Annotated in this window: 60 protein-coding genes and 1 other RNA gene (2 of these 61 running past the window's edge); 19 read left to right on the top strand and 42 right to left on the bottom strand. The window is 57.4% G+C overall.

Translation table 11 applies throughout. The features are described from left to right. Together mtr and ACOI7D_RS14410 are read left to right on the top strand one after the other, a co-directional pair. Positions 1-819: the 3' portion of a tryptophan permease gene (gene mtr, locus ACOI7D_RS14415; protein WP_109546873.1), read on the top strand. It extends 426 nt beyond the left edge of the window; only the last 819 of its 1,245 coding nucleotides appear in the window; the start codon falls outside the window, past its left edge; its stop codon occupies positions 817-819. A 101-nt stretch (positions 820-920) separates the two neighbouring features. Then, on the top strand, positions 921-1,862 hold the full coding sequence (locus ACOI7D_RS14410) for a LysR family transcriptional regulator (protein WP_109546874.1): 942 nt from the start codon (positions 921-923) through the stop codon (positions 1,860-1,862). Here ACOI7D_RS14410 and ACOI7D_RS14405 read toward each other — a convergent pair. From ACOI7D_RS14405 to ubiU, 15 genes are all read right to left on the bottom strand, one after another. Then, positions 1,825-2,256, bottom strand: a complete 432-nt coding sequence (locus ACOI7D_RS14405; protein WP_048298431.1) for a HutP family protein — start codon at positions 2,254-2,256, stop codon at positions 1,825-1,827. The genes ACOI7D_RS14410 and ACOI7D_RS14405 overlap by 38 nt on opposite strands. Positions 2,257-2,300: 44 nt before the next feature. Further along, positions 2,301-3,071 carry a malonate transporter subunit MadM gene (gene madM, locus ACOI7D_RS14400; RefSeq protein WP_048298429.1) on the bottom strand — a complete coding sequence of 257 codons (771 nt, stop codon included), beginning with the start codon at positions 3,069-3,071 and terminating at the stop codon, positions 2,301-2,303. A 19-nt stretch (positions 3,072-3,090) separates the two neighbouring features. Then, positions 3,091-3,471 carry a malonate transporter subunit MadL gene (madL, locus tag ACOI7D_RS14395; protein ID WP_065805108.1) on the bottom strand — a complete coding sequence of 127 codons (381 nt, stop codon included), beginning with the start codon at positions 3,469-3,471 and terminating at the stop codon, positions 3,091-3,093. A 245-nt stretch (positions 3,472-3,716) separates the two neighbouring features. Continuing rightward, the gene (locus ACOI7D_RS14390; RefSeq protein ID WP_109546875.1) at positions 3,717-3,935 is read right to left on the bottom strand and encodes an acetyl-CoA carboxylase biotin carboxyl carrier protein subunit; all 219 of its coding nucleotides are present in this window, start codon (positions 3,933-3,935) and stop codon (positions 3,717-3,719) included. A 1-nt stretch (position 3,936) separates the two neighbouring features. Next, a complete protein-coding gene (gene mdcG, locus ACOI7D_RS14385) occupies positions 3,937-4,641 on the bottom strand; it encodes a malonate decarboxylase holo-[acyl-carrier-protein] synthase (RefSeq protein ID WP_109546876.1) in 705 nt (234 codons plus the stop codon). After that, a complete protein-coding gene (locus ACOI7D_RS14380; protein ID WP_109546877.1) occupies positions 4,638-5,741 on the bottom strand; it encodes an acyl carrier protein in 1,104 nt (367 codons plus the stop codon). The genes mdcG and ACOI7D_RS14380 overlap by 4 nt, the downstream gene beginning before the upstream one ends. A 16-nt stretch (positions 5,742-5,757) precedes the next feature. Further along, positions 5,758-6,639 (bottom strand): biotin-independent malonate decarboxylase subunit gamma, encoded by an 882-nt coding sequence (mdcE, locus tag ACOI7D_RS14375; protein WP_048298419.1) that lies wholly within the window; start codon positions 6,637-6,639, stop codon positions 5,758-5,760. Continuing rightward, positions 6,639-7,568 carry a biotin-independent malonate decarboxylase subunit beta gene (locus tag ACOI7D_RS14370; RefSeq protein ID WP_048298417.1) on the bottom strand — a complete coding sequence of 310 codons (930 nt, stop codon included), beginning with the start codon at positions 7,566-7,568 and terminating at the stop codon, positions 6,639-6,641. Before ACOI7D_RS14370 ends, mdcE begins: the two co-directional genes overlap by 1 nt. Continuing rightward, the gene (gene mdcC / locus ACOI7D_RS14365; protein WP_053067538.1) at positions 7,561-7,893 is read right to left on the bottom strand and encodes a malonate decarboxylase acyl carrier protein; all 333 of its coding nucleotides are present in this window, start codon (positions 7,891-7,893) and stop codon (positions 7,561-7,563) included. The genes ACOI7D_RS14370 and mdcC overlap by 8 nt, the downstream gene beginning before the upstream one ends. Positions 7,894-7,904: 11 nt before the next feature. Then, positions 7,905-9,572 carry a malonate decarboxylase subunit alpha gene (mdcA, locus tag ACOI7D_RS14360; RefSeq protein WP_109546878.1) on the bottom strand — a complete coding sequence of 556 codons (1,668 nt, stop codon included), beginning with the start codon at positions 9,570-9,572 and terminating at the stop codon, positions 7,905-7,907. A gap of 12 nt (positions 9,573-9,584) precedes the next feature. Further along, positions 9,585-10,793 (bottom strand): Na+-transporting malonate decarboxylase, carboxybiotin decarboxylase subunit, encoded by a 1,209-nt coding sequence (madB, locus tag ACOI7D_RS14355; protein ID WP_048298414.1) that lies wholly within the window; start codon positions 10,791-10,793, stop codon positions 9,585-9,587. Positions 10,794-10,960: 167 nt separating this feature from the next. Next, entirely contained in the window at positions 10,961-11,839 is an 879-nt protein-coding gene (gene citG, locus ACOI7D_RS14350) for a triphosphoribosyl-dephospho-CoA synthase CitG (RefSeq protein ID WP_048298412.1), read from the bottom strand. A gap of 203 nt (positions 11,840-12,042) precedes the next feature. Next, positions 12,043-13,050, bottom strand: coding sequence for a luciferase-like monooxygenase (locus ACOI7D_RS14345; RefSeq protein ID WP_109546879.1), 1,008 nt, complete (start codon positions 13,048-13,050; stop codon positions 12,043-12,045). A gap of 143 nt (positions 13,051-13,193) precedes the next feature. Next, positions 13,194-14,072, bottom strand: coding sequence for a U32 family peptidase (locus ACOI7D_RS14340; RefSeq protein WP_023291112.1), 879 nt, complete (start codon positions 14,070-14,072; stop codon positions 13,194-13,196). 5 nt (positions 14,073-14,077) lie between these two features. Next, entirely contained in the window at positions 14,078-15,073 is a 996-nt protein-coding gene (gene ubiU, locus ACOI7D_RS14335) for a ubiquinone anaerobic biosynthesis protein UbiU (RefSeq protein WP_109546880.1), read from the bottom strand. A 221-nt stretch (positions 15,074-15,294) separates the two neighbouring features. On the opposite strand from ubiU, the gene ubiT reads away from it, so the two are divergent. Next, complete coding sequence (gene ubiT, locus ACOI7D_RS14330) at positions 15,295-15,819, top strand: ubiquinone anaerobic biosynthesis accessory factor UbiT (protein ID WP_002918231.1); 525 nt, start codon at positions 15,295-15,297, stop codon at positions 15,817-15,819. After that, positions 15,813-16,316, top strand: a complete 504-nt coding sequence (locus ACOI7D_RS14325; protein ID WP_023291110.1) for a GNAT family N-acetyltransferase — start codon at positions 15,813-15,815, stop codon at positions 16,314-16,316. Before ubiT ends, ACOI7D_RS14325 begins: the two co-directional genes overlap by 7 nt. Here ACOI7D_RS14325 and ACOI7D_RS14320 read toward each other — a convergent pair. Further along, complete coding sequence (locus ACOI7D_RS14320; RefSeq protein ID WP_032429219.1) at positions 16,303-16,593, bottom strand: GIY-YIG nuclease family protein; 291 nt, start codon at positions 16,591-16,593, stop codon at positions 16,303-16,305. The genes ACOI7D_RS14325 and ACOI7D_RS14320 overlap by 14 nt on opposite strands. A gap of 49 nt (positions 16,594-16,642) precedes the next feature. On the opposite strand from ACOI7D_RS14320, the gene ACOI7D_RS14315 reads away from it, so the two are divergent. After that, the gene (locus tag ACOI7D_RS14315) at positions 16,643-17,086 is read left to right on the top strand and encodes a YhbP family protein (protein WP_023291108.1); all 444 of its coding nucleotides are present in this window, start codon (positions 16,643-16,645) and stop codon (positions 17,084-17,086) included. On the opposite strand, the gene ACOI7D_RS14310 is transcribed toward ACOI7D_RS14315, so the two are convergent. Beyond that, on the bottom strand, positions 17,048-17,584 hold the full coding sequence (locus tag ACOI7D_RS14310; protein WP_004206160.1) for a type 1 glutamine amidotransferase domain-containing protein: 537 nt from the start codon (positions 17,582-17,584) through the stop codon (positions 17,048-17,050). The genes ACOI7D_RS14315 and ACOI7D_RS14310 overlap by 39 nt on opposite strands. Before the next feature lie 128 nt (positions 17,585-17,712). Here ACOI7D_RS14310 and ACOI7D_RS14305 point away from each other — a divergent pair, with 128 nt between their 5' ends. Next, positions 17,713-18,360 carry an NAD(P)H-binding protein gene (locus ACOI7D_RS14305; RefSeq protein WP_023291107.1) on the top strand — a complete coding sequence of 216 codons (648 nt, stop codon included), beginning with the start codon at positions 17,713-17,715 and terminating at the stop codon, positions 18,358-18,360. A 75-nt stretch (positions 18,361-18,435) separates the two neighbouring features. Continuing rightward, a complete protein-coding gene (locus tag ACOI7D_RS14300) occupies positions 18,436-19,476 on the top strand; it encodes a permease (RefSeq protein ID WP_023291106.1) in 1,041 nt (346 codons plus the stop codon). Between the two features lie 120 nt (positions 19,477-19,596). On the opposite strand, the gene dolP is transcribed toward ACOI7D_RS14300, so the two are convergent. From dolP to ACOI7D_RS14280, 4 genes are read right to left on the bottom strand one after another with little or no spacing between them, the layout of a single operon-like run. Next, the gene (gene dolP / locus ACOI7D_RS14295) at positions 19,597-20,172 is read right to left on the bottom strand and encodes a division/outer membrane stress-associated lipid-binding lipoprotein (protein ID WP_023291105.1); all 576 of its coding nucleotides are present in this window, start codon (positions 20,170-20,172) and stop codon (positions 19,597-19,599) included. A gap of 9 nt (positions 20,173-20,181) precedes the next feature. Beyond that, on the bottom strand, positions 20,182-20,772 hold the full coding sequence (gene diaA, locus ACOI7D_RS14290) for a DnaA initiator-associating protein DiaA (protein WP_002918211.1): 591 nt from the start codon (positions 20,770-20,772) through the stop codon (positions 20,182-20,184). 25 nt (positions 20,773-20,797) lie between these two features. Continuing rightward, positions 20,798-21,184 carry a YraN family protein gene (locus tag ACOI7D_RS14285; RefSeq protein WP_023291104.1) on the bottom strand — a complete coding sequence of 129 codons (387 nt, stop codon included), beginning with the start codon at positions 21,182-21,184 and terminating at the stop codon, positions 20,798-20,800. Further along, positions 21,142-23,250: a penicillin-binding protein activator gene (locus ACOI7D_RS14280; protein WP_048298403.1), complete on the bottom strand. Its 2,109-nt coding sequence runs from the start codon at positions 23,248-23,250 to the stop codon at positions 21,142-21,144. Before ACOI7D_RS14280 ends, ACOI7D_RS14285 begins: the two co-directional genes overlap by 43 nt. A 63-nt stretch (positions 23,251-23,313) precedes the next feature. Here ACOI7D_RS14280 and rsmI point away from each other — a divergent pair, with 63 nt between their 5' ends. Then, positions 23,314-24,177, top strand: a complete 864-nt coding sequence (rsmI, locus tag ACOI7D_RS14275) for a 16S rRNA (cytidine(1402)-2'-O)-methyltransferase (protein ID WP_109546881.1) — start codon at positions 23,314-23,316, stop codon at positions 24,175-24,177. A 199-nt stretch (positions 24,178-24,376) separates the two neighbouring features. On the opposite strand, the gene garD is transcribed toward rsmI, so the two are convergent. Next, entirely contained in the window at positions 24,377-25,948 is a 1,572-nt protein-coding gene (gene garD / locus ACOI7D_RS14270) for a galactarate dehydratase (protein WP_048298401.1), read from the bottom strand. A gap of 564 nt (positions 25,949-26,512) precedes the next feature. On the opposite strand from garD, the gene garL reads away from it, so the two are divergent. The 5 genes from garL (at position 26,513) to ACOI7D_RS14245 (ending at position 31,651) form a co-directional block, all read left to right on the top strand. Further along, positions 26,513-27,283, top strand: coding sequence for a 2-dehydro-3-deoxyglucarate aldolase (garL, locus tag ACOI7D_RS14265; RefSeq protein WP_049014794.1), 771 nt, complete (start codon positions 26,513-26,515; stop codon positions 27,281-27,283). Positions 27,284-27,311: 28 nt separating this feature from the next. After that, positions 27,312-28,202: a 2-hydroxy-3-oxopropionate reductase gene (garR, locus tag ACOI7D_RS14260; protein ID WP_032454164.1), complete on the top strand. Its 891-nt coding sequence runs from the start codon at positions 27,312-27,314 to the stop codon at positions 28,200-28,202. Positions 28,203-28,450: 248 nt separating this feature from the next. Beyond that, positions 28,451-28,833, top strand: an RNA gene (gene rnpB, locus ACOI7D_RS14255) — RNase P RNA component class A. Between the two features lie 1,397 nt (positions 28,834-30,230). Continuing rightward, a complete protein-coding gene (locus tag ACOI7D_RS14250; protein WP_109546884.1) occupies positions 30,231-31,094 on the top strand; it encodes a mechanosensitive ion channel domain-containing protein in 864 nt (287 codons plus the stop codon). 149 nt (positions 31,095-31,243) lie between these two features. Continuing rightward, positions 31,244-31,651: a Spy/CpxP family protein refolding chaperone gene (locus tag ACOI7D_RS14245; RefSeq protein ID WP_032454162.1), complete on the top strand. Its 408-nt coding sequence runs from the start codon at positions 31,244-31,246 to the stop codon at positions 31,649-31,651. Between the two features lie 73 nt (positions 31,652-31,724). Here the strand turns inward: ACOI7D_RS14245 and ACOI7D_RS14240 are convergent, their stop codons facing one another. Then, positions 31,725-31,892 carry a hypothetical protein gene (locus ACOI7D_RS14240; protein ID WP_004206134.1) on the bottom strand — a complete coding sequence of 56 codons (168 nt, stop codon included), beginning with the start codon at positions 31,890-31,892 and terminating at the stop codon, positions 31,725-31,727. A 24-nt stretch (positions 31,893-31,916) separates the two neighbouring features. Further along, positions 31,917-32,618 carry a pirin family protein gene (locus ACOI7D_RS14235; protein ID WP_023291096.1) on the bottom strand — a complete coding sequence of 234 codons (702 nt, stop codon included), beginning with the start codon at positions 32,616-32,618 and terminating at the stop codon, positions 31,917-31,919. A gap of 104 nt (positions 32,619-32,722) precedes the next feature. Here ACOI7D_RS14235 and ACOI7D_RS14230 point away from each other — a divergent pair, with 104 nt between their 5' ends. Next, entirely contained in the window at positions 32,723-33,619 is an 897-nt protein-coding gene (locus ACOI7D_RS14230) for a LysR family transcriptional regulator (RefSeq protein ID WP_109546885.1), read from the top strand. Between the two features lie 39 nt (positions 33,620-33,658). Here ACOI7D_RS14230 and ACOI7D_RS14225 read toward each other — a convergent pair whose 3' ends face one another. From ACOI7D_RS14225 to ACOI7D_RS14175, 11 genes are all read right to left on the bottom strand, one after another. Then, positions 33,659-34,027 (bottom strand): DUF805 domain-containing protein, encoded by a 369-nt coding sequence (locus ACOI7D_RS14225; protein WP_017900662.1) that lies wholly within the window; start codon positions 34,025-34,027, stop codon positions 33,659-33,661. 126 nt (positions 34,028-34,153) lie between these two features. Beyond that, positions 34,154-35,140 (bottom strand): glutathione S-transferase family protein, encoded by a 987-nt coding sequence (locus ACOI7D_RS14220; protein WP_023291095.1) that lies wholly within the window; start codon positions 35,138-35,140, stop codon positions 34,154-34,156. Between the two features lie 79 nt (positions 35,141-35,219). Further along, positions 35,220-35,612, bottom strand: coding sequence for a DoxX family protein (locus ACOI7D_RS14215; RefSeq protein ID WP_002917920.1), 393 nt, complete (start codon positions 35,610-35,612; stop codon positions 35,220-35,222). A gap of 360 nt (positions 35,613-35,972) precedes the next feature. Beyond that, positions 35,973-36,269, bottom strand: a complete 297-nt coding sequence (locus ACOI7D_RS14210; RefSeq protein ID WP_023291094.1) for a YqjK-like family protein — start codon at positions 36,267-36,269, stop codon at positions 35,973-35,975. Beyond that, positions 36,266-36,664: a phage holin family protein gene (locus tag ACOI7D_RS14205; RefSeq protein ID WP_023291093.1), complete on the bottom strand. Its 399-nt coding sequence runs from the start codon at positions 36,662-36,664 to the stop codon at positions 36,266-36,268. Before ACOI7D_RS14205 ends, ACOI7D_RS14210 begins: the two co-directional genes overlap by 4 nt. Before the next feature lie 2 nt (positions 36,665-36,666). Continuing rightward, on the bottom strand, positions 36,667-36,972 hold the full coding sequence (locus ACOI7D_RS14200; RefSeq protein WP_002917916.1) for a DUF883 family protein: 306 nt from the start codon (positions 36,970-36,972) through the stop codon (positions 36,667-36,669). A 45-nt stretch (positions 36,973-37,017) separates the two neighbouring features. Beyond that, positions 37,018-37,386, bottom strand: a complete 369-nt coding sequence (locus ACOI7D_RS14195) for a DUF1090 domain-containing protein (protein ID WP_004206124.1) — start codon at positions 37,384-37,386, stop codon at positions 37,018-37,020. A gap of 149 nt (positions 37,387-37,535) precedes the next feature. Beyond that, complete coding sequence (gene mzrA, locus ACOI7D_RS14190) at positions 37,536-37,922, bottom strand: EnvZ/OmpR regulon moderator MzrA (protein WP_162543105.1); 387 nt, start codon at positions 37,920-37,922, stop codon at positions 37,536-37,538. Further along, positions 37,922-38,584 (bottom strand): DedA family general envelope maintenance protein YqjA, encoded by a 663-nt coding sequence (gene yqjA / locus ACOI7D_RS14185; protein ID WP_023291090.1) that lies wholly within the window; start codon positions 38,582-38,584, stop codon positions 37,922-37,924. The genes mzrA and yqjA overlap by 1 nt, the downstream gene beginning before the upstream one ends. A gap of 341 nt (positions 38,585-38,925) precedes the next feature. Continuing rightward, entirely contained in the window at positions 38,926-39,702 is a 777-nt protein-coding gene (exuR, locus tag ACOI7D_RS14180; RefSeq protein WP_004206120.1) for a transcriptional regulator ExuR, read from the bottom strand. A 130-nt stretch (positions 39,703-39,832) separates the two neighbouring features. Beyond that, positions 39,833-41,134, bottom strand: coding sequence for an MFS transporter (locus ACOI7D_RS14175; protein WP_023291089.1), 1,302 nt, complete (start codon positions 41,132-41,134; stop codon positions 39,833-39,835). 480 nt (positions 41,135-41,614) lie between these two features. Here ACOI7D_RS14175 and uxaC point away from each other — a divergent pair, with 480 nt between their 5' ends. The 3 genes from uxaC to ACOI7D_RS14160 all read left to right on the top strand — a co-directional run bounded on the left by uxaC (position 41,615) and on the right by ACOI7D_RS14160 (position 45,218). Further along, positions 41,615-43,027 (top strand): glucuronate isomerase, encoded by a 1,413-nt coding sequence (gene uxaC, locus ACOI7D_RS14170; RefSeq protein WP_023291088.1) that lies wholly within the window; start codon positions 41,615-41,617, stop codon positions 43,025-43,027. Positions 43,028-43,045: 18 nt separating this feature from the next. Then, positions 43,046-44,533 (top strand): UxaA family hydrolase, encoded by a 1,488-nt coding sequence (locus ACOI7D_RS14165; protein WP_044524824.1) that lies wholly within the window; start codon positions 43,046-43,048, stop codon positions 44,531-44,533. 130 nt (positions 44,534-44,663) lie between these two features. Then, positions 44,664-45,218: a YgjV family protein gene (locus ACOI7D_RS14160; protein WP_065882620.1), complete on the top strand. Its 555-nt coding sequence runs from the start codon at positions 44,664-44,666 to the stop codon at positions 45,216-45,218. A 15-nt stretch (positions 45,219-45,233) separates the two neighbouring features. On the opposite strand, the gene sstT is transcribed toward ACOI7D_RS14160, so the two are convergent. The 5 genes from sstT to ACOI7D_RS14135 form a co-directional block, all read right to left on the bottom strand. Next, positions 45,234-46,481 (bottom strand): serine/threonine transporter SstT, encoded by a 1,248-nt coding sequence (sstT, locus tag ACOI7D_RS14155; protein ID WP_023291085.1) that lies wholly within the window; start codon positions 46,479-46,481, stop codon positions 45,234-45,236. A gap of 267 nt (positions 46,482-46,748) precedes the next feature. Next, positions 46,749-47,720: a TerC family protein gene (locus ACOI7D_RS14150; protein ID WP_004188496.1), complete on the bottom strand. Its 972-nt coding sequence runs from the start codon at positions 47,718-47,720 to the stop codon at positions 46,749-46,751. 272 nt (positions 47,721-47,992) lie between these two features. After that, entirely contained in the window at positions 47,993-48,982 is a 990-nt protein-coding gene (locus ACOI7D_RS14145; RefSeq protein ID WP_023291084.1) for a Gfo/Idh/MocA family protein, read from the bottom strand. Positions 48,983-49,055: 73 nt separating this feature from the next. Further along, a complete protein-coding gene (locus ACOI7D_RS14140) occupies positions 49,056-49,556 on the bottom strand; it encodes a M48 family metallopeptidase (protein ID WP_023291083.1) in 501 nt (166 codons plus the stop codon). Positions 49,557-49,575: 19 nt separating this feature from the next. Then, entirely contained in the window at positions 49,576-50,178 is a 603-nt protein-coding gene (locus ACOI7D_RS14135) for a helix-turn-helix domain-containing protein (RefSeq protein ID WP_109546886.1), read from the bottom strand. 43 nt (positions 50,179-50,221) lie between these two features. Between ACOI7D_RS14135 and ACOI7D_RS14130 the strand changes: the two genes are divergently transcribed. Further along, positions 50,222-50,929 (top strand): B3/4 domain-containing protein, encoded by a 708-nt coding sequence (locus ACOI7D_RS14130; protein WP_072420637.1) that lies wholly within the window; start codon positions 50,222-50,224, stop codon positions 50,927-50,929. Between the two features lie 85 nt (positions 50,930-51,014). Then, complete coding sequence (rlmG, locus tag ACOI7D_RS14125; RefSeq protein ID WP_023291080.1) at positions 51,015-52,145, top strand: 23S rRNA (guanine(1835)-N(2))-methyltransferase RlmG; 1,131 nt, start codon at positions 51,015-51,017, stop codon at positions 52,143-52,145. 108 nt (positions 52,146-52,253) lie between these two features. On the opposite strand, the gene ACOI7D_RS14120 is transcribed toward rlmG, so the two are convergent. Beyond that, positions 52,254-54,275, bottom strand: a complete 2,022-nt coding sequence (locus ACOI7D_RS14120) for an NADPH-dependent 2,4-dienoyl-CoA reductase (protein WP_109546887.1) — start codon at positions 54,273-54,275, stop codon at positions 52,254-52,256. Positions 54,276-54,482: 207 nt separating this feature from the next. Beyond that, on the bottom strand, positions 54,483-54,729 hold the end of the coding sequence (lsrK, locus tag ACOI7D_RS14115) for an autoinducer-2 kinase (RefSeq protein ID WP_023291078.1). It continues 1,352 nt past the right edge of the window; 247 of the gene's 1,599 nt are visible here — the last part of the coding sequence; its start codon lies beyond the right edge, outside the window; the stop codon is at positions 54,483-54,485.

Here is a 54,729-nt window from a genome sequence, read left to right as displayed (position 1 = left end):
TGGATGAGCACCAAAGCGGTGAGCCGCATGACGGCTATCGTGCTTGGCGCCAAGGTGATCACGTTCTTCCTGACCTTCGGCAGTCTGCTGGGGCACGTCGAGCCGACGACGCTGTTTAACGTCGCGGAAAAGAACGCCTCCTATGCGCCATACCTGCTGATGACGCTGCCGTTCTGCCTGGCCTCGTTTGGCTACCACGGCAACGTGCCGAGCCTGATGAAATACTACGGAAAAGATCCACGTACCATCATCCGCTGCTTAACCTACGGTACGTTGCTGGCGCTGGGTCTGTACGTGGTCTGGCTGCTGGTGACGATGGGCAATATCCCGCGCCCGCAGTTTATCGACATCGCGCAGAAGGGCGGCAACATTGATGTGCTGGTGCAGGCCCTGAGCGGGGTGCTGAACAGCCGGAGCCTGGATCTGCTGCTGGTGGTGTTCTCTAACTTTGCCGTCGCCAGCTCGTTCCTTGGCGTCACGCTGGGGCTGTTCGACTACCTTGCGGATCTGTTTGGCTTTGACGACAGCGCGCTGGGGCGCTTTAAAACTGCGCTGCTGACCTTTATTCCGCCGATGATTGGCGGGTTGGTGAAACCCGATGGCTTCCTCTACGCCATCGGCTATGCCGGCCTGGCGGCGACGATCTGGGCGGCGATTGTACCGGCGCTGCTGGCTCGCGCCTCGCGTAAACGCTTCGGCAGCCCACAGTTCCGCGTATGGGGCGGAACACCGATGATTGTGCTGATCCTGCTGTTTGGCCTGGGCAATGCGGTCGTGCACATTCTGTCGAGCGTTAATCTGCTGCCGGTTTACCAGTAATTTTAATTTACCTGAGCCAGAATTACCGATCTGGCTCAATATATATTTTCCAGCATTCTCTTATTATCATGAAAGGTCATTTTAAATAAGGGAATGTTTATATGCCTGAGCAAGACATCACTTTGCGCAAACTGGAAATTTTCCTTGGATATATGGAAACTATGAATATTTCTAAGGCAGCAGAGAATATGAGAATATCTCCGGTCAGTGTACACCGCGCTATTCATTCTCTGGAAGATAATCTACGCTGTGCTCTTTTTACGCATAATGGCCGAAATTTACAGCCATGTCCCGCTGCCTGGGTGATGCAAAAGCATGCCAAAGAAGTGATGGATGCCATGGACCGCTGTGTTTACCTGACGCGAGAAGCTTCAGGATATCACTCTCCGGCATTACGCTTAGGTCTGCTCTATTCATTGGTGCTGAAAACGGCGCCGCAGATTGTTCAGGGGCTGAAAAATCGTCGCCCGGAACTTTCTATAGAATTTATTATGAACTCTAATAAAGTTTTATTAGAAGCTTTAAATGCAGGAAGTATTGATGCGGCATTAATTTCAACACCCGATGAGTATAATTATCATTTATTTGAAACCTGGACGATATTTTCCGATTCGATTTATTTAGCTGTTCCTGTACAGGATGCGGATACTCTATCAGTACCCGTTGACCTTTCCCTACTGCAGAGTAAAAAGTTTATCGCCCTGAGTGAGGGGTTCGCCACCTGGAGAGGTTTCCAGCAAGCGTTTCGTATCGCTGGATTTGAACCTGACATTGCGCTGCGGGTGCATGATATTTTTTCGTTGATGAGCATGGTGAATGCCGGAGTGGGTTACACGCTTATTCCCGGGCGCATGCGCGGGCTTTTTCGTAGCGGCATACGCCTGCTGCCTTTGCAGGAGGCCTATCGTATGGAGCAGGAGATATCGCTTGTTTTTCCCCGTAGTCAGGAAAATCATCCTGGACTGCTATCTCTTCTCGCTGAATGTCGTATGTATGCCAGGCAACTTATGCTGGAGAATAACGATGTAGACAAAGCCCCATGATTTCCTGGGTCATTCGCTGATAAACCTGGGCTTCGCCGTACATAGCAACGGCGAGCCACCGGGTGGTGCTGACTAAGGCGATTTTCATGCGGATATGATCATCGCAGATGGTATTCGTTAACGCGTGGGTCAGCGCCTGGCGGCTGAGTGAGCATAAGGTGAAAATGGCCGGCTCCTGCCTGGTGATGATTTGATTCTTCAACGCACAGCCGATGACGCAGCGCTGCAGTTTGTTTCGCAGTTCGTCGGAGGTGCCGCTGATAAACGCAAAGCCGATTCGGTGTTCGGGTTTATCGGCCAGTAGCTTTTGCCGAAAAATCTCCTCTTCCTCCTGCGTGCACAGTGAGGCCTGCATCGCAATTTGCCCGGGCTTCATACGTTGAAATGAATACATAAGTCTCCCTGGCACCTGTTGCATAAAACAACAGGCGCATGCGGTTAAAAGAACGGGGATAAAGAGAGATAGAGCGCAGAGGGTGCCAGCAGACAGCCCAGGCCGGTATAGAAGGTGGCTGTCATTGCGCCATAAGGGACAAGTTTCGGATCAGTCGCCGCCAGCCCTGCCGCCACGCCGCTGGTGGAACCCATCAGCCCGCCGTAGACAATGGCTGCAGCGGGAGAGTTCAGTCCGGCGGGTTTGGCCACCAGCGGCGTGACAATCATGATGGCGATAGATTTAATCACCCCGGCAGCGATACTGAGCGCGATAACATCCGAGCTTGCGCCAAGCGCTGCACCGGTAACCGGGCCGACAATAAAGGTCACCGCGCCGCCGCCGATAGTCGCCATGCTGACCGCATCGGTATAGCCGAAGGCCCAGGCAACCATCGCTCCCAGGTAGAAGGAGAGCACGGTAGAGACGACCAGCGCCAGCGCGCCCGCGAGGCCCGCTTTTTTCAGCTCGTCAAGCTTCACGCCAAAGGCGGTGGCGATAATGGCAAAATCACGGAACATGCCGCCGCCCATCAGCGCAATACCGCTAAAAAGCGTGATGTCGGAAAGCCCTTTTTTGCCGCCGGTGAGTTCGCCGCCGAGCCAGGCCAGCAGCAGGCCCGCGGCAATGGCGATCGCCGAGCTGTGAATTTTACCGCGAAAGACGTGGGTCGAGAGCCAGGCCGCGACCCAGCATACAATGCCAACCACCACAAAAGCGGTGATCAGGGCATTGCTGGTGAAGTTACTGGTAAGAATCTTTGTAAATTGTTCCATTCTTTATGCTCTCCACCGGTTAGTCTGCTGAACGTGCCATCGTGCTTTTGCTGCCGATTTTGCTCAATGGTTTAATCAGCAGAAAACCAATCACGACAGCGCCAAGGCCAGCAATAAGCGCCGCCGGGCCCCCTTTGAGCGCGGCCACAACGTTCTGGTTCGCGGACATGGCGACAACAATAGGGATATACATCGCGTTCCAGAATCCCACTCCCTGTTCGGCAGGTTTAGACAACAGTCCCTTATCCGTCAGCTTCTGGGAAATAACGACTAAAAACAGCATGGCAAAGCCGACGCCGCCGATATTGGCGGAAATTCCAAGCAGCAAGCCCAAAAGATCGCCGACAATTAACCCGGCGAACATGCATAATCCCATTAACATCAATCCGTAAATAATCATGATGTCTCTCTTTCTATAACCATACTAAAAGCATAAGAGGCTACCCGAACCGGGAAATGACAATAAAATAAGACAAGGGCTTTTAGCACAGTATGTTTTTATGATGCGGGCAGTCAACAGTAAAATTATACGTACAGACCTTGCTTGTCATATCAGCGAAATATTTATCGCTGATATGATTCAGGCATGTGGTTATATCACAAAGGAATGCCGCACTATTTATTTAGTATTAAAAATGTGACGATTTACTCAACGGTAATTTCGAATAAGACCTTGCCCGGGTTTACGCGATCGCCTGCGTTCACCGCCAGTGACTTTAATACGCCAGCCTCCGGCGAGGCGACAGGCATTTTCATTTTCATGGCTTCAAGAATAACAACCGTCTGGCCTTTTTCAATTTTATCGCCCACTGCAGCTTTAACTTCATCGACAACACCCGGTACTTTTGATTTGACTTCAGACATATTAATTTCCTTTAATATATTTCATTGAAAGATGTTTTATTAAACCGGCGACATCATGTCGCGTCATTAATCCGACATCGGTCTCGCCTTTAGCCAGCAGGGTCAGACTCCCGCTAAACCACTCTTGGATATTGATAGAAAAACCGTTGGGTAAATTAATTTCCCCATCAATACGCACTGAATATTGCTGAGCAATATCAGTCAGAAAAGAGTAACAATCGCTTAACGCCATTTCGTGCCAGGGCGTAATGCGGATATCTAAATCGGAGCGACTGTCCGTCCATAGCCAGGGCGTCGCCATCTCCAGCGCCACCGACCCCCACACGCCGAGCCCGGTTTCCGGCCCGCGCCATGCCTGACGCAGGGCGCTAAAGGCACGTATCGCGCTGGTACGGCTGACGGCAGGCAGGGTGGCCGTTTGCTCCGGCGTTGACACGCGCGTGACGGCCTGTAATGAAGCCACCGTCGCCAGCCGTAAACGCTGCCCTTTCCAGCGCTGCGGAAAGCAAAATCCCAGGGAAATATTCACTTCATCATGGATGCCTCTGCGCACAATGCCGGGGAGATATCCGGAGAGCAGATAGTCACGCGCCTCTTCCCGCAATGAGGCGGGGAGGGTGCTAAACGCGCCGTTCAACTGCCTCGCAATCAGCCGCAGCGCAGCGCTGTCCAGCCAGCACAGAGTATGGCGTTGCAGGGCGCTCATCGCTGCTTGCTCCATGCCGGATCGTTTTTCGCCTGTTGCTGTAAATCCCGCTGCGCCGCAAGTATGGCGTCAAACTGCTCGGTGGCCTGCGGACCGATAATATCGACCGGCGCGGTTTTTGCCGCTTCCTCCCCCGGGACCGTAACGGGGTAGAGGCGGATATGGGTGGCGCTGGCCTGGGTTTGTAGCTGCGCGCTGACCCGGCAAACACGCCCCTTGATACGTAAAATCGTCCGTGCCGTCCGCTCCACAATTTCCCGGTGATGGGCGGTAGTCGCCATCACCACCATGTCATATTCCGGCGTGGTGCGCTGACGCTTCCAGGTCTGGATTTTGCCCTGCGGATTACACAGATGGCCGTTGGTCGCAACGGGAAAGCTGTCGCCGGTCGGCAGACCGCCAACGATCACCTCCCGCCAGTCACCGCCCTGCGGCGCGGCGACTAGGGAGATATCGTCCCGAACCGGCAGGCCGTCCAGTATCAGCCAGCCGAACTCCTGGCAACCGTAGACGTCATGCAGCGCATAGCCCAGCGAAGCGCACAGTGGAACCAGCGCTTCATCAAGGGGCGTGCCTGCGGTAATCAGCGTCAGCGTTTTGGGTAAATACGCCTGCAGGTTCATCTTTAGCGCCTGTTCGAGCGTCGCGCGTAAAAATGAGGACTCTCCCACCACCACGTCCGGCTGCTGGCGACAAAGGGCAATCAGCAGCGCGTCCCGGCAGGAGCGGGATAAAAAAGACCAGTGTAGACCGCTCTCGTCCAGCGCCTGACGCGTGAATACATTCACCAGCGGCGCGTAGGTCACCACCATATGCTGCCCGGCGGTTACGCCGCATTCCGCCAGCACACGCTTACCCGCCGCGCTACGCAACGGCAGTTCATTCCGCGTTACGCCGACGATGTTTTGAAATGCGCTGCTGCCGGTGGTAAAGGTAACCAGCGCCAGGTTCAACGGCGTGTGGATCTCCTCGAGAACGTGAGCCGCCGTGGGGCCAGCGATGCCTTTATCGTTCAGCGTGCGATGCGGCATCTCCGTTAACGTGGGGATACCCTGCTGGGCGTCAACCAGCCATTCGAGTGTGGCGATGGGATCGTTCATAGCGCGTACTCCAGAATCAGGCCGGTTGATACCGCGCCGCGACCGCCCGATACTCCTCGCGCATCTGTGCCAGAATCACGTTGCGCATTTTTCTGCCGCCGCGCTCTTCGCCTGCCATCCCACGCCCCTGCGGGCCTGTCGCCGTCACGCCAGCCGCCAGTTTCTGCTGGCGCACTTCTGCGATATGGAGAACGATCGCCGCTTTCATCTCCGGGATCGCCTTGATCAGCGCTTCCACCCCGCCCAACTGCCAGAAGAACTCCGGCCCGGCCGCGAAGACCGGATTGGTTCGGGAAAGCTCGCTCAGACGCTCCACGTCCTGGCGGGTAATACGCGCGATACTGCTCAGCGGCATTACATGGATCATGGTGCCAAATTCCGATGTCAGGCTCAGGATATGGTCGGCCTGTAAACCGTGGCAGAGAAACGCGCCGCTAATGGCGCGACCGATGACCATCGCGATAATCGGGTGTCCGACATGGCGCGCCTCAGCCAGCGCCAGCTGATAGGCTCCGGTGGCTTTATTCATACCGATGATCTCTTCCAGCTTGCCCGGCCCGTTGCCGGGAGTGTCGACGATCAGCACCAGCGGACGTTTCTCGCCGACGGGCTTATCTTTATCCATCGCCAGCGTGCGATAGACCGCCAGCGCCATTTTGTAACCCTCTTCCAGCCCGATAACCCCGGCGTACACCACCGGAAAGCGCGGGTTAAAGGTCATGGCGTCGTTAGCAATAACGGTGCAGACTTCACCGCTAATGCGGGCGCTGCCGATGACGGCGCCGGGACCGTAATCCTCATAAGGCAGCTTGAGATCCGCCAGCGCGTTCTCTTCGAAGCTGTTTTCGTCAACAATCAGATCGATAGCGGCGCGGCCCTGGCCGAGTAAATTTTCCATTATGCTTCCTCCACCGGCAGGCGTTTAACGTTGCTCAGGAACGTCTCCAGATCCATATCCACCAGCGACTGGGGCGCGGTATTGCCCGCCATCGCCCAGACATCCCGCGCGTCTGACGGCGCTGACTCGCTGATTTTTTGCGTGAGCGCCATCTGGGCGCGTACTTTCGCTTCGCTGCCGATGCGGCGCATGGCTTCAATCTGCGGCCAGTCCAGGTCGGCAATCAGCGCGGCCTGCTGGTGGAAGGCTTCGAGCGAGTCGGCAATCAGGTAGTTACAGTCCCCGACGATGTACTTATGCTTACCGCCGGTGGTGCGGAACACCAGCGCGCGGTCCGAGGCGTCAAACTCGCTGCGGCCCATCTCCTGTTCGATGACCTCAGGCCCGGTCAGCCCCAGGCGGCCCGATTCGCTCATCACGATGACGTCGGTGGCGGCGGCGACAAAACCCATCCCGCCAAAGCAGCCGATCTTGCTGCCGATCATCGCCACGACCGGGACGCGACCGCGCAGGGTTTGCAGCATGTCCATACACTCGGCGTGGGCCAGCAGTCCGGCGTTAGCCTCATGCAGGCGCACGCCGCCGGTTTCAAAAGCGATGAGGACGATCGGGCGGCGGGCCGGGTCGGTGGTCTGCGCCGCCAGTTCGTCCGCCAGCATCAGCGCACCGACCATTTTTGCGCCGCCCACCTCGCCAACCGCACCGCCGATAAAACGCCCCTCCTGCGAGATGACAATGGCCGGGTGCTGGCCCAGCAGGCCGATGCCGGTAACGATGCCGTCGTCAAACTCCACGGCTTCATTGAGCACGGGCAGGTGAGGGCTGGTTCGCTTGTCCGCCGGGCCGATCAGTTCAGTAAAGGTACCTTTATCCACCAGCGAGCTGGCGCGAACGCGGGCGCTGGCTTCCAGAAAACGCAGATCATTCATGATGGGTTTCTCCCGGCATAGCCTGCTGTAACGCTTGCTGAATTCGTAACGCGACGACCGCAGGCGTGGCGTTGTTGTCATTGATGCTGACCTGCATGTTGCCCAGCGGTCCGTTTTCCAGAAACCGTTTCAGCACGATTTCCCAGATATGATCGAAACCGGTCACCGGCGTGCAGATGCTGACTTCAATACCGCCCGCCAGCGCTTTCGGCTCTAGCAGGACCTCCAGATCGCCGGAGCCAACAACGCCGCAGTGCACAGTTTGCGGCAGAGATGCTCTTTCGCGGGTGCCGCTGAAATGATGTGATATTTGATGTAGAGCCATGTCCTTTTCCCCTACCAGTTACGGAATCGAGCGGGCGGGTTATAGAGTCCGCCAGACCAGTCAACGAGATCGCGAATGCTTTTCGCCGCCAGCATCTGACGGTTGGCGCGGCGGCGGTCAATGCCTAAATCTTCCGGCGTTTTGACAATGCCTTCCTCACGCAGCTGTGCGGTCTGCGCCGAATCGGCGGCAAGGCCAATTCCGGTGTAGCCTGCCACGGCGCGAATGGCCGCCATGCGCTGTTCCAGCCCTTCGCAGCGGTGCAGATAGGCGATGCCCTCTTCGGTCAGTACGTGGGTGACGTCATCGGCGTACACCATGACCGGCGGCAGGGCGAGATTGGCTTTTTCCGCCAGTTCCCAGGCGTCCAGCTTGTCGACGAAAGCGGGCTGTCGCTTCTCGCGGAAGGTTTCCTGCATCTGCACCACCAGACGTTTGCCGCGTGGCATATCGCCAATCAGCTGCTGCTGGGTGGCGTTGAACTCTTCACCGCATTTCAGCCAGGATTGCGTTGCATGACGGCGGCCTTTGGCGTCGCAGCCCATATTCGGCGCGCCGCCAAAGCCCGAAACGCGGCTGGCGGTGGCGGTGCTGCTGTTTCCGTACTTATCGATCTGCAGCGTGCCGCCGATAAACATATCCAGCGCGTAGTGACCTGCAGCCTGGGCGAAGGCGCGGTTGGAGCGTAGCGTGCCGTCCTGGCCGATATAAAAGACGTCCGGGCGTTCGGCGACATATTTCTCCATGCCCAGTTCGCCGCCGAAGCAGTGCACCGACTGGATCCAGCCGCTTTCGATCGCTGGGATTAGCGTCGGATGCGGGTTGAGTACCATATGGGTACAGACTTTGCCTTTCAGCCCCAGTTCCTCGCCGTAGGTGGGCAGCAGCAGCTCAATGGCTGCGGTGAAGAAGCCAATGCCGTGGTTAATGCGCTCAACGCCGTATTCGGCATAGATACCTTTCAGCGCCATCATTGCCATCAGCACATGGGTGTCGGTAATAAGTCCCGGATCGCGGGTAAACAGCGGCTCGACGTAGAACGGGCGCGGCGCTTCAATCACCGCATTTACCCAGTCGCCGGGGATATCAACGCGCGGCACTTTATCGACAATCTTGTTGACCTGCGCGATCACAATTCCCTGGCGGAAGTGGGTGGCTTCGGTAATAACAGGCGTATCTTCGGTGTTAAAGCCGGTGTAGAGATTACCGTCTTTATCCGCTTCAAAGGCGGTGATTAGCGACACGCGCGGCGTGAGGTCGACAAAGTAGCGGCTGAACAGCTCCAGATAGGTGTGGATGGCCCCGAGCTTGATCTTACCGTCCTGGATCAGCTTCGCCAGGCGGCCATCCTGCGGCCCGGCATAGGCGAAATCGAGCTTTTCAGCGATGCTCTTTTCAAACAAATCCAGATGGCTGGACAACGGTACGGAAGACTGCACCATATGCAGGCCGTAGATTTTTTGCGGATCAAGCTGGCACAGGCATTCGGAGAGAAAATCCGCCTGTTTCTGGTTATTGCCCTCGATATTGACGCGGTCGAAGCTTCGAATAACGGCTTCCAGCACGGCGACTGTATCTTTAGCGTCGATAATTTTGCCGTCACGGAAATACGGCGCCAGCTGATTCAGGCGCTGTGCTGTATCGTCCTTAAGTTGATGCCAGTTGTGCTCTTTTAGCATGGGTTGACTCCATTAATTCAGCAGGAATAGCGTGGAGATAAAGATCCCGGTGGCGATAGCCGAGACGATCAGACCGCTCACACCCGCACCCATTGCCAGCGGCAGGATGATGGCGTAGGGGTTCTCATTGTTAACCTCTTTCTGCGCGATTTTTGCCGTCGTCGGCAGGCAAGAGACGCCCGCGATACCGATAGCCGGGTTATAACGCCCCTTCGAGATAAACCAGATAAACCAGCCGCCCAGTAGAGCGCCGACGGCGGAAATGGCCAGCGCGCCGATACCCAGGATCAGGATGATGGCAACTTTCGGGTCGAGAATAGTTTGCGCTTCGCACAGCGTGCCCAGCAGCAGACCGAGAAACAGCGTTGCGGTATAGGTCAGCGTGGATTCCAGTAATTTCTGGAACGGTTCGATCTCCGCCTCTTTAATAGCGATCCCGAGGAAGAACGAGAGGATCAGCGGCGCGGCGACCGGCAGCAGCAGGCACAACAGCAGGCAGGCGCAGACGGTAAAGATGAATTTCGCTTTCTTCGATACGGTGGGGTATTCAATTTCAACTTCCATGCCACGGTATTTTTTCGGTACCAGCAGACGCACCAGGTACGGATAACCGGCATAGGTCAGGCTCAGGTAGAGATAAGCGATAATGGCGATGGGGACGAACAGGTTCGGTGCCAGGATAAGGGAGGCAAAGAGCACCATCGGCCCATCTGCGCCGCCGATAGTGGCAATCGACGCGGCTTCGTTGGCGGGTAGGCCGAATACTTCAATACCCAGCAACAGCGCGGCGAAGGTTCCCGCCTCGGCGAACAGAGCGACAACAATGCTGGCCCAGGGGCGGAGCAGAATGAAGCTGATGTCGCTCATTGCGCCAATGCCGAAGAAAACGATACAGGCGATGAGGCCATTGCTAAAGGTGAAGTTATAGACCGGCTGCAGGAAGTTTACCTGCATCAGGTTTACCAGCTCGTTAGGCTCGCTGACCATCGGGTCGAGAATTAAGGTCCCGGTTTGTCCCCCCGCCAGAAACAGTACCCCGGCGTTAACCGCGATCATACCGAGGCCCATCGGCACCATAATTAACGGTTCAAGCTTACGGCGGAATCCCATCCAGGCTAATATAAAGCCAAGAACAATTAGCAGAAAACGTGCAATGGCTATTTTCGGATCTTCAATAAAAAAAGTGCCAATGCCCGAAAAGAGCTTAACAAAGATATCCATAACTATATTCCTGATGGCTAAGGTAAAATTCGAAAATTAATCGTCGGTGATATTTAATTTATTCATCATCTTGTTAACGCCAACAATGATGCCGACAACCGCAAATGAAATTACAATCGTTAAGCCATACGTTAATAAAGTATAAAAATAGATGTTCATAATCTTCCTTATGTCATATCTCCTTGCGGCTGGCAGCAAAGAAAATACATCGCCAGACACAGCGCTAATAAATCGGCCGAACCGCCAGGGCTGACCCACTTATCCAGGCACCATGAATTAAAATCAGCCAGCGCCTGCTCGATCGCAGGGTTAAACATTCCGCCCTGCGTCACCAGACGCCGAGCATATTGCTTCATTTCCGCCAGCGCCTGCTGGCCGCCACGAAACAGCACGGTAGTGTCATCGCAATGGGCCATTAAGGTGAGCAGCGTATGAATAAGCGCTTCCCGCCAGGCCAGCCCGTTGTCTAACGCCTGATGCAGCGCGGGTAAGCCAATCTGGCAAACCAGAGGGAAGCCTTGCTCTGCCTCGCCGCGCACGCCGGTAATTCCGAATCCGACATACAGTTTTTCACCGTGGGTTTGCGCCGGGCGTTCGGCAAGGGCGGCGAAATCCCGACGGCAAAGATCGCGGCAGAGTTCAGCGACGCACTGGCTTAAGGCGTGATAAGAGAGGGTTTCCCCGCGCCCGGAAAGCCATCCTGCCGCTGTCGCCAGAATCGCGCCGGAAAACAGAATGCCGCGCTGAGTATTAACCTGCTGTGTTGCCCGCAGCAGCGTATTTTCATAATGAATGCCAATGGCACGTATTCTTGTAAAGAGTTCCCCTGGCGAACCCTGATGATTTTCCCCGGCATAGGCGCAGGCGCTAAAACAGGGGGCAATAGCCGATGAACTGGTAATAAATAACCAGATATCCATATCTTTATGCGCCCCTTGTGAATGAGGTGTAACAAGGCCGGGCTTAGGCCAGGCGGAGACCTCCATTAACAGCGCTTTTAATAAGCACTCGCCGATCCACATAGCACGGGCAGTTGGTTGGCTCATGGGTATTCTCTTTTACCAGGTTCAGGTTTGAAAAATAAAACAGAGGAAAGCTAACACCGTTGTATGAGGGTGACAATTACTCCAGAGGTAATGTAATTACGCTCAACGTAATAAGGCGGGGGTTATGCGAAAATATGAATGAAGGCGATCACAAAATGGTTTAACGAGAGAAAAGAAATGCGGCAAAAATGCCGCATAGCTCACTAACCCAACAATTCCTCTTTCACCTGCATCGCTAAATCGAAAGAATGCAGGCGCGCCTGGTGGTCGAAGATCTGGCCATTGACCATGATTTCGTCCGCCTCGGTTTCCCGCAAAATCGACTCTAAGCCGTGGCGGACTTTGGTTTTATCACCCACCAGCGACATGCGCAGCGCCTGCTGCACGCCATACTGCTCGGACGCTGACCACAGCTGATGCATATTTTCCACCGGCGGCGGTAGCTGTCCGGTTTCGCCGCGACGTAGCTTCACAAACGCCTGCTGCATGGAAGTGAAGAGAAACTCCGCATCGCGGTTGCTGTCGGCGGCGATGATATTAATGCACACCATGGCATACGGTTTTTCCAGCCGCGCTGAGGGCGTAAAGTTGCTGCGATACAGGTGCAGGGCCTGGAACAGCATATCCGGCGCGAAGTGCGAAGCGAATGCGAACGGCAGGCCGAGCTGCGCCGCCAGCTGGGCGCTGTAGAGGCTTGAGCCCAGCAGCCACACCGGAATTCGTTCGCCATAGCCAGGAACCGGGCGCACGTGCGGGTTCGGTTCGCGGGCGTCAAACCAGTCCACCAGTTCCGCCACATCGCGCGGGAAGTTATCGACATCGCCGCTCATATGGCGACGCAGGGCGCGCATGGTGGGCTGATCGCTGCCCGGCGCGCGGCCAAGGCCGAGATCGATGCGTCCCGGGTAGAGCGTATTGAGCGTACCGAACTGCTCGGCAATCACCAGCGGAGAGTGGTTGGGCAGCATCACCCCGCCGGACCCCAGATGCAGGGTGGTGGTATTGGCTGCGAGATAGCCAATGAGCACCGAGGTCGCTGCGCTGGCAATGCCGACCATATTGTGGTGCTCCGCCAGCCAGTAGCGGTGATAGCCGCGCGATTCGGCCAGCCGGGCGAGATCCAGAGAGTGGGTAAAGGCTTCTTTAGCAGAAGATCCTTGCGGGATCGGCGCCAGATCGAGCACCGAGAACGGAACAGATTTGTCAGTCATAAAGGCTCACTTTGCTACAGCATCGTCATCAGATTGAAGGTCTTCTTCCAGCCTGGCGCATCCAGGACGCGCCAGCCAGAAAAGCTGCATCTTTAATAATGCATTAAAATCTGAGCACTGCTGTTAACAAAGTGAGCGGTTTATCAGGCCTGCAGCGCCAGCCCGGGCAGCCGTTTCCAGTAGCCGTTGCAATCGCTGTTGCCGGTGAGCGCCAGCGGCGCAGCGCCGTTTTCATTGGCGCGGAAGGCGTCGAGCATGGCGAAGGTCTCGTTGCCCATCGGCGACAGGCGCACCATATCCACCAGGCCGTGCATGGACGTCAGCTCATTGCCCAGGTTGTAGACATAGCCGCTCATGGTCTGGATACCGTTGAGCACGAACACCTGCTGGTTCTCCTGGGACAGCATGCTGCGCCCGGTTGGGTACTTGATGCAGCAGGTCTCGCACTCATCCTTTGGCCGATCTTCCGAGCGGGCGGTAAAGCAGCGGGCGGAATAAGCCAGCGGCAGATGGCCGTAGCTCAGCACTTCGACTTCAAACTGATTGCGAATACCCAGCTCTTCGCACTGGGTCAGTAAATTAGCCAGCCAGTCGCGGGAAAGCTCCACCGGCATGCACCAGCGCACCATACCTTGCTTAAGCAGCAGACGCAGAGTGACGGCGTTGTAGCAGTTCAGCGCATGCCCGGCGACGAACGGCAGCTTGCGTTCGGCGCAGAGGTTCACCACGCCCAAATCGCTGGCCTCAATCAGGAACTCACCGTTATCGACATAGCGCTTCAGCTCGCCCAGTTCAGAGGAGGCCTGCACCAGCGCGAGGGTAGACAGCACCACCTGCTTGCCGCTGCCGGCCAGCGCTTTCGCCATCTCGATCCAGTCGCCGACTTTGGTGGCGCGGCGTTTGCTGCACACCGCTTCGCCGAGATAAATGGTGTCGGCGCTGCAGTTTGCCGCCTGCTGGTAAAAATCTTCCAGCGTCTCTTTTGGCCAGTAGTAAAGCACCGGCCCTAATGAATATTTCATGTTTCTCACTGCCATTTACGGTGATAGGCGCCAAGGGTGGTTTGTGTCCCTTCGGACATGGAGCCAAGGGTTTCCATCCATGCGGATTGCGGCACGAAATTCTGCGGATCGGCTTTGCAGCGATCGATCGCCTGGCGCCAGACTTTCGCCACCTGGGTGACGTAGGCTGGGCTGCGCTGACGGCCTTCGATTTTCACTGAGGCGATATTGGCGGCCATCAGCTCCGGCAACAGTTCCAGAGTGTTGAGGCTGGTGGGCTCCTCCAGCGCGTGATAGCGCTCGCCATCGACCAGGTAGCGGCCTTTACACAACGTTGGGTAGCCCGCGTTTTCCCCATCCTGATAGCGGTCAATCAGCACCTCATTGAGACGCGATTCCAGCCCCTGCGGGGTTTGCTGCCAGCGAACGAAGCGCGCAGGCGAACAGGCGCCGACGGTGTTGGGCGATTCGCCGGTCAGGTAGGAAGAGAGATAGCAGCGGCCTTCCGCCATGATGCACAGGCTGCCGAAGGCGAAGACCTCCAGCGGCACCGGCGTGGCGCGGGCCAGCTGTTTCACCTGGTGAATAGATAACACCCGCGGCAGTACGACGCGCGCCACGTCGAAGTTGCGATGATAGAAGCGAATGGCCTCTTCATTGGTGGCGGAAGCCTGTACCGACACATGGCGTTCTATATGCGGATAGCGCTCCGCGGCGTACTCCAGCATGGCGATATCGGCCAGAATGAGCGCATTGGCGCCCAGCTGAGCCGCCATATCCACCGCGCGCTGCCAGCGGGCGTAGCCGTCGGGGTGGGCGAAGGTGTTGATGGCGATATGCAGCTTACGACGGTGCTGATGCACAAAGCTGACGGCTTCCTGCAGTTTCTTTTCGGTGAAATTAAGGCCGGCAAAGTGGCGGGCGTTGGTGTCATCTTTCAGCCCGATATAGACGGCATCGGCGCCGTTTTCGATGGCCGCCTTAAGCGCCGGAAGGTTACCGGCTGGGCAGAGCAGCTCCATAATTTTTCCTGAAAAATGCGGCCCGTCAGGGACGCTGAATGGTTAACGAGCAGGGATTTTAGTTAACCTTCTGGTGACAATTTTTGATTTGAGGCAGTTAAAAGTGTATTGGCGGCGCCAATAACTGGCTGCCGTCATCGCGTTTTTGTTGATTTACGCCGCTATGTTGTTTATGTGATATGGCACAATAGCGGCACAATTGCATTCATGGAGTAAAGCTTGTGTTGGATAAACTGCGTTCCCGGCTGGTCCACTTTGGCCCGTCTTTAATGAGCGTGCCGGTTAAGCTGGCGCCTTTTGCCCTCAAGCGCCAGGTGCTGGAGCAGGTGCTTAGCTGGCAGTTTCGCCAGGCGCTGGCGGAGGGTGAGCTGGAGTTTCTCGAGGGGCGCTGGTTAAGTATTCATGTGCGTGACATCGGTCTGCTGTGGTATACCTCGGTAGTCGATGGTCGCCTGGTGGTCAGCCAGCAGGCCGACGCCGACGTCAGCTTCAGCGCCGACGCCAGCGATCTGTTAATGATCGCCGCGCGCAAGCAGGATCCGGATACGCTATTCTTCCAGCGTCGTCTGGTTATTGAAGGCGATACGGAGCTGGGGCTGTATGTAAAAAATTTGATGGACGCCATTGAGCTCGAGCAGATGCCCAAAGCGCTGCGCGTGATGTTGCTGCAACTGGCGGATTTTGTCGAAGCTGGACTGAAGAGCCCGCAGAAACCTGAACAGACATCGGTAGGTGAGGCATGCTGATTCGAGTGGAAATTGGGATTGATGCACCGGGAATCGACGCGCTGCTGCGTCGTACCTTCGGCCGCGATGCCGAAGCGCAGCTGGTGCACGATCTGCGTGAAGATGGACTGATCACGCTGGGGGTAGTGGCGACGGATGATGAAGGCCAGGTGATCGGCTACGTTGCCTTCAGCCCGGTTGCGGTGGAAGGTGAAGAGCTGCAGTGGGTCGGCCTGGCGCCGCTGGCGGTGGATGAACGCTATCGTGGACAGGGCATTGGCCGGCAGCTGGTCTATGAAGGGCTGGATTCGCTGAATGAGTTTGGCTATGCCGCGGTGGTGACGCTGGGCGACCCGGCGTTATACCGTCGCTTTGGTTTTGAACCGGCCGCGCGCTTCGATCTCCGCTGCCGCTGGCCGGACAGCGCGGAGGCGTTCCAGGTGCATCGCCTGGCGGATGACGCCCTCGAAGGTGTCCACGGCCAGGTCGAATACAGCGACCACTTTAATCGTTTTTAAGCCTTGCCAGCAAGGTTTCAACGGTATCCTCTCCGGCAACGAGGCGCTCTTTTTCGCGCTTCGTTAGCTGCTTAATGCGGTATTCCAGCCGCAAAGCAAGTGAGTGTTCACCAACTTCATGACTAAAGGCCAGTCGCAGGTCGCCTTTGCCGCGCAACGCCTTCGCGCCTTTCCCTGCCTGATGCTGGCGAAAGCGGCGCGGCACATCGGTGGTGATGCCGGTATAGAGGCGATTATCCGCGGTTCGAATGAGATACAGAAACCAGCACACGGTCACAAAGTCACTATGGTAAGGTGTATGCACCATAGCATAACGGAGAAGAAAGATGGATACGCTTGCCGCCATTGGCCGCTGGCTGAGTAAACAGCACGTCGTCACCTGGTGCGTCTCCCGTGACGACGAGCTGTGGTGTGCGAATGCCTTTTACGTCTATGACCCGGATACCGTGGCCTTTTATCTGCTCAGCGAGGAGCACACCCGCCACGGCCAGATGACCGGCGAGCGGGCGAAGGTGGCCGGGACGGTCAACGGTCAGCCCAAGACCGTGGCCCTGATCCGCGGCGTGCAGTTCCAGGGCGAGATCCGTCGTCTGCGCGGCGACGAAGAGGCGCGAATGCGCCAGCGCTACGTCAAGCGCTTCCCGGTGGCCCGCATGCTGTCGGCGCCGGTCTGGGAGATTCGTCCGGACGAAATCAAGTTTACCGACAACACGCTGGGGTTCGGGAAAAAGCTACACTGGCGGCGCGATGCCGGCGCCGAGCAGGCGTAGCGCTTCGCGATTGAAGGCCGGCAGATCGTCCGGCGTTCTGCTGGTGACCAGCTGTTCGTTATCGACCACCACCTCCTGGTCGTAAAACTCGCCCCCGGCGTTTTTCACATCCACCACGATCGGTTTTACCGCCGTGAGCTTACGCCCGCGGATCACATCGGCGCTGATCAGCAGCTGCGGGCCGTGGCAGATGGCGAAGACCGGCTTCCCGCCGTTGACAAAATCGCGCGTAAAGGTGACAAAGCGTTCATCCCCGCGCAGCTGGTCCGGGGAATAGCCCCCTGGCAGCAACAAGGCATCAAATTCACCCGGTGTGACGTCATCAATGGCCCGATCGATGGCGACCTCTGCTTCTCCCTGTTTACCCTTCACCGTCTTGCCAGCCTGCTTTTCGATCGTCACGACCTGATGCCCGGCGAGCTTAAACGCCTCGGCGGGAGAGGTAAATTCAGAATCTTCAAAGTCGTCGGTAATGAGCACGGCTATCTTTTTACTCATGCTTCCTCCGCTGTCTGGATGGTCAATGAGGTAATTCCATGATGATGGTGGATACTTACCTTGTAAGGTATTAAGCCTGGAACATGAGCGCGAAAGTGCAAGGCAGAGAATTCCGTAAAGGAGAATCAATGAGTCAGGTATTATTGACCGGCGCGACCGGGTTAGTTGGCGGTCACTTACTCCGGCTGCTGCAGAATGAACCCCGCATCAGCACCATCGCTGCCCCGACGCGTCGCCCACTGGCGCCGGCGGAAGGCGTGTTTAATCCGTACGATCCGCAGCTGACCGATGCCCTGGCGCAGGTGGTCGACCCGGTCGATATCGTCTTCTGCTGTCTGGGAACGACGCGCCGGGAAGCGGGAAGTAAAGAGGCCTTTGTCCATGCCGACTTTACGCTGGTTGTTGATACGGCGCTGACCGGCAAACGGCTAGGCGCTCAGCATATGCTGGTGGTCAGCGCGATGGGCGCTAACGCCCACTCGCCGTTTTTCTACAATCGGGTGAAGGGGGAAATGGAGGCGGCGCTGATCGAGCAGGGATGGCCGCGGCTGACCATTGCCCGGCCGTCGATGCTGTCAGGCGAGCGGGAAAAAAAACGGGCCAATGAGACCTTCCTCGAACCGCTGTTCCGACTCTTACCGGGGAACTGGAAATCCATTGCGGCCCGCGACGTGGCGATTGCCCTGCTGGAGGAGGCGCTGTCGCCCACTCACGAAGGGGTGCAAATTCTGTCATCGTCCGAGCTGCGGGAGCGCGCCGCGCGGCAGGCGGAATAGCGGTTTGCAAACGCAGGCTTCCGGCGTAGTATTCACGGCTTCAATTCATATCCACATTTCTTGCTGGGGAATGCTATGGCTGGTCAGTCTTCATCTCAGGCGGCGTCACCATTTCAATGGTGGAAACCCGCGCTTTTCTTTCTCGTCGTGATTGTCGGCCTGTGGTTCGTCAAATGGCAGCCGTACTACGGGAAAGCCTTCACCGCGGCGGAAACCCACAGTATCGGTAAATCCATTCTCGCCCAGGCCGACGCTAATCCGTTAAAGGCGGCGTGGGACTACGCGATGGTTTACTTCCTTGCCGTCTGGAAAGCGGCGGTGCTCGGCGTGCTGCTCGGGTCGCTGATTCAGGTGCTGATCCCGCGCGACTGGCTGCTGCGCACCTTGGGGCAATCGCGTTTTCAGGGGACGCTGCTGGGGGCGATTTTCTCGCTGCCAGGCATGATGTGCACCTGCTGCGCCGCGCCGGTCGCGGCCGGGATGCGCAAACAGCAGGTGTCGATGGGCGGGGCGCTGGCGTTCTGGATGGGCAATCCGCTGCTCAACCCGGCGACATTGGTGTTTATGGGCTTTGTTCTGGGCTGGCAGTTTGCGCTGGTTCGCCTGGTGGCGGGCCTGGCGACGGTGCTGATTGTCGCAACGCTGGTGCAAAAATGGGTAAAAGAGGCGGCGACGCAGCCTGCCGTGGTGCCTGAAGCGCAACCGGAAGCGGCCCAGGGCGGTTTCTTTAGCCGCTGGCTGCGGGCGCTGTGGACGTTGTTCTGGAACACCATCCCGGTTTATATCCTCGCGGTACTGGTGCTGGGGGCGGCGCGCGTCTGGCTGTTCCCGCACGCCGATGGCGTGGTGGATAATACCTTGTTCTGGGTCATCGCGATGGCGATCGCCGGCTGCCTGTTTGTGATCCCTACTGCGGCGGAAATTCCGATTGTCCAGACGATGATGCTGGCAGGGATGGGCGTCGCACCGGCGCTGGCGCTGCTGATTACGTTGCCGGCGGTGAGCGTGCCGTCGCTGATTATGCTGCGCAAAGCCTTCCCGGCCAAAGCGCTGTGGCTGACCGGCGGGCTGGTGGCGCTGTGCGGCGCGATTGTCGGTGCGCTGGCGCTGGTGTAGTGTGCTGTAAACGTACGGATAGCCGGATGGTGTGCCGGGCGGCGCTACGCCTAACCCGGCACATAACGAACAGGGGACTGCAGCCCGGCTAAGCGTAGCGCCAGCCGGGAAACTGCAGCTTTATTTGATGTAGGTAAAGGCGGTAGTCACCCGGGACACGCCGCTCACCCGGCTGGCAATATCCGCCGCCGCGCGGCCTTCACGGTCGGTCACCAGCCCCATCAGGAAGACTTCGCTGTTTTCCGTGGTCACCTTCACGTTCGAGGATTTGACCTGATCGGTGCCCAGCAGCTGCGAACGCACCTTGGTGGTAATCCAGGTATCAGAAGAGGCGGTGCCTAAACCAATCGGCTGGCCCTGGCGCACTTCGTTAAACACTTCCGTGGTTCCTTCCACGCCCATGGCGATTTGCTTGGCGCGGGCTGAGAGGTCCGGCGTCGGCGACTGACCGGTCAGCAGGACTTTGCCCTGATAAGCGGTAACGTTGATGCGGGCCTGTTTCTTAATCTGTTCATCTTTCGACAAGGCGCTATTGACGCGCAGTTCCAGGGTGCTGTCATCGACCTGGGTTCCCACCGTACGCGGGTCCGTTGCGGCTTTAGTGCCGACTGCTGCCGTTCCGACTACCGCGGCGGCAACGCAGCCCTGCAGCAGTAGTGCAGAAAGCAGGATGGCGAGGGGCGAGAGAGCCTTCATGTGTTCTCCTTAATCGTCCTGGTGTGGAAAAAGAGTGTTATCTATCAAATCGCACAGACAGTTGACGGTCAGCATATGCATCTCCTGGATACGCGCGCTGCGGTGTGAGGGGATGCGAATTTCGACATCCTGCTGACCTAACAGGCCCGCCAGCTCACCGCCGTCATAGCCGGTCAACGCGACGATGGTCATGTCGCGGGTCACGGCGGCTTCCACTGCCTTGACGATGTCCCGGCTGTTACCGCGCGTGGAGATTGCCAGCAGCACATCGCCGGCGTGTCCCAGGGCGCGCACCTGCTTGGCGTAAATCTCGTCATGCAGGCGATCGTTAGCGATGGCAGTTAAGACCACATTATCGGTGTTTAGTGCAATGGCGGGTAAACCAGGGCGTTCCGTTTCAAAACGATTAATCATGCTGGCAGCAAAATGCTGTGCGTTGGCGGCGGAAGTGCCATTACCACAACAGAGGATTTTGTTGCCGTTGAGCAGGGACTGCACGAGCGTCATCGCCGCCCGGGAGATGGCGTCCGGGAGTGCTTCTGCTGCGGCAATTTGGGTTTGAATGCTTTCGGTAAAGCAGGCTTTGATTCTGTCGAGCACGGGATCCCTTACTTCTGGTATTACGCTATTCGCCAAAGGCGTTTTTTAGCCATTGGATGTCGTTTCCGGTGAAGGCTACCACATCGAAACGGCAATCCACAGTCTCAAAGCTCCCATTCTGTCGGCAGAGCCACAAACGGGCGGCTTTAAGGAGGCGTTGCTGTTTTTGCGGGGTGACGCTGGCCGCCGCGTCACCGTACAGGGCGCTGCGGCGGTAGCGCACCTCGACAAAGACGGTGACGGCGCCGTCGCGCATGATGAGGTCAATTTCGCCGCCACGCTCGCGGGCGTTGGCGGCGATAAAACGCAGGCCCTGGCCTTCCAGCCAGCGGCGAGCACGGTGTTCCCATGCATCGCCGGTCTGTTTGCTTAGCTGGCCGGGACGATTTGTCCCTGCTGGTACTTGAGCCATGACAGTTTCCTGTTAATCACGCAGTCCTGAGTCGCCGTCAGATCGCCGGTATTCCCGTTCAGCTCGAAGCCCGGCGTCTGGCGCATTTGCGTGAAGTGGTTTGCCAGCGACCAGGCGTCAGCGCCCATCGCATACAGACGCGCCAGCGAGTAGTCATTGCGCACCGCAGACAGCGCCTGCTGCATCAGCGCCGGGTTGCTGCCAGCCAGCATCGGGATTTCGCTATACTGCAGGCCTTCCATCTCCAGACGGAAATCCGGACCTGCGGTGCCCTGCGCGCTGCGCGAGCTGGCGTACAGGGTGACATTGCTCTGGCTGCCGTTGCGCATCGCGATCATGGGTTTGATATAGCCAATCTGTTCCGGGGTGGCGAGGATGTAGGCCGCGTCGACGCTGCCGCCGCTGCTAACCGGCATCTCATCCGCACTGCCGAGGACGCTGTTCTGCGCTGATGGCAGGGTGGATACCGGGGTGCCGCTCAGCGCAATGCCCCCTCCGCCGTTAACGCCGGCGCGCAGCTCCGCCGTGGAGCCAAAACGCTGCTGCAGAACGCTGGCGCCGCCCAGCTTCAGCCACTCGTCGGCAAACGCGCTGACCACACGATCGCCCAGCGCGCCGCGCGGAACCAGCAGCAACGGCGTCTGTTTGCCCTGTTGATGGATATGTCGGGCGGCGTCACGCGCTTCGTCTTCCGGCGACAGCGCGAAATAGCAGATATTAGCGCGGCCTTCGACCTTCTCCGGCTGGTTGAGCGCCAGCACGTTGAGCGGCGTATTGCTCTTGATAACATCTTCGACGTTCTCTTTCAGCAGCGGTCCGACGACGAGGGTGGCGCCGTCCTGCTGAGCCTGAGCAAGCAGCTGGCCGATCGGCTGGCTGGTGGTATCGTAAATTTTCAGTTCTGCCGAGGGGTTGGCGGCGGTGGCGACCACTGGCTGCGGCTGTGCGGCCGGGGCAGTGACCGGCTGGGTGGCCGGAGAGGCGGTGGTCTGCGGCGCGGCGACCGCTGCCGGGGCCTGAGCGGCCGGTTCCGCGGCTGGCGTTGCCTGGGTTTGCGCCGGGGCCTGCACCGGTTCAGCGCGACTTCCGGTAGCCGTAAGATCGCTAATTTCCGCCTGCGACGGGCTTACCACGTCATCATTACCGGACGCGTTCGCGGCCTGGGCGACCTGAGCGGGAACCGCGCTGCCCGTCACCGACGGCGCGCCGTTTTTGGCGGCTTCGAAGCCCTGCTGGATGGTACGGCCGAAGATCGACGCCTGGCCGTTCAGCGGCAGGAAAAGCGCAATCTTGTTGATGGAGGCGGGCTTATAGTTTTGCATGTTCACCAGCGCCGTCGGCAGCATTTTGGCGCCCGGGTTTTGCGGGTAGCGCGTCTGCCAGTCTTTGACGCCGGCTTTCAGCAGCGTGGGATCGTTGCGGTTGTCAAACCACATCCGCTGCAGATCCAGCCAGCCCTGGAGGGTATTTTCATCGGCATTGATCACCAGCGCATTGGCCTGATCCTGGGTCATCGCGGTCAGCGCTTGCCAGGTCGCGTCAATATTTTGCTGGCGCTGTTTGGCATCGCTCAGCAGCGGCTGCTGGGCGATTAAGGCGCGCAGCAGCGTAACCGATGGTTTACCCTGGCTGGCATCGATTTGCGCCTGCCAGTAGCGCGCCTGCTGAGGCTGCTCCAGGCTTGCCGGGTCAAGCTTAGCCAACAGCGTACGGGCCCCCTGATAGTCGTTCTGCGCCAGCTTCACTTCTATCGCCAGCAGTGACTGTTCACGGGCCTGGGTGCTGTCCAGGTTCGACGGCAGCTGGTTAAACAGGTCGATGGCCTGCTGCTTCTTTCCTTCCTGCAGCAGTGCACGAATGGCGAGTAATTGCCAGTTGGTCTTGCTATCATTCGTGCTTTGCTGCATCTGCTGCAAGTAGAAACTGGAGTTGGCCTGCGACGTACCCTGCATAAACGCCGTACTTTGATCCTGCGTGTGGGTGCCGCAGCCAGCAAAAAGAAGAGTAGCCAGCAATACGGGCAGACAGCGCGCGGGCTTAGAACGAAGAAATGTTGACGGTACCATAAGTGTCCAGTGATATTTTTTTGGCTCAATGCTCAATATTAAATCGGCAATACGGACGAGACAATGAAACAACACGAATCAGCGGATAATTCTCAGGGGCAGCTCTATATTGTGCCCACTCCGATAGGAAATCTGTCTGATATCACGCAGCGCGCACTGGAAGTGTTGCAAGCCGTTGATTTAATTGCTGCGGAGGATACCCGCCACACCGGTTTGCTGCTGCAGCATTTTGCGATTAACGCCCGCTTGTTTGCGCTTCATGACCATAACGAGCAGCAAAAGGCGGAAACACTTCTCGCTAAACTGAAAGAAGGGCAAAACATCGCGCTGGTCTCCGATGCCGGCACGCCGCTGATTAACGACCCAGGCTACCATCTGGTGCGCACCTGTCGTGAAGCGAATATTCGCGTCGTACCGCTGCCGGGACCCTGCGCGGCCATCGCCGCCCTCAGCGCCGCCGGTTTGCCCTCCGATCGTTTCTGCTATGAAGGCTTCCTGCCGGCGAAATCGAAAGGCCGTCGCGATACCCTGAAAGCGCTGGAAGAAGAGCAGCGCACCCTCATCTTCTACGAGTCGACCCACCGGCTGGTGGAGAGTCTGGAAGATATCTGCGCGGTACTGGGAGAATCCCGCTACGTGGTGCTGGCCCGCGAGCTAACCAAAACCTGGGAATCGATCCACGGGGCGCCGATTGGCGAGCTGGTGGCGTGGGTCAGGGAAGACGAAAACCGTCGCAAAGGCGAGATGGTGCTGATCGTCGAAGGCTTTAAGGCGCAGGAAGAGGCGCTGCCGGCGGCGGCGCTGCGTACCCTGGCGCTGCTGCAGGCGGAGCTGCCGCTGAAGAAAGCCGCTGCGCTGGCTGCGGAGATCCACGGTGTGAAGAAGAATGCGCTGTATAAGTATGCCCTGGAGCAGCAGGGGGAGTGATCCTGTAAAACCAGTGAAAGCCTGGCAAGCCGCCCTTGAGAGTGTGAAGGGCGGCTTGAGCGTCATCCGACATGTCGGAAGAAATGTCGGAAGAAATGTCGGAAGAAAAGTGCAGCCCGCCTTCCTTGCCGCACAGCACCCCTAACCAACCAGCCCGGATAAATCCGGGCTTAACGTGGTTAAACCCTTACGCTCTCGATCAGGTCACCGGCGCCGGGTTAAACACCGCCAGCTGGTTATGCAGACCCCATTGATCAGAGAAGGTTTTCTTGCGTCCGCTGGCGACGTCGAGAATGAATTCGAACAGCTTCAGCCCCACATCCTCAATCGTCTCTTCGCCGGTGGCGATGGTGCCGGCGTTAATGTCCATTAAGTCATACCAGCGGTTAGCCAGCTCGGTACGGGTCGCCATTTTTATCACCGGTACCGCCATCAGTCCGTAAGGCGTGCCGCGGCCGGTGGTGAATACCTGCACCGTGATGCCAGAGGCCACCTGCTGGGTGCCGCAGACAAAATCGCTGGCGGGGGTGGCAGCGTAAATCAGGCCGCGTTTGGTCGGGCGCTGCCCAGGGGAAAGCACCTCAACGATGGCGCTTTTGCCTGATTTGGCAATCGACCCCAGCGCTTTTTCCACCACGTTGGCCAGGCCGCCTTTCTTGTTGCCGGGGGAGGGGTTGGCGCTGCGGTCGGTTTTGCCCATGTCGAGATAGTTATCGTACCAGGCCATCTCTTCCAGCAGGCGTTGACCCACCTCTTCGTTGATTGCCCGCGGGGTCAGCAGATGGATAGCGTCGCGGACTTCGGTCACCTCTGAGAACATCACCGTCGCGCCGCAGCGCACCAGCAGATCGGAGGCGTAACCCACCGCCGGGTTGGCGGTCACGCCGGAGAAAGCGTCGCTGCCGCCGCACTGCATACCCACCACCAGCTCAGAGGCCGGGCAGGTTTCCCGCTGACGCTGGTTGAGTTTCGTCAGATGGCGCTCGGCGACCTGCAGAATGTCATCGACCATCGATTTAAAGCCCACGTGCTTTTCATCCTGCAGGCTGACGATGCTGGCGCTGTCCACCGGGATGCTTTTGACATCTTCGGTCCCCTGCAACAGGCGTTCGGGCTGCAGCTTTTCACAGCCAAGGCCAATGACCATCACCTCGCCGCCGAAGTTCGGGTTAAGGGCGATATTGTGGATGGTGCGAATCGGCACCACCGCCGCTGGCGCATTAATCGCTACGCCGCAGCCATAGAGATGATTCAGACCCACCACGCCGTCGACGTTGGGATAGTTCGGCAGCAGGTCGCGTTCAATGAGTTTCACCACGTAATCGACCACGCCCGCAACGCAGTGCACGCTGGTGGTGATACCCAGCAGATTTTTGGTGCCCACGCTGCCGTCGGCATTGCGGTAGCCTTCGAAGGTGTAGCCTTCCAGCGGCGGTAGCGGGGCGGGCACTTTGGTGGCCAGCGGCAGGGTGTTCAACGGCGGGGCGGTAGGCAACTCCACTAACGACTCGTCAATCCAGCTTCCCTGGGGGATGTCGCGCACCGCGAAGCCAATCACTTCTCCGTAACGGATAATTTCACCGCGGGCAGGGATATCCGCCAGGGCGACTTTATGCCCCTGTGGGATGTGCTCGATGAGCGTCAGGCCGTCCGGGAAACGCGTTCCGGCGGTCAATCCCCGATCGTTGACAATAATCGCCACATTATCTGTTGGGTCAACTTTTATATAAAACGCGGTCGGCGATGGTTGTCGAATTGAAATATCGGCCATTGTCCAGTTATCTCCAAACAGGTGCTAAAAATATAATTAAATGGTCATTCTGGCGCGGTAGAGCAGAATAATGAAATAAAGAATGTCAGGTGTGTCGGCATGAAGATGTGATCTAAATCACTCCTTATCGCCATGGACGCGTGCGGTGGGCGGGCAATCGTAAGAAGTGTGGATTAGCGCCCATGGCTTAAGGCGATTGCCCAACTTAAGCTTTTAAAAATGTATTTATATTGTGTTTATGCATAGTGTCTGGCGAGTTGGCGCTGACTATACTGAGTCGTGTTTTTGTGACGTCCGATATCTGCATGGTTGGCCTTTGAATCGCGGGTTAATAATTTAGCCGTGACCTAATGAATAATAAAAAATGGTTAATTTGCGATGGGCTTACATTTTCCGGACTCAAGGTCAGGGAATAAAAAAGGACACCCATTCGCCGGTTTACTCTGCGGATAATATTTGGGGTCAGGCGATACGCTTTTCCAGCCTAATGGGGCTCTCTCGCCGGGCTGGTGTTATAACGAATGAATTGCAGAAGTTAGCAACGGTTAACGCAAGGTAAAAATCATGGATAACGCAATTTTCCCGAACAAATTTAAGGCCGCGCTGGCGGCTCATCAGGTGCAGATTGGCTGCTGGTGCGCGCTGGCCAATCCGATTAGCACCGAGGTGTTGGGTCTGGCGGGTTTCGACTGGCTGGTACTGGACGCGGAACACGCGCCGAACGACGTCACCACGCTTATCCCGCAGCTTATGGCGCTGAAAGGCAGTTCCAGCGCTCAGGTGGTTCGCGTGCCGACCAACGAGCCCATCATTATTAAGCGCATGCTGGATATCGGCTTCTATAACTTCCTGGTGCCGTTTGTCGAGACGGCTGAACAGGCGGCGCAGGCGGTGGCTTCTACCCGCTATCCGCCGGAAGGGATCCGCGGGGTTTCCGTTTCCCATCGCGGCAATATGTTCGGCACCGTGCCGGACTACTTCGCCCAGTCCAATAAGAATATTTCCGTTCTGGTACAGATTGAGAGCCAGATCGGGGTGGACAACGTCGAGGCGATTGCCGCGACCGAAGGTGTCGACGGCCTGTTCGTCGGCCCGAGCGACCTGGCCGCCGCGCTAGGTCATCTGGGCAATGCCGCCCATCCTGAGGTGCAGCGCGCCATCCAGCATATCTTCGCCAGCGCGAAGAAGCACGGTAAGCCAAGCGGCATTCTGGCGCCGGTGGAGGCCGATGCGCGGCGCTACCTGGAGTGGGGCGCCTCTTTTGTCGCCGTCGGCAGCGATCTGGGCGTCTTCCGTTCCGCAACCCAGAAACTTGCTGATGCCTTTAAAAAATAGTCACCAGGATGAAGAGAGAGAGAACAATATGACAATCAAAGTGGGTTTTATCGGTCTTGGCATTATGGGCAAGCCGATGAGCAAAAATTTGCTGAAGGCGGGTTACTCGCTGGTGGTGTCTGACCGTAACCCGGAAGCGATTGCCGACGTGATTGCCGCGGGCGCAGAGACCGCGACCACGCCGAAGGCGATTGCCGAGCAGTGCGACGTGATCATCACCATGCTGCCGAACTCGCCGCATGTCAAAGAGGTGGCGCTGGGGGAGAACGGCATTATTGAAGGCGCGAAACCGGGCACCGTGGTGATCGACATGAGCTCTATTGCGCCGCTGGCCAGCCGGGAAATCAGCGAAGCGCTGAAGGCTAAAGGCATTGATATGCTGGACGCGCCAGTAAGCGGCGGCGAACCAAAAGCGATCGACGGCACCCTGTCGGTAATGGTCGGCGGCGACAAGGCGATCTTCGACAAATATTACGAGCTGATGAAAGCGATGGCTGGCTCCGTGGTGCATACCGGCGACATCGGCGCGGGCAATGTGACCAAACTGGCCAATCAGGTGATTGTCGCCCTGAACATCGCGGCCATGTCCGAAGCGCTGACTCTGGCCACCAAAGCCGGCGTCAATCCGGATCTGGTTTATCAGGCGATCCGCGGTGGTCTGGCGGGGAGTACCGTGCTGGATGCCAAAGCGCCGATGGTGATGGATCGTAACTTCAAGCCGGGCTTCCGGATCGATCTGCATATTAAAGATCTGGCCAATGCGCTGGATACCTCCCACGGCGTGGGCGCTCAGTTGCCGCTGACGGCGGCGGTAATGGAGATGATGCAGGCGCTGCGTGCGGACGGTCTGGGCACCGCTGACCATAGCGCGCTGGCTTGTTACTACGAAAAGCTGGCGAAAGTGGAAGTGACTCGCTAACAAGAAGAGCTCTGCGCGGCCCGGTGGTTATGCCTGGCGCAACAGCATCAGACTGCCACGGCGGGGCGAGCCTGGACGCGGTATCGGCGTCGTCTTCCGCGTGTTTACCTCGGTTGCGACGCAGGAAGCGGCGTTTCGCGCGCGTAGGACAATATTTCTCGTGCGTCGCGCAATAGCGTTGCCGCCCTGCAGGGCGGGATGACGACAGAGGGATGACAACGGGCGGTAAACCCACTATACTGCGCGCCGAAGCTGACCAGACAGTCGCCGCTTCGTCGTCGTCCTCTTTCGGGGGGAGACGGGCGGAGGGGAGGAAAGTCCGGGCTCCATAGGGCAAGGTGCCAGGTAACGCCTGGGGGGTGTCACAGCCCACGACCAGTGCAACAGAGAGCAAACCGCCGATGGCCCGCGCAAGCGGGATCAGGTAAGGGTGAAAGGGTGCGGTAAGAGCGCACCGCGCGGCTGGTAACAGTCCGCGGCACGGTAAACTCCACCCGGAGCAAGGCCAAATAGGGGTTCATAAGGTACGGCCCGTACTGAACCCGGGTAGGCTGCTTGAGCCAGTGAGCGATTGCTGGCCTAGATGAATGACTGTCCACGACAGAACCCGGCTTATCGGTCAGTTTCACCTCTTTATGTCAAAACCCCGCTTCGGCGGGGTTTTTGCTATCTGAATCCGTGACGCAGATGAATGATTGTCCACGACGCTATACCCAAAGAAAGCGGCTTATCGGTCAGTTTCACCTCTTTACGCAAAATTCCGCTTCGGCGGGGTTTTTGCTATCTGAATCCGTGACGCGGATGAATGACTGTCCACGACGCTATACCCAAAAGAAAGCGGCTTACCGGTCAGTTTCACCGCTTTATGTCAAAACCCCGCTCCGGCGGGGTTTTTGCTATCTGAATCCGTGACGCAGATGAATGACTGTCCACGACGCTATACCCAAAAGAAAGCGGCTTATCGGTCAGTTTCACCTATTTATGTCAAAACCCCGCTCCGGCGGGGTTTTTGCTATCTGAATCCGTGACGCGGATGAATGACTGTCCACGACGCTATACCCAAAAGAAAGCGGCTTATCGGTCAGTTTCACCGCTTTACGCAAAACCCCACTTCGGCGGGGTTTTTGCTATCTGAATACCGGCAACAGGATGAATGACTGTCCACGACGCTATACCCAAAAGAAAGCGGCTTATCGGTCAGTTTCACCTCTTTATGTCAAAACCCCGCTTCGGCGGGGTTTTTGCTATCTGAATACCGGCAACAGGATGAATGACTGTCCACGACGCTATACCCAAAAGAAAGCGGCTTATCGGTCAGCTTCACCGCTTTATGTCAAAACCCCGCTCCGGCGGGGTTTTTTGCTATCTGAATCCGTGACGCGGATGAATGCCTGTCCACGACGCTATACCCAAAGAAAGCGGCTTACCGGTCAGTTTCACCGCTTTATGTCAAAACCCCGCTCCGGCGGGGTTTTTGCTATCTGAATCCGTGACGCAGATGAATGACTGTCCACGACGCTATACTCAAAAGAAAGCGGCTTACCGGTCAGTTTCACCGCTTTATGTCAAAACCCCGCTTCGGCGGGGTTTTTGCTATGTGAATCCGTGACGCGGATGAATGCCTGTCCACGACGCTATACCCAAAGAAAGCGGCTTATCGGTCAGTTTCACCTCTTTATGTCAAAACCCCGCTTCGGCGGGGTTTTTGCTATCTGAATCCGTGACGCAGATGAATGACTGTCCACGACGCTATACCCAAAGAAAGCGGCTTACCGGTCAGTTTCAACTATCTCTATAAAACCTCTCGACGAAGGTGTTTATTTTTAATTTCAGTCGGTTGTAAATCAGGTTTGCAGAATATCCACTTTTAAACAGTTTTTGGGCTGCTTTAAACACCGGATTCGTTAATACTGTCACGCTACGATGTTTTATTGTCTATCCGTTAGTCTCTATTCCCTCATTTGCAGCGGTCATCATTCAGCTTAATGGATAGCAGGTTTATAGGTTATCCAGACAGGAGTGATAGACGTGAAAAATGTAGTATTATTCCCGCAGCTCAAATCGGCAATAGCCTGGCTTATCGGTCATGGTGAAACAATTATGCAGTTTGCCTGGGATATCGTGGCAGCGCTGATTATTCTTTTTGTCGGGCGAATGCTTGCAAAAGTCCTCGCTAAAGCCTTCGAGAAAATTCTCTTACGACGCAACGTCGATGCGACAATCGTTCATTTCTTTGCTGCGCTCGTTCGTTATATTACGATGGCTTTTGCGATAATCGCCGCATTAGGTCGGGTAGGGATTGAGACGTCTTCCATCATCGCGGTTATTGGCGCGGCAGGGCTGGCAATTGGTCTGGCGCTGCAAGGTTCGCTTTCTAACTTTGCCGCTGGTGTTCTGTTGGTCACTTTACGTCCTTTTCGGGCCGGAAATTTTGTACAGGTCGGCGCGATTTCTGGTATGGTGCAGTCCGTACATGTTTTTTCAACAACGCTACTAACCGTTGATAATAAAGAAGTTATTATTCCTAATGGTAAAGTCATCGCCGACAGTATTGTGAATTATTCCTGCCATCCTTTTCGGCGAATCGATCTGACCCTCGGCGTGGCCAGCGAGACTAAAATTGTGCAGGTTAAGCAGGTCATTCAGGCTATCATTGATAGTGAAAAGCGAATCGATCAATCTCGTGGTACTACGGTTCGTCTGCTTGAAATGATGCCGGGCACACTTAACTTCACTGTTCGTGTCTGGGTGAAAAATAGCGAATATTGGGAGACTTATTTTGATTTTCTTGAAGCGATTAAAGAAGCGCTCGATGAACATCAGATCACACTCGCCGCGCAACGGATGGATATTAATTTAACCTCCTCGTCGTTATCGGACCTAAAAAAATAAACAATGTGGATGTTTAGCTTATAGATCATTTGATCTATGAATGTATTCAACCCCTTTTACAATTATGTTCATGCTTTTTTACACATCGCCATTATTGTTCAGGGAATAATAGTGCGTCTTATCATGACGCACTTATACAGGATAATAAAATGACAAAAGTATCACGAGCTATATTATTGACCGCCGCCGTTGCAGGTTTTTCGCTGGCGGCGCAGGCCGCGGAAGTGACTGCGCCAGCACCCGCTAAGGACCCTATCGTTCAGCACTTAAAACTGACTTCCGATCAGGTGAGCAAAATTAACAGTCTGCATCAGCAAATGGAAAAAAACGTTGAGCAGATTTCACAGCAAGACATTAAAGATGGCGCGCTGATTAACGTGATTGATTCCGGTAAATGGAATGAGAAAGCGGTGAAGGATCAGCTGGCGGCATTCAGTAAAATTGATCAACAGGTACGTTATTATCGCGTGAAGTACTATTTTGATGTGAATCAGGTACTGACGCCGGAGCAGCGCACCCAGGTGAAAAAAGATCTTGCCGACGCGCTGAGTGAATAATGCCATCAGCCCCTTTCGGGGCCGGTATTAGCGGCAGGCCATCAACGATAGCCGAATAATCCATGCTGCAGCTTCAGGCGAGACTTTCTTCATCCCGCAGGCGAATCTCCGCCTCGGCGACGATGGCTTCCAGTTCGCTAAGCATCTCATCATAACCAAAGCTGACGACGCCGACGGTTTCCGGCGGCGTCGGGGCTAGCGGCGTCGGAGACGCCTTTTTTCTGTTTTTCTTCTTACTCACTGACAGACTCCATCCCTTCCGTTGTTACACCGGTAAATCTATCAGCAAAGCGCGCAGCGGCGTATCGGCGACGAGGGTAATGTTAGCTTCGTCACGAATAAATGCCCCATCACCACAGGTGAGAGCCTGTTTGGGTTGTTCCTGCGCGACGGCATGGACGGTGCCGTGGATCGACTGCAGGTAGGCGCGCGGGCCATGCAATTGCACGTTGATCTGCTCCCCTTTTTCCAGCGCGATGTGATAGACCCAGGCCTGCTGGCGAAGCTGGAGGCTATTATTCCCCCCATCCGGTGAGGCCAGCAGCTGTAGCGGCGCGTTGGCGACCTCGATTTTCTGCTGCAGCGGGTTTTCCCGCTGCGGGCAGGCATCGAGCCATAGCTGCATTCGCGTTAACGACTGCTCTTTGCTCAGATTGTGCTCGCTATAGCTCACGCCAGGCTGAGTGGCGATAATCAACGCGTCGCCGGCCCTGGCCTGCAGGTGATTGCCGTCGCTGTCGCGATACTCCGCTTCGCCTTCCAGAATCAGGTTCAGGATATCGACCTTGGGATACGTTCTGGCCTGGAACGAGGCCCCGGGGGCCAGCACTTCCTGATTGAGAACGCGTAAAGACGCGAAGCCCAGTAATTTTGGGTCGAAGTAGTGGCCAAAGGAGAAGGTGTAGCGGGCCTGCAGCCAGCCGAAGTCTGCTTGTCCGCATTGTTTGGCTGTTCGGGTAGTAATCATGTTCTTGACCTCTCTTTACACTAAATCAATGGTAAAGGTATGGACGCTGTATTGTTAGCCAGATATTCTGCCCGGTATGTTCAAATTTCCTGAATGAGAAAGCGATGGCTAAAGAGAGAGCATTAACGCTGGAAGCGTTACGCGTGATGGATGCGATCGACCGTCGCGGGAGCTTCGCTGCCGCGGCTGATGAACTGGGACGCGTGCCTTCCGCCCTGAGCTACACCATGCAAAAACTGGAGGAAGAGCTGGACGTGGTGCTGTTTGACCGCTCGGGTCATCGCACAAAGTTCACCAACGTCGGGCGTATGTTGCTGGAGCGCGGTCGCGTGCTGCTCGAGGCGGCGGACAAGCTCACCACCGATGCCGAAGCCCTGTCTCGCGGCTGGGAAACTCACCTGACGATCGTCACCGAAGCGCTGGTGCCCACGCCGGAACTGTTTCCGCTGATTGAGAAACTGGCGACCAAGTCCAATACCCAGCTGTCGATTATCACCGAGGTGCTGGCCGGCGCCTGGGAGCGGCTGGAGCAGGGGCGGGCGGATATCGTTGTCGCGCCGGATATGCATTTTCGTTCTTCCTCGGAGATTAACTCGCGCAAACTCTATTCGGTGCTCAGCGTGTACGTCGCGGCGCCGGACCACCCGATCCACCAGGAGCCTGAACCGCTCTCCGAGGTCACCCGCGTCAAATACCGTGGCGTCGCGGTGGCGGATACCGCGCGCGAGCGGCCCGTTCTCACCGTTCAGCTGCTGGATAAACAGCCGCGCTTAACGGTGAGCACCATTGAAGATAAGCGTCAGGCGCTGCTGGCCGGATTAGGCGTGGCGACCATGCCCTATCCACTGGTGGAGAAGGATATTGCTGAAGGACGCTTGCGGGTGGTCAGTCCGGAATATACCAATGAAATTGACATTATCATGGCCTGGCGACGGGACAGCATGGGCGAAGCGAAGTCCTGGTGCCTGCGTGAGATCCCTAAGCTGTTTGCCGGCAGATAGTCGAGGACGCTCCTCCCGCTAGCGGGAGGAGCAGGAAGATCAGTAGGAAAAGGGTTTTGGATCGGGCCCGAATCGGTTGTTGCCTTCCGTTCCGCGCTGGCAGTTAAAGATCAGGATCACCAGCCAGCCGATGACCGGGATCAACAGCAGCAGCAGCCACCATGCCGAACGGTCGGTGTCGTGCAGACGCCGAAACTGCACCGCCCACCACGGTAAAAAGACCAGTATGCCATAGATGGTCGTCAGAATGCCTTCGCCGCCCGCCCGCTGCCAGCCCAGCATTTTATCGATGATGCTCAATACGCCGGTCAGGATGAGGTTGACCAGAATAAACATCCAGTACTCTTTGCGCCGCGCACGGCCGCCAAATCCTATATAGTTTTTTAATACCTTGAGATACCAGTCCATTTCTACGCCTCAATTAACCGTCAATCACTTGTTTTTTAAGCGATCGCAATAAGAATAGACGTGAATGAATGGTGGGTAAATATCTGTTTTCTGAATTATTGGGCGCCATCACTGGCGCCCGACGGATCAACGGAAGCGCTGGTCGCGACCGTGTGGTTCGCTGAGATCCTGCTGCGGCCCAATGGAGATGATGCCGGTAGGGTTAATGGTTTTATGGCTGCGGTAGTAGTGGTGACGAATATGCGGAAAGCTCACCGTCTCCGCGATACCCGGCATCTGGTAGATGTCGCGCAGGAAACCGTAGAGATTGAGATAATCGCTGATGCGTCGTTTGTCGCATTTAAAATGGGTCACATACACCGGGTCGAAGCGTACCAGCGTCGTCCACAGGCGAATATCCGCTTCCGTCAGCTGATTGCCCGTCAGGTAACGATGCTGACCGAGGATCTGCTCCAGCCGCTCCAGCGAGGTAAACACCGCATCCACCGCTTCGTCGTAAGCCTGCTGACTGGTGGCAAAGCCGGCTTTATACACGCCGTTATTGACGTTGTCATATATCCAGCCGTTCAGTTCATCGATTTTTTCCCGCAGCGCCGGCGGGTAGTAATCCCCGGCTCTGGCGCCCAGGCCATCGAAGGCGGTATTAAACATACGGATGATTTCTGCCGACTCATTGCTGACGATGGTCTGCTGTTTTTTATCCCATAGTACCGGGACGGTGACGCGACCGGTGTAGTGCGGGTCGGCGTGCAGATACAGCTGATAGAGAAAATCGTGCTGATAAAGGGTGTCACCGGTGGCTTCCGGGAAGCTGTCGTCAAAAGTCCAGCCGTTTTCCAGCATCAGCGGATTGACCACGGAGACAGGGAGAAAAGGCTCCAGTCCTTTCAGCTTACGCATAATTAACGTGCGATGCGCCCACGGGCAGGCGAGAGAAACGTACAGATGATAGCGATCTTTTTCCGCCGCAAATCCCCCTTCACCACTCGGGCCGGCCGCGCCATCGGCGGTGAGCCAGTTACGGAAGGCGGAAACGGAACGCTTAAAACGCCCACCGGTGGATTTTGTGTCATACCAGGTATCCTGCCAGACGCCGTCGACTAATTGTCCCATCTTTATTCCTCCTTCAGACTTCAGATAGCAAAAGCGAGGAGTGGTCTCCTCGCTTTTTCATTCATTCAGTATAGTGCGCTTACCATTTCTTATTCAGTACACGGTCGATACTGAAGGCGCCCGGTCCGGTAATGGCCAGCAGCAGGTAACCGCCAGCGATGGTCAGGTTTTTCATGAACATCAGGGAGTTCACGCCTTCCGCAAAGTTGCTGTGGAACAGGAACGCGGTCAACAGCGTAAAGCCTGCGGTGAACAGCGCGGTGGTCCGGGTCAGGAAACCGAACAGAATCGCCAGTCCGCCGCCGAATTCAAGGAGAATGGTCAGCGGCAGCAGCGCACCCGGTACGCCCATGGCTTCCATATACTGCTGGGTTCCCGCATAACCGGTGATTTTGCCCCATCCTGCAGTGATAAACAGAATCGGCATCAGAATGCGCGCTACCAGTACACCAACATCTTCTAATTTTTTCATTTCTTACTCCAGAAAACCCAAAGGGCGGCGGTTTTGTTTTTTAGGGCAATCCCGCGTAGTTACGCGGTGTTGCTGTCGATGGAGAGGATAGTAGCGAGGCGGAGAGGGAATTGTTAGCAAGGAAAACTGTAGATCTAGTTCAAAGTTTCTGAGTAATCGGTAAGAGGGGGCGAAAAATGCCTCAACGCGATAGGTCACGACCGGAGCTGGTAAAGGCCTGGCCGGGCGGAATGGCGTGGGATCAGAAGTCTGGCTGACCGCGGATGGCGGCCAGGGGGCAAGTTTTTACGCACGGCGTTGCGTATCGGGCGAGGAAGTGGCAGAGCGGGGCGCCGGGAAAAGCGCCCGCGCTCCGGGCGGCTAACGGACTGCCGACTGGCGCAGGATCCCGCGGACCAGCCGCCAGGTACTCCATAAACCCAGTCCGCGTTTGGTCCAGCGCATTAAAAAATGCGGGTGTCGGACGGACCACACGGCCATCAGACCGCTGCCCACCATCAGCCACGAACGTAAACTAAGCAGCGTATGCCAGCCGCGGTCTAAGGGCGCAGTCGCTTCCAGCCAGTGGCGGCGACAGGCGCTCAGCTCCAGCCGTTGCTGCTGGATCTGGCGCAGCAGCTGCGCCTTTTGCCGTTCACGCTCCTGTCGGCCATTCATGGTTTATCTTCCTCCAGAAGGGCACGGTCGTTCTCCAGCTCTCTTCGCGTCAGGCGCAGCAGCGTGGAGCGTCGCGCCTTACGTAAGGTAAGGATACCGACAATCGCGGCGGCGAGAAGCAGCACGACGGTGGTGGCGATCATGACGTGCAGGCGGTACTGAGCGTCAACGGCCCAGATAACCAGCACCAGCAGACTCATGAGGCCAAACGCGGCAAACAGCAGCGTCAGTCCGGTCATGATCAGCAGCTGGAAGAGGTTGGCTTTCTCCTCCTCCAGCTCCACGACGACCAGGCGCAGCCGTGTTTCCACCATTTCGACCAGCAGCGTAACGATACGCTGGCCAATGGAGAAGACGCGCTGACCCGGCCCCTGCGTGTGTTGAGTATTCGCCATAATCAGCGACGCGACAGCAGGACACCCAGCACCAGCCCGACGGCGGCGCCAATCCCGACCCCTGTCCACGGATTTTCGCGAACATAATCATCCGCTCGCGCGGCGGTCTCACGAGTTTGACGCAGAATCGCTTCGCTGGTCTCACCCAGACGGGCGCGGCTCTCTTTCAGCGCGCTCTCGGCTTTACTGCGCAGTTTACCCATCTCTTCTTTCGACTTGTCCGCCGAGGAATTCAGTACTTCCTCCAGGGTGTCCGCCAGCGTTTTCAGTTCTGCACGAAGGTCGTCAGTCACATTCTCTTTAGCCATGTCGTTCTCCTGTAGCGTGGTCCGTATTGCGAAAGTTAATAGCGATTAGTAATCCCGAGACTCCAGCGTTTTCAACTCCTGTTGCGCTTCATTGAGTTTATGCTGGCGTTTGTTGATTTTGTCCGCATCGCCTTTCTTCCGGGCTTCCTGCAGATCGCGCTGACGTTCAGCGATCTCTTCCCGCTGTTTGGCAATTTTTTGCTGATGATCGGCTTTGAGTTTACTGTCGCTGCAGTTCTCCCGTACCTGGCGTAGCGCGGTATTTAGCCCATCAATGCGACTTTGATTGTGATGCTTTTCGGCATAGCTGATCTCTCGTTGAATATCCTGCTCTTTTTCCTGGCAGGGAGAGGCGGCTATGGCGCTGGCGCTAAGTGAAGACAGGGCCAGAAGCAGAGCGATGCGGTGTTTCATGGATAGTACCTTCCATTGTCTTAGGGGATACCCGGAGGATAAACCCGTTCCCGTTGGTAAACGTGAATGCGTTGATTCACGCAGGTTTAAGCATAGTAACAAATGCGGGAAACCACCAGACTGCGTTAAAAACGCAGTCTGACGGCCGTTTACCCGAGCCGATGCGGCGCGTCGCGCAGGCGGGATAACCAGGCGGTGGGCGAGTTATCGTCCTCCAGCAAGGCGATAATATAACCATGAGGCAGAGCGCGGCCGAGAACCTCTTTCGCCGCCGCGCCCTGGGCGGTGGAATCAAACTTAATCAGCAGGCCATCCTTTTGCGGCGTAATGCTCTTGAAGCGGATACCGTTGGCGTCGAGGTGATGCCAGACGGAGAAACCATCCGGCATACTGACGCCCTGGCCAACCGGACGGATCGCCAGCGTGGCCTCTTGCTGCTGCACCGCCAGCCATAGCCAGAACAGCGCGCAGAGCAGAAGAGAGCCACCCAGCAGCCAGCTCAGCTGGCGCAGGGAAGGGCGTTTTGTGACCATCATTAGCCCCGGCTTCTGTATTTTTTCTTCCACAGCACCACCAGCGAGCCGACCAGTCCGAAGACCAACAGCGCAACCGGCAGGAGCATCAGGCAGGACATCAGCTGATCTTCATACTTAAGGAATACCGGGGTTTTGCCCAGCAGATAGCCCAGCGAGGTCAGGATGAGCACCCACAGCAGGCCGCTCATCCAGTTAAAGAACTGAAAGCGGGCGTTATTGAGGCCGGAAAGCCCGGCGATGGTCGGCAGCAGCGTGCGCACGAAGGCGATGAAGCGGCCGATCAGCAGCGCGGAGAGCCCATGTTTATGAAACAGGTGATGCGCGCGCTGATGATAGTGAGAGGGCAGATGCGACAGCCAGTTTTGCACGATCCGCGTATTGCCCAGCCAACGCCCCTGGATGTAGCTCAGCCAGCAGCCGAGGCTGGCGGCGGCGGTGAGCAGCAGCAACGTTTCCGGAAAGCCCATCGCCCCTTTGGCGATCAGCACGCCCACGAGCACAAGCAGGCTGTCCCCCGGCAAAAACGCGGCAGGCAGTAACCCGTTCTCAAGGAACAAAATCATAAACAAGACAAAATACAGCATGCCAATCATGGAGGGATTCGCGAGCGTTTCGTAATCCTGAGCCCACAAGGCATTCAATAACTGGGTTAATAGTTCCATTCACGATTCCTGGTACATCGGTTAACGGCACGTCTGAGCGCGCGGCATGTAGGGCGACAAGATTTTTATGAGATTATGGTCGCTGCTTCGGCGCTCTGAACGCTTCCCTGTATAAAATTGAAGTAAGTCGATACCTACTCCCAGAACGGCAAAATGCATCTAATTGTAACAAATCACCTGACTTTCCGTCAGAGAAATTGCAAGGTGTTGCTCGTTGATTTTGCTGATTGCGGCGATGGGAGGCGAGAGGATTTACACAGGCTGACACTATATATGTTTTGCTTACCCCAGCCTGTCTGGGGAACAGGCGCGCAGGGGCCGCGCGCCGGGGAGATAAAGGCTTATTTCGCGCCGTTGGCCGCTGTATCGAGATGAACCACCGGGTTTTCGGCAAATAAGTAGCGATCGGCATTAAATTCAAAGTCGTCGCTGGTTTCGTTAAACAGCATTTGCTTGGTATTTTCCAGATGCTGCCACATCGCCAGTTTGGCGGCGTTCGGATCTTTACGCAGCAGAGCCTTCAGGATCTGATCGTGGTCGTCGCACCAGTTATCGACGGTGCGCAGGTCGATATGCTCATGCAGCTTTTTCCAGTACGGGTTATGCACGCGCTGGGTCCACATTTTTTCCACGATCGCCGCCAGGGCGCTATTCTGCGTGGCCAGCGCCACCTGGACGTGAAACTGCAGATCCCATTCGGAGTCGCGGAAACACTTCTCGTTGCGCGCTTTCTCCTGAATCTCCATCAGCTTCATGATGTCCTGCTTGGTCACCTGAGTGGCCGCGAATTCGGCGATATTGCTTTCAATAAGCTGCCGCGCCTGCAGCAGCTCAAAGGGGCCATAGTTGGCGAACTCCAGGCTTTCATCGGCCACCTGCTGGTATTTCGGATGGTTGGAGATGACGTGAATGCCCGACCCTTTGCGGACTTCGACATAGCCTTCCACTTCCAGCATGATAATGGCTTCACGAACCACGGTGCGGCTAACGTTTTTTTCATCGGCGATAAAGCGCTCGGCGGGCAGCTTATCCCCTACAAGGTAGACACCTTGTTCGATGCGCGTCTTCAGCTCAGCGGCAAGTTGCTGATAAAGACGGCGTGGTTCAATGATTTCCATATTCGCTCCCGCAAGATGGCGACAATATTCGATTTGTTATACCACTTTTACGCGATTTCCACCACTGGCAGGGATGAAAAAGCCGCCTGAGAAGGCGGCTTGGCAGGCGATCACCTCAGCAGAAGCGTCTCTAACTCTGGGTGGCCGGTTTGCGGCTGCTAAGCGGCGTCGTGTCATCGTCAGCCGGTTTGTTTTTCAGCACCGTCCAGATGACCAGCGCGCCCAGCAGGTCAAAGACCGCCAGTACCGCAAACAGCGGGCTGAAGCCGATGGTGTCTGCCAGCGCGCCGACGACCAGGGCGAACATGGTGCTCGCCAGCCAGGCGGCCATCCCGGTCAGACCGTTGGCGGTAGCGACTTCGTTACGGCCAAAGACGTCGGAAGAGAGGGTAATCAGCGCCCCGGACAGCGCCTGGTGAGCAAACCCGCCGATGCACAGCAGGGCAATCGCCACGTACGGGCTGGTGAACAGGCCGATCATCCCCGGGCCAATCATCAGCAGGGCGCCCATGGTGACCACCATTTTACGCGACACGATCAGGTTAACGCCGAACCAGCGCTGGAACAGCGGCGGCAGGTATCCACCGACGATGCAGCCGAGGTCGGCGAACAGCATCGGCATCCAGGCGAACATCGCGATCTCTTTCAGGTTAAAGCCGTAAACCTTAAACATGAACAGCGGGATCCAGGCGTTAAAGGTCCCCCAGGCCGGCTCGGCGAGGAAGCGCGGCAGAGCGATACCCCAGAACTGACGGTTGCGCAGGATCTCCCACGGCGACATTTTCTTCGCGTTATTGGTCTGGTGTTGAGACTCCTGGCCGCCAATGATGTAGTCGCGTTCTTCGTCAGATAATTTCTTCTGGTCGCGCGGGTGTTTGTAGAAGATCAGCCAGGCGATGGCCCAGGCGAAGCTCAGAACCCCGGAGATAATGAACGCCATCTGCCAGCTGTGCATGACGATCGCCCACACCACCAGCGGCGGCGCGATCATGGCGCCGATAGAGGAACCTACGTTGAAGTAGCCCACCGCGATAGAGCGCTCTTTTGCCGGGAACCATTCGGAGCTGGCTTTCAGCCCGGCGGGGATCATCGCCGCTTCCGCCGCGCCCACCGCGCCGCGGGCCAGCGCCAGTCCGCCCCAGCTGCCGGCGAGGGCGGTCGAGCCGCAGAATATCGCCCAGGCGATAGCGAAGAAGGCATAGCCGACTTTAGTCCCCAGAATATCAAGGACATAACCTGCGACAGGCTGCATGACGGTATAGGCAGCGGAATAGGCTGCAATGATATAGGAGTACTGTTGGGTCGAGATGTGTAACTCTTCCATCAGCGTCGGCGCGGCCGCCGCCACGGTGTTACGGGTCAGGTAGCCCAGCACGGTGCCCAGCGTCACCAGTGCGATCATGTACCAACGTAACCCTTTAATTTTACGCATGTAAACCTCATCGTCTGTAATTTCTCCGCACCAGGTGCGGCCTCTCCTGACGGCGATACGCGGTCGGGAAAGCGAAACGGAGGGTTCAGGAGGGCGGTCCCCTCTGGCCCGAACCTTACCATCAGTTGTTATGTAAAAAGTCGGTATCCATTCCGTATAAGCCGATGCCATAAACACCGGTAAAGCATTCCGTCGGTTTATATGTTGCGACGGCAGAAAGATAACTTGTCATACAACTTTAAAAGTTGAGTGCTGTCACAAAAGCGGGAAAGTTAGTGTGGTCTTTATGATTGGCGAAGAAAGCCAGATACGGCGCGCCCTGGCGAGATGTTTGCCGCGCGCAGACGGTTTTTTTTATCAGCGTTTATTGATCTAACTCACGAAAAACAGTTCGGTCTGTAGAAATTGGTGTGATAACTTTGTCAGCATTGTAGTCAATCATCTGAAAGGCTCCCGCTCCGGAGCGAAGAGGACACACGAATGACACCGTTTATGACCGAAGATTTTCTACTCGATAGCGAATTTGCCCGCCGCCTGTACCACGATTACGCCAAAGATCAGCCTATTTTCGACTACCATTGCCACCTTCCGCCGCAGCAGGTTGCCGAAAATTACCGTTTCAAAAATCTGTATGACATCTGGCTGAAAGGCGATCACTATAAATGGCGCGCGATGCGCACCAACGGCGTGCCGGAGCGTCTGTGTACCGGTGATGCCTCCGATCGCGAGAAATTTGACGCCTGGGCAGCCACCGTGCCTCACACGATTGGCAACCCGTTATACCACTGGACCCATTTAGAGCTGCGTCGCCCATTTGGTATTACAGGTAAGCTGCTGTCGCCTTCCACCGCCGATGAGATCTGGGACCAGTGCAATGCGTTACTGGCGCAGGACGCTTTCTCCGCCCGCGGGATCATGAAGCAGATGAATGTGAAGATGGTCGGCACCACCGACGATCCGATTGATTCCCTGGAACACCATGCGGTTGTCGCCAAAGACACTTCATTTGATATCAAGGTGTTACCGAGCTGGCGCCCGGATAAAGCGTTCAACATCGAGCAGGCGACCTTCAATGACTATATGGCTAAGCTGGGTGAAGTGTCCGACACCGATATTCGCCGTTTTGCGGACCTGCAAAGCGCGCTGACCAAACGTCTGGACCACTTTGCCGCTCACGGTTGCAAAGTCTCCGACCACGCCCTGGACGTGGTGCTGTTTGCGGAAGCGACTGACGCCGAGCTGGACGCCATTCTGGCGCGTCGCCTGGCTGGCGAAACCCTCAGCGAACGCGAAGTGGCGCAGTTCAAAACCGCGGTGCTGGTGTTCCTCGGCGCAGAGTATGCCCGTCGCGGCTGGGTGCAGCAGTACCACATCGGCGCGCTGCGCAATAACAACCTGCGTCAGTTCAAACTGTTAGGCCCGGACGTTGGCTTTGACTCGATCAACGATCGCCCGATGGCTGAAGAGCTGTCTAAGCTGCTGAGCAAGCAGAACGAAGAGAACCTGCTGCCGAAAACCATTCTCTACTGCCTGAACCCGCGCGATAACGAAGTGCTGGGCACCATGATCGGTAACTTCCAGGGCGAAGGGATGCCGGGCAAGATGCAGTTCGGCTCCGGCTGGTGGTTCAACGATCAGAAAGACGGCATGGAGCGGCAGATGACCCAGCTGGCGCAGCTCGGCCTGCTGAGCCGCTTTGTCGGGATGCTGACCGACAGCCGCAGCTTCCTCTCCTACACCCGCCACGAATACTTCCGTCGTATTCTGTGCCAGATGATCGGCCGTTGGGTGGCCGCCGGCGAAGCGCCTGCGGATATCGCGCTGCTGGGCGAGATGGTGAAAAACATTTGCTTTAACAATGCGCGTGACTATTTCGCCATTGAACTGAACTAAGACCAGAGGTCGGTTGATATGCAATACATCAAAATCCATTCGCAGGATAACGTCGCGGTCGCGCTGGCGGATATGACGGCCGGTAGCGTGGTGACGATCGACAATGACCCGGTCACCCTCGGTCAGGATATCGTTCGCGGACACAAGTTTGCACTGCGCGCTATCGCGAAAGGGGAAAACGTCGTTAAGTATGGGTTGCCGATTGGCCATGCGCTGGCGGATATCGCGCCGGGCGAGCATGTCCATGCGCACAATACGCGCACCAATCTCAGCGACCTTGACGCGTATCGCTATCAACCGGAGCAGGTTGCCCAACCGCCGCAGCCAGCGGATCGCGAAGTGCAGATTTATCGTCGCGCCAATGGCGACGTTGGGGTGCGCAATGAGCTATGGATCCTGCCGACCGTCGGCTGCGTCAACGCCATGGCCCGTCAGATGCAGAACCGTTTTCTGAAAGAGGCGAACGGCGCCGAAGATATCGATGGGGTGCATCTCTTCAGCCATACCTACGGTTGCTCACAGCTCGGGGACGACCACATCAACACCCGCACCATGTTGCAGAATATGGTCCGCCACCCGAACGCCGGAGCGGTGCTGGTGGTGGGCCTTGGCTGTGAAAACAACCAGGTGGATGCTTTTCGCGAAACGCTGGGCGAGTATGATCCGCAGCGCGTGCACTTTATGGTTTGTCAGCATCAGGACGATGAAGTGGAGGCGGGGGTGGCGCATCTCCACCAGCTGTATGACGTGATGCGTCAGGATAAACGTCAGCCGGGCAAGCTGAGCGAGCTGAAGTTTGGCCTCGAGTGCGGTGGGTCGGACGGCCTGTCCGGCATCACCGCTAACCCGATGCTGGGGCGCTTCTCAGACTATGTGATCGCCAACGGCGGCACCACCGTGCTTACCGAAGTGCCGGAGATGTTCGGCGCCGAACAGCTGCTGATGAGCCACTGCCGCGACGAAGCGACCTTCGACAAGCTGGTGACCATGGTCAATGACTTTAAGCAGTACTTTATCGCTCATGACCAGCCTATTTACGAAAACCCTTCGCCGGGCAACAAGGCCGGGGGGATCACCACCCTCGAAGATAAGTCGCTGGGCTGTACCCAGAAAGCGGGCTCCAGCCAGGTGGTGGATGTCCTGCGCTACGGCGAGCGTCTGAAGGTACATGGTCTGAACTTGCTGAGCGCGCCGGGCAATGATGCCGTCGCCACCAGCGCGCTGGCCGGCGCCGGCTGCCATATGGTGCTGTTCAGCACCGGCCGCGGCACGCCGTACGGCGGCTTTGTGCCGACGGTGAAGATCGCCACCAACAGCGAGCTGGCGGCAAAGAAAAAGCACTGGATCGACTTCGATGCCGGACAGCTGATCCACGGCAAAGCGATGCCGCAGCTGCTGGAGGAGTTCGTGGATACCATTGTGGCTTTCGCCAACGGCAAACCGACCTGTAATGAGCAGAATGACTTCCGCGAGCTGGCCATCTTTAAAAGCGGTGTTACCCTGTAAAGGCGCATTCATATTGGCGCCCGGGCGGCGTTGATCGCGCATTGGCCTGATAGCGCAGCGTCATCGGGTAAGCAACAGCGGCGTTTCAGCCTGTGAAGCGCCGTTTGTTTTTTTCTCTCAGGGAGCTTTCATGACCGCATATTGGCTGGCCCAGGGCGTCGGCGTCATCGCCTTTCTTATCGGCATTACCACCTTTATCAACCGCGACGAACGGCGCTTCAGGCTTCAGCTGGCGGTCTATAGCGGCGTTATCGGCGTCCATTTCTTCCTGATGGGCGCCGCGCCTGCCGGGATGAGCGCCGGGCTTAATGCGCTCCGCACGGTTATTTCCCTGCGCACCCGCAGCCTGTGGGTGATGACGATCTTTATCCTGCTGACGCTGATCCTCGGCCTTGGCAAGCTGCAGCATGCTATGGAGCTGCTGCCGATTATTGGCACTGTCGCCAGCACCTGGGCGCTGTTTCGCTGTAAAGGGCTGACCGTCCGCTGCGTGATGTGGTGCTCCACCGCCTGCTGGGTGACGCATAACCTGTGGCTGGGTTCCATCGGCGGGACGCTGATTGAAGGCAGCTTCCTGATCGTCAACGGCCTGAACATTATTCGCTTCCGCCGGATGCAAAAGCGGGGTATCGATCCGTTCAGGGTTGAAAACGCGGTGCAGGAAGAGAGCCCCTCCGCACGGTAGCGGAGGGGAAAGGCATTAGCTACGCAGGGCGTTTTTCGCCAGCTGGTCGTCTTCCGCCATGCAGGCGGCGGCGGTAAAAAGGGCGTCGGTGGAGGAGTTCAGCGCGGTTTCGCAAGAATCCTGCAGCACGCCGATAATAAAGCCGACGGCAACCACCTGCATCGCCACATCGTTCGGAATACCAAACATATTACAGGCCAGCGGGATCAGCAGCAGCGAACCGCCCGCCACGCCGGAGGCGCCGCAGGCGCACAGCGAAGCAACCACGCTTAGCAACAGCGCCGTCGGCAGATCCACCGGAATATTCAGCGTATGGACCGCCGCCAGCGTCAGCACGGTGATCGTGATTGCCGCGCCCGCCATATTGATGGTTGCCCCCAGCGGAATGGAGACCGAATAGGTATCGCGATCCAGGTTCAGCTTCTCACACAGCGCCATATTCACCGGAATATTAGCGGCGGAGCTGCGGGTGAAAAACGCGTAGACGCCGCTTTCGCGCAGGCAGGTCAGCACCAGCGGATAGGGGTTGCGGCGGAGCTTCCAGAACACCAGCAGCGGATTAATCACCAGCGCTACCAGCAGCATACAGCCCACCAGCACCAGCAGCAGCTGAGCGTAACCCCACAGGGTTTCAAAACCGGTGGTCGCCAGGGTGGAAGAGACCAGACCGAAGATCCCCAGCGGCGCAAAGCGGATCACCACTTTAACGATAAAGGTCACCGCGTGGGAGACATCGTTGATCAGGTTTTTAGTGGTGTCGTTACCGTGACGCAGGGCGAAGCCAAGGCCTACCGCCCACACCAGAATACCGATATAGTTGGCGTTCAGCAGGGCGTCGATCGGGTTGGACACCATACTCATTAGCAGGCCGCGCAGCACCTCAACAATCCCCGACGGCGGCGTGATGCTGTCGGCGGCGGTGGTTAAGTGCAGGGTCGAGGGAAAGACAAAACTGAACAACACCGCGGTCAGCGCCGCGCTGAAGGTGCCCAGCAGATAGAGAAACAGAATGGGGCGGATACTGGTTTTTTGTCCGTGCTGATGGTTGGCGATCGAGGCCATGACGAGCATCAATACCAGCACCGGCGCTACCGCCTTTAACGCGCCGACGAACAGGGTCCCCAGCAGGCCGACGGCGATGGCCGCAGGCTTAGAGACCAGCGCCAGCAGCACGCCAAGTACCAGGCCGACTAAAATTTGTTTCACCAGGCTGCCTTGTGCCAGGCGGGAAAGCCACCCTGATGAGGGAGTGCGTGTGGTCATAATTCATTCCTTCCAGTGATGTAGCAAGCCATCCCAGCCACGTATTATTTGTTACGTTTATGTCAGGATGTAAGTATATGTTTGCATAGTCGAGTATACGGAAAGAATGACGGGCGGGAAGCGCAAAATACTGTGATTTTAATCTGGATCTTATTTTTTAACTATGTAGCAACATAATTGTGACATGAGCAGGCATTATCGTTACGAAAAGATCTGCTATAGCCGATTACCGCGCCGCCAGCGGGGGCCGACGGCGCGCCAGGCAGGTTACTCAGGCAGTTTGCGCTGCTTGTCGTGCTGCTTATTGACCCAGGCGTTAATCAACAGCGTGACGGTCAGGATACCACCCACAACCCCCAGCGAGATGGCGACCGGGATATGGTAGAAATCGACGATCAGCATCTTCACGCCAATAAACACCAGGATCACCGACAGGCCATATTTGAGCATCGAGAAGCGCTCAGCGACCCCCGCCAGCAGGAAGTACATGGCGCGCAGGCCGAGAATGGCAAACAGGTTCGAGGTCAGCACGATAAACGGGTCGGTGGTGACCGCAAAGATCGCCGGGATACTGTCGACGGCGAATATCACATCGCTCAGCTCGACCAGAATCAACACCAGCAGCAGCGGCGTGGCGAACAGCACCCCGTTTTTACGGGTGAAGAAGCGCTCGCTCTCGATTTTATCGGTCATTCGCAGATGGCTGCGGATCCAGCGCACCAGCGGTTTGTCGCCGATGCCGGAATCGTCCTCTTTCGCCAGCGCCATCTTCACGCCGGTAAACAGCAGGAAGGCGCCGAAGACGTACAGCAGCCAGTCGAACTGGGAGATAAGCCAGCTGCCGGCGAAGATCATAATGGTGCGCAGAACAATCGCCCCGAGGACGCCATACACCAGCACCCGGCGCTGCAGTGCAGGCGGCACGGCGAAGTAGCTGAACAGCATCAGCCAGACGAAGACGTTATCGACCGCCAGCGCTTTTTCAATCAGATAGCCGGTGAGGAAGGCCAGGGCCTGCGGATCGGCGACGGCGCGGCCCTGGGTTTGCACCAAATACCACCAGAACGCGGCGTTAAACAACAGAGAAAGTGTGACCCAGAGGATAGACCAGCCAGCGGCCTGCTTCATGGTCATGCTATGCGAACCGCGTCGTCCCTGAAGCAGCAGGTCGATCGCCAACATGATCGCGACGACGACAGCGAATCCACCCCATAGCAACGGCGTGCCGACAGTATTCATTTGATATTCCTTACATAAAAACAAAAACGGCTGACGTCGGAAGACGGCAGCCGCTGCGCTTTTATGCATAGACCTCGCCTTCCGGCAAGGTCTCACTTACAACAACCAAAGTTCATCGCGATGGGCTTTGGTAATTGCCCGGCGACCGGATGCGGTGTTACACGCATCGTAATGACGATCGGCCGGCAAGGAAGTTACTCCCCTTTGCTCGTAACAAAATATGTCACGGGGCGGTTTTCGTCAATGGCGGCCAGACGGGCCTTTACACTCTTTTACGCCAGCGGCTGCGTATCGGCCGGGAAGATCACCCCGGTCTGGCGACGAATTTCGCTCGACAGTTTCGCCGTGATACGGCTCACTGCCAGGCCCGGATGGTCGACATCCTCTGTTTCCACCAGCCGCGCGAAGGTCTCCGCCTCGTACAGCATAGTATTGATATGCTGCGGCTGCGTCAGGTCCTGGGCTTTGCCGCCGCGCGGCACAAACGCCAGCTTCTGGCACTCGGAGATTTTTTCGATCACTAATACGCCGTCTTCGCCCTGAATTTCACTGGGGATCGCCGAGTCGCTCACCTTGGAATGATGCAGCGTCACGTCGAAGTCGCCGTAGCTCAGCACCACGGTGCCCTGGGCGTCCACGCCGCTGTCCAGCAGGCTGGCGGTGGCATGAACGGCCCGCGGTTCGCCCCACAGCGCCACAGCGGACGCCAGGCAATAGAAGCCGATATCCATAATCGAACCGTTGGAGAACGCCGGATTAAAGGTGTTGGGGTTTTCGCCGTCGAGATAGCGCTGGTAGCGCGAAGAGTACTGGCAGTAGTTAATGAAGGCTTTACGCAGTTTACCCACTTTGCCGAGGGTTTCCTTCAGCAGCAGAAAGTTGGGCAGGCTGGCGGTTTTGAAGGCTTCAAACAGCACCACGTTGTTGGCTTTCGCCACCGCGATGGCCGCCTCGACCTCCTGCAGATTCGACGCCAGCGGTTTTTCGCAAATGACGTGCTTTTTGTGGCTCAGGAACAGCCGCGTCTGCGGGAAGTGCAGGGAGTTCGGGCTGGCGATATATACCGCGTCAATGGCGTCGCTTTGCGCCAGCGACTCCAGCGAGGTAAACAGATGCTCGACCGGATAGTCATTGGCGAAGGCTTGTGCCTGTTCGAGGCTGCGGGAGTAGATGGCGGTAAGTTTATATTTGCCGGTTTCATGGGCGGCATCGACAAACTGCTTAGTGATCCAGTTTGTGCCAACAACTGCGAAACGTATCATAAACGGTGACGAACTCCATTAAAGGGAACCTGTCGTCACTCTATCATGCCCCCATGACAAAACCAGTGCGTGACTACGCAGAACGATTTAACGAAAGGTGCGTCAGCCACAGGCGGGTGTCGAACTCCAGCTGATGGTACTGCGGCTCCATATGGCAGCACAGCTGGTAGAAGGCTTTGTTGTGCTCCTTCTCTTTCAGATGCGCCAGTTCATGGACCACGATCATCCGCAAAAAGTCCTCCGGCGCGTCGCGAAATACCGTCGCCACGCGGATCTCCGCTTTGGCTTTCAGCTTGCCGCCCTGAACGCGGGAAATGGCGGTATGCAGGCCGAGCGCATTGTTCAGCACGTGGATCTTACTGTCGTACATCACTTTGTTGATCGGCGCCGCTCCGCGCAGAAAGCGGTTTTTCAAATCCTGGGTGTACTGATATAGCGCTTTATCGCTGTTAACGTCGTGCCCTTGCGGATAGCGCTTTTGCAGCACCTCCCCAAGGCGGTTTTGCTCGATTAACGTGGTCACCTGCGCCAGCAGCGATTCAGGATAGCCCTGTAAATAAATGAGTTTTGTCATCGTCTTATCATTATGTCTGTCAGGAGGGCAGTTCAGCCACGGTCATGGTAAAGACCAGCGGCGCGGGCCCCGCATTCCGGTACCCGTGCTCTGTTTCGGTACGGGCCACCGCGGATTCCCCGGCCGCCACCGTGCGGCAGGTTTCGCCAAGCGTCAGCGTCAGCGCGCCGGCTTCCACGTGCAGCAGCTCGAAGGTCGTCGCCGGATGGCCGGGCGAGGTAAAGGCTTCGCCGGGCTGCATCTCCCAGCGCCACAGCTCAATCATATTCGGCCCGGCGGTGCCGGCGAGGAGCCTGGCGCTGCCCCCCAGCGGGCCTTGCCAGAGGGTGGGGATCTGCTCGGCGGGAATAATATGCAACACGGGTTCGCTAGCCACATTGACAATATCCGCCACCGAGACGCCCAGCGCGGCGGCGAGTTTGCAGAGGATCGCAATGCTGGGGTTGGCGGCCTCTTTTTCCATCTCGACCAGCATGCCTTTGCTGATGCTGGCCCGGCGCGACAGCTCGTCCAGCGACATTTTTTTCGCTTTACGGTAGGCCTTCAGCCGCGTGGCGACGGCGCGACTTACCTGGTCGACATCAGATCCTGAATCGGTCGTTATATTGACTTTTACGTTCATTGGTCACTATGATGAAACAAATTGGTCATTACAGGATTATCGAATGCGTAGCGTAACGCCGTCAATCGAATCTGCGGTCAGCCGCCTGGCGCCGGGCTTTCGGGCATTAAGTATTGTGGTGGAGAGCGCGCCGGTGGCCAATCCCGCCGTCGCGGAACAGGCGCTGGCCGAGGCCTGCCTGGCGGTGCAGCAGGATGATGTGCCCTGGGCGCAAGCGCACCTGGCGGCATGGGATGAAGCGTTCAGCGCCTTCGGCGCGAAGGCGAAACGTACCCCCTGTTCGGCGCAGGCGCTGCGCAAGCGGGTGCTGAAAGAGGGGAGCCTGCCGGCCATCGATCCGGTGGTGGATATCTACAACGCGATCAGCATTCGCTATGCCATCCCGGTCGGTGGGGAAAATCTGGCCGCCTACCGTGGCGAACCGCGGCTGGCCATTGCCCGCGGCGATGAGCCATTCGATACGCTGAAATCGGCAGAGCCGGTGGTGGAATATCCGGAGCCGGGCGAAGTCATCTGGCGGGATGATATAGGCGTAACCTGCCGACGCTGGAACTGGCGGCAGGGCGTACGCACCCGGCTGGACAGCGGCGCGCAGACGATGTGGTTTATTCTCGAAAGCCTGCCGGCGATGCCGTTGTCGGCCCTGCATGAGGCGGGAGAGCGGCTGGTAGGCTATCTGCAGCAGCTGATGCCCGGCGCCCGCGCCTCGATAACGCTGCTGCGAGCCGATGACGAGAGCGATCTACGCTGAGCGGCGATGATCAGCGATCTCTCTTCAACTGGACAGGATTTGCGTATAAACTCGCGGGTTTTACTATTCCGGAGGCGGAGAGGCGATGAGCCAGGCAGAGTTAAACGGTGAGTTATTCACATTAGAGCGGTTCCCACCTAACGCTGAAGAAGAAGCGCTTCAGGCGTGGGAAGCGGCGGATGAATATCTGCTGCAACAGGTGAATGACGTCGACGGCCTGACGCTCATCTTCAACGACGGCTTCGGCGCGCTCGCCTGCGCGCTGGCGGAACGCAACCCGGTGAGCATCAACGACTCCTTTATCTCCGAGCTGGCGACCCGCCACAACCTGCGGATGAACGGCATTGATGAAGAGAGTGTGCGTTTTCAGGATAGCCTGAGCCCGCTGCCGGCCGCGCCGGCGCTGGTGCTGATTAAGGTGCCAAAGCAGCTGGCGCTGCTGGAACAGCAGCTGCGCGCCCTGCGCGCAGTGGTGACGCCGGAAACCCGCATTATCGCCGCGGCGAAAGCGCGCGATGTGCATAACTCGACGCTGGCGCTGTTTGAAAAGATCCTCGGCACCACCACCACCTCGCTGGCGTGGAAAAAAGCGCGTCTGATCCACTGCGTTTTCACCGCCCCTGAGCTTGCCGATGCGCCGCAAACCTACAGCTGGAAGCTGGACGGCACGCCGTGGACCATCCACAACCATGCCAACGTCTTTGCCCGCAGCGGTCTGGATATCGGCGCGCGCTTCTTCCTGCAGCATTTACCGTCTGATTTAGAAGGCGAGATCGCCGATCTCGGCTGCGGCAACGGGGTGATAGGCCTGCAGGCGCTGGCGCAGAACCCCCATGCCCGCGTGATGTTCACCGATGAGTCGCACATGGCGGTGGCTTCCAGCCGGTTGAACGTTGAGCACAACCTGCCGGACGATATTGACCGTTGTGAATTTATGGTCAACAACTCGCTCTCCGGCATTGAGCCGGACCGCTTTACGGCGATCCTGTGCAATCCGCCGTTCCACCAGCAGCACGCCATTACCGACCATATCGCCTGGCAGATGTTTAACGACGCCCGCCGCAGCCTGAAATACGGCGGCGAGCTGTACGTCGTCGGCAACCGTCATCTCGACTACTTCCGTAAGCTGAAGCGCGCTTTTGGTAACTGCACGACGATTGCGACGAACAATAAGTTTGTCATTTTGAAAGCAACGAAGGTGCGTAAACAGCGCTGATCCGTGTGGCTATTTCCCCGGCTTGCGGCTGTCGCCTTAGCCGGGCTACCGTTCGGGATTATCGTGGTAGCCCGGGGAAGGCGCATCGCGCCGCCCCCCGGGACACGGCTAAATCGCCAGCGCCAGCTTCGTGCCCTGGGCAATCGCCCGGCGCGCATCCAGCTCCGCCGCCACGTCGCAGCCGCCGATCAAATGCACCGTTTTCCCCGCCGCGCGCAGCGGATCCGCCAGTTCACGGCGCGGCTCCTGACCGGCGCAGATCACGACATGATCCACCGCCAGCAGCTGGCGCTCGCCGCCGATCGTCACGTGTAATCCCTCATCATCGATCTTCTCATAGCTGACCGCCGGGATCATTTTCACGCCGCGCGCCAGCAGCGTGGCGCGGTGGATCCAGCCGGTGGTTTTGCCGAGCCCGTCGCCCGGTTTGCTCGCCTTGCGCTGCAGCATCACAATCTGTCGCGGGCTTTGACTCAGCTGCGGGCCTTCAGGACGCAGCCCGCCCGCCGTCCGCAGGCTGGTATCGATACCCCATTCGCGACAGAACTCGCCGATATCCTGGCTGGTGGCCACCCCCGACTGGCTTAAATACATCGCGGTGTCGAAGCCGATGCCGCCGCAGCCGATAATCGCCACCTTCGCGCCAACCGGCGCTTTATCGCGTAAGACATCCAGGTAGCTGAGCACCTTGGGATGATCGATCCCGACGATCGCCGGCTGGCGCGGGGCAATGCCGGTGGCGAGGATCGTCTCATCGAACGCCAGCAGATCGTCTGCCGTGACGCGGGTGTGCAGACGTAGATCGACGCCGTTAAGATCGAGCATTCTACGGTAGTAGCGCAGGGTTTCATGAAACTCCTCTTTGCCGGGGATCTGTTTGGCGATATTAAACTGGCCGCCGATCTCCGGGAGGGCATCGAACAACGTGACGTGATGACCGCGGGCGGCGGCGTTAACCGCGAAGGCCAGACCGGCAGGCCCGGCGCCGACCACCGCCAGCCGCTTAGGGGCGTTGGCAGGCAGGACCGGCATCAGGGTTTCATGGCAGGCGCGCGGGTTGACCAGACAGGAGGTGACTTTGCCGACGAAGATCCGATCGAGACACGCCTGGTTGCAGCCGATGCAGGTGTTGATCTCATCGGCGCGATCGCTCTGCGCTTTCGACATAAATTCGGCATCGGCAAGGAACGGGCGGGCCATTGAGACCATGTCGGCATCGCCGCGGGCGAGGATCGCCTCCGCGACCTGCGGATCGTTGATGCGGTTGGTGGTGATCAGCGGGATCGACACGGCGCCCTTCAGTTTGCGGGTGACCCAGCTAAAGGCGCCGCGCGGTACCGGAGTGGCGATGGTCGGAATGCGCGCTTCGTGCCAGCCGATGCCGGTGTTGATGATCGTCGCCCCCGCCGCCTCGATGGCTTTGGCCAGCGCGGTGACTTCCGCCAGCGTGCTGCCGTCGTTAACCAGATCGAGCATCGACAGACGGTAGATGATAATGAAATCGTGACCGGCGCGCTGGCGTACGGCCTTGACCACTTCAACAGCGAAACGCATCCGGCGCGCGTAATCGCCGCCCCATTGATCGTTGCGCTGGTTAGTGCGCGCGGCGAGGAATTCGTTAATCAGATAGCCCTCAGAGCCCATCACCTCCACGCCGTCATAGCCTGCTTCCCGCGCCAGCTGGGCGCAGTGGGCAAAATCATCGATCAGCGTGAGGATCTCATCGTGGCTCAGCTCATGAGGGGTGAACCGGTTAATCGGCGCCTGCAGAGGAGAGGGGGCGACCAGCGCGGGCTGGTAGCTGTAGCGCCCGGTGTGCAGGATCTGCAGGGCGATTTTACCGCCTTCCTGATGTACCGCGTCGGTGATCTGACGATGATGCGCCAGATGGCTGGCATCGTTGAGTACCGCGCCGCCGGCCATGGTCACCCCGGACGGGGCGGGCGCGATGCCGCCGGTGACGATCAGCGCCACGCCGTGCCGCGCGCGCTCGGCGTAAAAGGCCGCTAACCGTTGCGCGCCGTCGGGCAGTTCTTCCAGACCGGTATGCATGGAGCCCATCAACACGCGGTTTTTGAGGGTAGTGAAGCCCAGCTCAAGCGGGGCGAAAAGCGACGGATAGCGGCTCATAATGGCTTCCAATGTAAAATTATTGTTATGTGGTCGGATGAGTTACTAATTTAGCCGTCGTGAAGAAAAAGGGAAAAGGGGAGTGCGGTGATTGTGATGGGATTCAAAGAACGGCGAAGCGTTGCCCCTCTCCCAAAGGGAGAGGGGCAAGCGGGCACTGAAAGTCAGGCTTCGCGCTGAACGGTTCCCTCTCCCGCCGGGAGAGGATTAGGGTGAGGGGGAAGACACAGCGCGCTGGCGGCGTTCGAGGCCCGGCGCCTGCCACATCGACGTTGTCAGCCCGCTATCGACAAGACCAAGCTGATCGGCATAGACCGACTGCCATTTGCTCATCATCTCCTGATACAGCTCGCGATGCTGCGGATTAGGGGTGAACTCGCGGTGCCAGCTCACTAACTTTTCTCCGGCGCTGGCCATGTCGCCGTACAGCCCGGCGCCAGCGCCGGCGGCGATG

Source organism: Klebsiella sp. C360, from assembly GCF_048822415.1.
GTDB classification, from domain to species: domain Bacteria; phylum Pseudomonadota; class Gammaproteobacteria; order Enterobacterales; family Enterobacteriaceae; genus Klebsiella; species Klebsiella quasipneumoniae.
The sequence above is the reverse complement of the archived record's forward strand: the minus strand, read 5'-3'. Positions and strand labels throughout refer to the sequence as shown.

What these genes read in the sequence shown, in the direction of transcription:
- ACOI7D_RS14410 (WP_109546874.1), top strand. Translation starts at nt 921, where the DNA reads ATGCCTGAGCAAGACATCACTTTGCGCAAACTGGAAATTTTCCTTGGA.
- ACOI7D_RS14405 (WP_048298431.1), bottom strand. Translation starts at nt 2,256, where the DNA reads ATGTATTCATTTCAACGTATGAAGCCCGGGCAAATTGCGATGCAGGCC.
- madM (WP_048298429.1), bottom strand. Translation starts at nt 3,071, where the DNA reads ATGGAACAATTTACAAAGATTCTTACCAGTAACTTCACCAGCAATGCC.
- madL (WP_065805108.1), bottom strand. Translation starts at nt 3,471, where the DNA reads ATGATTATTTACGGATTGATGTTAATGGGATTATGCATGTTCGCCGGG.
- ACOI7D_RS14390 (WP_109546875.1), bottom strand. Translation starts at nt 3,935, where the DNA reads ATGTCTGAAGTCAAATCAAAAGTACCGGGTGTTGTCGATGAAGTTAAA.
- mdcG (WP_109546876.1), bottom strand. Translation starts at nt 4,641, where the DNA reads ATGAGCGCCCTGCAACGCCATACTCTGTGCTGGCTGGACAGCGCTGCG.
- ACOI7D_RS14380 (WP_109546877.1), bottom strand. Translation starts at nt 5,741, where the DNA reads ATGAACGATCCCATCGCCACACTCGAATGGCTGGTTGACGCCCAGCAG.
- mdcE (WP_048298419.1), bottom strand. Translation starts at nt 6,639, where the DNA reads ATGGAAAATTTACTCGGCCAGGGCCGCGCCGCTATCGATCTGATTGTT.
- ACOI7D_RS14370 (WP_048298417.1), bottom strand. Translation starts at nt 7,568, where the DNA reads ATGAATGATCTGCGTTTTCTGGAAGCCAGCGCCCGCGTTCGCGCCAGC.
- mdcC (WP_053067538.1), bottom strand. Translation starts at nt 7,893, where the DNA reads ATGGCTCTACATCAAATATCACATCATTTCAGCGGCACCCGCGAAAGA.
- mdcA (WP_109546878.1), bottom strand. Translation starts at nt 9,572, where the DNA reads ATGCTAAAAGAGCACAACTGGCATCAACTTAAGGACGATACAGCACAG.
- madB (WP_048298414.1), bottom strand. Translation starts at nt 10,793, where the DNA reads ATGGATATCTTTGTTAAGCTCTTTTCGGGCATTGGCACTTTTTTTATT.
- citG (WP_048298412.1), bottom strand. Translation starts at nt 11,839, where the DNA reads ATGAGCCAACCAACTGCCCGTGCTATGTGGATCGGCGAGTGCTTATTA.
- ACOI7D_RS14345 (WP_109546879.1), bottom strand. Translation starts at nt 13,050, where the DNA reads ATGACTGACAAATCTGTTCCGTTCTCGGTGCTCGATCTGGCGCCGATC.
- ACOI7D_RS14340 (WP_023291112.1), bottom strand. Translation starts at nt 14,072, where the DNA reads ATGAAATATTCATTAGGGCCGGTGCTTTACTACTGGCCAAAAGAGACG.
- ubiU (WP_109546880.1), bottom strand. Translation starts at nt 15,073, where the DNA reads ATGGAGCTGCTCTGCCCAGCCGGTAACCTTCCGGCGCTTAAGGCGGCC.
- ACOI7D_RS14325 (WP_023291110.1), top strand. Translation starts at nt 15,813, where the DNA reads ATGCTGATTCGAGTGGAAATTGGGATTGATGCACCGGGAATCGACGCG.
- ACOI7D_RS14315 (WP_023291108.1), top strand. Translation starts at nt 16,643, where the DNA reads ATGGATACGCTTGCCGCCATTGGCCGCTGGCTGAGTAAACAGCACGTC.
- ACOI7D_RS14310 (WP_004206160.1), bottom strand. Translation starts at nt 17,584, where the DNA reads ATGAGTAAAAAGATAGCCGTGCTCATTACCGACGACTTTGAAGATTCT.
- ACOI7D_RS14305 (WP_023291107.1), top strand. Translation starts at nt 17,713, where the DNA reads ATGAGTCAGGTATTATTGACCGGCGCGACCGGGTTAGTTGGCGGTCAC.
- ACOI7D_RS14300 (WP_023291106.1), top strand. Translation starts at nt 18,436, where the DNA reads ATGGCTGGTCAGTCTTCATCTCAGGCGGCGTCACCATTTCAATGGTGG.
- dolP (WP_023291105.1), bottom strand. Translation starts at nt 20,172, where the DNA reads ATGAAGGCTCTCTCGCCCCTCGCCATCCTGCTTTCTGCACTACTGCTG.
- ACOI7D_RS14285 (WP_023291104.1), bottom strand. Translation starts at nt 21,184, where the DNA reads ATGGCTCAAGTACCAGCAGGGACAAATCGTCCCGGCCAGCTAAGCAAA.
- ACOI7D_RS14280 (WP_048298403.1), bottom strand. Translation starts at nt 23,250, where the DNA reads ATGGTACCGTCAACATTTCTTCGTTCTAAGCCCGCGCGCTGTCTGCCC.
- rsmI (WP_109546881.1), top strand. Translation starts at nt 23,314, where the DNA reads ATGAAACAACACGAATCAGCGGATAATTCTCAGGGGCAGCTCTATATT.
- garD (WP_048298401.1), bottom strand. Translation starts at nt 25,948, where the DNA reads ATGGCCGATATTTCAATTCGACAACCATCGCCGACCGCGTTTTATATA.
- garL (WP_049014794.1), top strand. Translation starts at nt 26,513, where the DNA reads ATGGATAACGCAATTTTCCCGAACAAATTTAAGGCCGCGCTGGCGGCT.
- garR (WP_032454164.1), top strand. Translation starts at nt 27,312, where the DNA reads ATGACAATCAAAGTGGGTTTTATCGGTCTTGGCATTATGGGCAAGCCG.
- ACOI7D_RS14245 (WP_032454162.1), top strand. Translation starts at nt 31,244, where the DNA reads ATGACAAAAGTATCACGAGCTATATTATTGACCGCCGCCGTTGCAGGT.
- ACOI7D_RS14235 (WP_023291096.1), bottom strand. Translation starts at nt 32,618, where the DNA reads ATGATTACTACCCGAACAGCCAAACAATGCGGACAAGCAGACTTCGGC.
- ACOI7D_RS14230 (WP_109546885.1), top strand. Translation starts at nt 32,723, where the DNA reads ATGGCTAAAGAGAGAGCATTAACGCTGGAAGCGTTACGCGTGATGGAT.
- ACOI7D_RS14225 (WP_017900662.1), bottom strand. Translation starts at nt 34,027, where the DNA reads ATGGACTGGTATCTCAAGGTATTAAAAAACTATATAGGATTTGGCGGC.
- ACOI7D_RS14220 (WP_023291095.1), bottom strand. Translation starts at nt 35,140, where the DNA reads ATGGGACAATTAGTCGACGGCGTCTGGCAGGATACCTGGTATGACACA.
- ACOI7D_RS14215 (WP_002917920.1), bottom strand. Translation starts at nt 35,612, where the DNA reads ATGAAAAAATTAGAAGATGTTGGTGTACTGGTAGCGCGCATTCTGATG.
- ACOI7D_RS14210 (WP_023291094.1), bottom strand. Translation starts at nt 36,269, where the DNA reads ATGAATGGCCGACAGGAGCGTGAACGGCAAAAGGCGCAGCTGCTGCGC.
- ACOI7D_RS14205 (WP_023291093.1), bottom strand. Translation starts at nt 36,664, where the DNA reads ATGGCGAATACTCAACACACGCAGGGGCCGGGTCAGCGCGTCTTCTCC.
- ACOI7D_RS14200 (WP_002917916.1), bottom strand. Translation starts at nt 36,972, where the DNA reads ATGGCTAAAGAGAATGTGACTGACGACCTTCGTGCAGAACTGAAAACG.
- ACOI7D_RS14195 (WP_004206124.1), bottom strand. Translation starts at nt 37,386, where the DNA reads ATGAAACACCGCATCGCTCTGCTTCTGGCCCTGTCTTCACTTAGCGCC.
- mzrA (WP_162543105.1), bottom strand. Translation starts at nt 37,922, where the DNA reads ATGATGGTCACAAAACGCCCTTCCCTGCGCCAGCTGAGCTGGCTGCTG.
- yqjA (WP_023291090.1), bottom strand. Translation starts at nt 38,584, where the DNA reads ATGGAACTATTAACCCAGTTATTGAATGCCTTGTGGGCTCAGGATTAC.
- exuR (WP_004206120.1), bottom strand. Translation starts at nt 39,702, where the DNA reads ATGGAAATCATTGAACCACGCCGTCTTTATCAGCAACTTGCCGCTGAG.
- ACOI7D_RS14175 (WP_023291089.1), bottom strand. Translation starts at nt 41,134, where the DNA reads ATGCGTAAAATTAAAGGGTTACGTTGGTACATGATCGCACTGGTGACG.
- uxaC (WP_023291088.1), top strand. Translation starts at nt 41,615, where the DNA reads ATGACACCGTTTATGACCGAAGATTTTCTACTCGATAGCGAATTTGCC.
- ACOI7D_RS14165 (WP_044524824.1), top strand. Translation starts at nt 43,046, where the DNA reads ATGCAATACATCAAAATCCATTCGCAGGATAACGTCGCGGTCGCGCTG.
- ACOI7D_RS14160 (WP_065882620.1), top strand. Translation starts at nt 44,664, where the DNA reads ATGACCGCATATTGGCTGGCCCAGGGCGTCGGCGTCATCGCCTTTCTT.
- sstT (WP_023291085.1), bottom strand. Translation starts at nt 46,481, where the DNA reads ATGACCACACGCACTCCCTCATCAGGGTGGCTTTCCCGCCTGGCACAA.
- ACOI7D_RS14150 (WP_004188496.1), bottom strand. Translation starts at nt 47,720, where the DNA reads ATGAATACTGTCGGCACGCCGTTGCTATGGGGTGGATTCGCTGTCGTC.
- ACOI7D_RS14145 (WP_023291084.1), bottom strand. Translation starts at nt 48,982, where the DNA reads ATGATACGTTTCGCAGTTGTTGGCACAAACTGGATCACTAAGCAGTTT.
- ACOI7D_RS14140 (WP_023291083.1), bottom strand. Translation starts at nt 49,556, where the DNA reads ATGACAAAACTCATTTATTTACAGGGCTATCCTGAATCGCTGCTGGCG.
- ACOI7D_RS14135 (WP_109546886.1), bottom strand. Translation starts at nt 50,178, where the DNA reads ATGAACGTAAAAGTCAATATAACGACCGATTCAGGATCTGATGTCGAC.
- ACOI7D_RS14130 (WP_072420637.1), top strand. Translation starts at nt 50,222, where the DNA reads ATGCGTAGCGTAACGCCGTCAATCGAATCTGCGGTCAGCCGCCTGGCG.
- rlmG (WP_023291080.1), top strand. Translation starts at nt 51,015, where the DNA reads ATGAGCCAGGCAGAGTTAAACGGTGAGTTATTCACATTAGAGCGGTTC.
- ACOI7D_RS14120 (WP_109546887.1), bottom strand. Translation starts at nt 54,275, where the DNA reads ATGAGCCGCTATCCGTCGCTTTTCGCCCCGCTTGAGCTGGGCTTCACT.